Annotated in this window: 59 protein-coding genes and 1 riboswitch; of the genes, 15 read left to right on the forward strand and 44 right to left on the reverse strand. The window is 74.9% G+C overall.

Features of this window, described 5'->3' with window-relative positions; genetic code table 11:
- The first annotated feature begins 126 nt into the window (after positions 1–126).
- Positions 127–555, forward strand: coding sequence for a hypothetical protein (locus ACI79G_RS08860; RefSeq protein ID WP_091217402.1), 429 nt, complete (start codon positions 127–129; stop codon positions 553–555).
- Here ACI79G_RS08860 and ACI79G_RS08865 read toward each other — a convergent pair.
- From ACI79G_RS08865 to ACI79G_RS08875, 3 genes are read right to left on the reverse strand one after another with little or no spacing between them, the layout of a single operon-like run.
- The gene (locus tag ACI79G_RS08865) at positions 552–1106 is read right to left on the reverse strand and encodes a DUF4334 domain-containing protein (RefSeq protein ID WP_456880768.1); all 555 of its coding nucleotides are present in this window, start codon (positions 1104–1106) and stop codon (positions 552–554) included. The two genes, ACI79G_RS08860 and ACI79G_RS08865, sit on opposite strands and share 4 nt — an antisense overlap.
- Positions 1103–1978, reverse strand: a complete 876-nt coding sequence (locus ACI79G_RS08870) for a pentapeptide repeat-containing protein (RefSeq protein WP_456880769.1) — start codon at positions 1976–1978, stop codon at positions 1103–1105. The genes ACI79G_RS08865 and ACI79G_RS08870 overlap by 4 nt, the downstream gene beginning before the upstream one ends.
- 14 nt (positions 1979–1992) lie before the next feature.
- A complete protein-coding gene (locus ACI79G_RS08875; RefSeq protein ID WP_091150821.1) occupies positions 1993–2202 on the reverse strand; it encodes a DUF4177 domain-containing protein in 210 nt (69 codons plus the stop codon).
- A gap of 143 nt (positions 2203–2345) precedes the next feature.
- Between ACI79G_RS08875 and ACI79G_RS08880 the strand changes: the two genes are divergently transcribed.
- Both ACI79G_RS08880 and ACI79G_RS08885 read left to right on the forward strand, forming a co-directional pair.
- A complete protein-coding gene (locus tag ACI79G_RS08880) occupies positions 2346–3527 on the forward strand; it encodes a PP2C family protein-serine/threonine phosphatase (RefSeq protein WP_456880770.1) in 1182 nt (393 codons plus the stop codon).
- A gap of 34 nt (positions 3528–3561) precedes the next feature.
- Positions 3562–3945 (forward strand): VOC family protein, encoded by a 384-nt coding sequence (locus ACI79G_RS08885; RefSeq protein WP_456880771.1) that lies wholly within the window; start codon positions 3562–3564, stop codon positions 3943–3945.
- Between the two features lies 1 nt (position 3946).
- Here the strand turns inward: ACI79G_RS08885 and ACI79G_RS08890 are convergent, their stop codons facing one another.
- Entirely contained in the window at positions 3947–4333 is a 387-nt protein-coding gene (locus tag ACI79G_RS08890) for a hypothetical protein (RefSeq protein ID WP_091217387.1), read from the reverse strand.
- A 58-nt stretch (positions 4334–4391) separates the two neighbouring features.
- Here ACI79G_RS08890 and ACI79G_RS08895 point away from each other — a divergent pair, with 58 nt between their 5' ends.
- Entirely contained in the window at positions 4392–5090 is a 699-nt protein-coding gene (locus tag ACI79G_RS08895) for a DUF2784 domain-containing protein (protein WP_456880772.1), read from the forward strand.
- Between the two features lie 160 nt (positions 5091–5250).
- Here the strand turns inward: ACI79G_RS08895 and ACI79G_RS08900 are convergent, their stop codons facing one another.
- A complete protein-coding gene (locus tag ACI79G_RS08900) occupies positions 5251–5745 on the reverse strand; it encodes a cupin domain-containing protein (protein ID WP_456880773.1) in 495 nt (164 codons plus the stop codon).
- 114 nt (positions 5746–5859) lie between these two features.
- Here ACI79G_RS08900 and ACI79G_RS08905 point away from each other — a divergent pair, with 114 nt between their 5' ends.
- A complete protein-coding gene (locus ACI79G_RS08905; RefSeq protein WP_456880774.1) occupies positions 5860–6372 on the forward strand; it encodes a MarR family winged helix-turn-helix transcriptional regulator in 513 nt (170 codons plus the stop codon).
- A 98-nt stretch (positions 6373–6470) separates the two neighbouring features.
- On the opposite strand, the gene ACI79G_RS08910 is transcribed toward ACI79G_RS08905, so the two are convergent.
- The 3 genes from ACI79G_RS08910 to ACI79G_RS08920 form a co-directional block, all read right to left on the reverse strand.
- Positions 6471–7193, reverse strand: coding sequence for a DUF72 domain-containing protein (locus tag ACI79G_RS08910; protein ID WP_456880775.1), 723 nt, complete (start codon positions 7191–7193; stop codon positions 6471–6473).
- Positions 7194–7201: 8 nt separating this feature from the next.
- A complete protein-coding gene (locus ACI79G_RS08915) occupies positions 7202–7846 on the reverse strand; it encodes a class I SAM-dependent methyltransferase (protein ID WP_456880776.1) in 645 nt (214 codons plus the stop codon).
- Between the two features lie 158 nt (positions 7847–8004).
- Positions 8005–8844, reverse strand: a complete 840-nt coding sequence (locus ACI79G_RS08920; protein WP_456880777.1) for an aggregation-promoting factor C-terminal-like domain-containing protein — start codon at positions 8842–8844, stop codon at positions 8005–8007.
- A gap of 216 nt (positions 8845–9060) precedes the next feature.
- A riboswitch (cyclic di-AMP (ydaO/yuaA leader) is annotated at positions 9061–9221 on the reverse strand.
- Between the two features lie 215 nt (positions 9222–9436).
- Here ACI79G_RS08920 and ACI79G_RS08925 point away from each other — a divergent pair.
- Together ACI79G_RS08925 and ACI79G_RS08930 are read left to right on the forward strand one after the other, a co-directional pair.
- Positions 9437–10534 (forward strand): LLM class flavin-dependent oxidoreductase, encoded by a 1098-nt coding sequence (locus tag ACI79G_RS08925; RefSeq protein WP_456880778.1) that lies wholly within the window; start codon positions 9437–9439, stop codon positions 10532–10534.
- Positions 10531–11151 carry an FMN reductase gene (locus tag ACI79G_RS08930; RefSeq protein ID WP_456880779.1) on the forward strand — a complete coding sequence of 207 codons (621 nt, stop codon included), beginning with the start codon at positions 10531–10533 and terminating at the stop codon, positions 11149–11151. The genes ACI79G_RS08925 and ACI79G_RS08930 overlap by 4 nt, the downstream gene beginning before the upstream one ends.
- A 103-nt stretch (positions 11152–11254) precedes the next feature.
- On the opposite strand, the gene ACI79G_RS08935 is transcribed toward ACI79G_RS08930, so the two are convergent.
- The 4 genes from ACI79G_RS08935 to ACI79G_RS08950 all read right to left on the reverse strand — a co-directional run bounded on the left by ACI79G_RS08935 (position 11255) and on the right by ACI79G_RS08950 (position 13459).
- Complete coding sequence (locus ACI79G_RS08935) at positions 11255–11536, reverse strand: type II toxin-antitoxin system RelE family toxin (protein WP_456880780.1); 282 nt, start codon at positions 11534–11536, stop codon at positions 11255–11257.
- The gene (locus tag ACI79G_RS08940) at positions 11533–11799 is read right to left on the reverse strand and encodes a type II toxin-antitoxin system Phd/YefM family antitoxin (RefSeq protein ID WP_456880781.1); all 267 of its coding nucleotides are present in this window, start codon (positions 11797–11799) and stop codon (positions 11533–11535) included. The genes ACI79G_RS08935 and ACI79G_RS08940 overlap by 4 nt, the downstream gene beginning before the upstream one ends.
- A 246-nt stretch (positions 11800–12045) precedes the next feature.
- Positions 12046–12771 carry an AmiS/UreI family transporter gene (locus ACI79G_RS08945; RefSeq protein ID WP_456880782.1) on the reverse strand — a complete coding sequence of 242 codons (726 nt, stop codon included), beginning with the start codon at positions 12769–12771 and terminating at the stop codon, positions 12046–12048.
- Positions 12772–13147: 376 nt separating this feature from the next.
- Positions 13148–13459: a hypothetical protein gene (locus ACI79G_RS08950; protein ID WP_456880783.1), complete on the reverse strand. Its 312-nt coding sequence runs from the start codon at positions 13457–13459 to the stop codon at positions 13148–13150.
- A gap of 134 nt (positions 13460–13593) precedes the next feature.
- Here ACI79G_RS08950 and ACI79G_RS08955 point away from each other — a divergent pair, with 134 nt between their 5' ends.
- Positions 13594–13761: a hypothetical protein gene (locus ACI79G_RS08955; protein ID WP_456880784.1), complete on the forward strand. Its 168-nt coding sequence runs from the start codon at positions 13594–13596 to the stop codon at positions 13759–13761.
- Positions 13762–13817: 56 nt separating this feature from the next.
- On the opposite strand, the gene fmdA is transcribed toward ACI79G_RS08955, so the two are convergent.
- From fmdA to ACI79G_RS08990, 7 genes are all read right to left on the reverse strand, one after another.
- Positions 13818–15071: a formamidase gene (gene fmdA, locus ACI79G_RS08960; RefSeq protein WP_456880785.1), complete on the reverse strand. Its 1254-nt coding sequence runs from the start codon at positions 15069–15071 to the stop codon at positions 13818–13820.
- A gap of 183 nt (positions 15072–15254) precedes the next feature.
- Positions 15255–15533, reverse strand: a complete 279-nt coding sequence (locus tag ACI79G_RS08965; protein ID WP_456880786.1) for an FmdB family zinc ribbon protein — start codon at positions 15531–15533, stop codon at positions 15255–15257.
- Between the two features lie 154 nt (positions 15534–15687).
- On the reverse strand, positions 15688–17262 hold the full coding sequence (locus ACI79G_RS08970) for a glutamate synthase-related protein (RefSeq protein WP_456880787.1): 1575 nt from the start codon (positions 17260–17262) through the stop codon (positions 15688–15690).
- 295 nt (positions 17263–17557) lie between these two features.
- Positions 17558–19021 (reverse strand): GntP family permease, encoded by a 1464-nt coding sequence (locus ACI79G_RS08975; RefSeq protein ID WP_456880788.1) that lies wholly within the window; start codon positions 19019–19021, stop codon positions 17558–17560.
- Between the two features lie 30 nt (positions 19022–19051).
- Positions 19052–20599 carry a gluconokinase gene (locus ACI79G_RS08980; RefSeq protein ID WP_456880789.1) on the reverse strand — a complete coding sequence of 516 codons (1548 nt, stop codon included), beginning with the start codon at positions 20597–20599 and terminating at the stop codon, positions 19052–19054.
- Positions 20600–20645: 46 nt separating this feature from the next.
- Complete coding sequence (locus tag ACI79G_RS08985) at positions 20646–21182, reverse strand: hypothetical protein (RefSeq protein WP_456880790.1); 537 nt, start codon at positions 21180–21182, stop codon at positions 20646–20648.
- A gap of 327 nt (positions 21183–21509) precedes the next feature.
- Complete coding sequence (locus ACI79G_RS08990; protein WP_456880791.1) at positions 21510–22841, reverse strand: MFS transporter; 1332 nt, start codon at positions 22839–22841, stop codon at positions 21510–21512.
- A gap of 153 nt (positions 22842–22994) precedes the next feature.
- Between ACI79G_RS08990 and ACI79G_RS08995 the strand changes: the two genes are divergently transcribed.
- Together ACI79G_RS08995 and ACI79G_RS09000 are read left to right on the forward strand one after the other, a co-directional pair.
- Positions 22995–23627 carry a TetR/AcrR family transcriptional regulator gene (locus tag ACI79G_RS08995; protein WP_456880792.1) on the forward strand — a complete coding sequence of 211 codons (633 nt, stop codon included), beginning with the start codon at positions 22995–22997 and terminating at the stop codon, positions 23625–23627.
- Positions 23628–23893: 266 nt separating this feature from the next.
- Positions 23894–24295, forward strand: a complete 402-nt coding sequence (locus ACI79G_RS09000; protein ID WP_456880793.1) for a cupin domain-containing protein — start codon at positions 23894–23896, stop codon at positions 24293–24295.
- 297 nt (positions 24296–24592) lie between these two features.
- Here the strand turns inward: ACI79G_RS09000 and ACI79G_RS09005 are convergent, their stop codons facing one another.
- Complete coding sequence (locus tag ACI79G_RS09005; protein ID WP_456880794.1) at positions 24593–25861, reverse strand: GAF domain-containing protein; 1269 nt, start codon at positions 25859–25861, stop codon at positions 24593–24595.
- Between the two features lie 130 nt (positions 25862–25991).
- Between ACI79G_RS09005 and ACI79G_RS09010 the strand changes: the two genes are divergently transcribed.
- Positions 25992–27815, forward strand: a complete 1824-nt coding sequence (locus tag ACI79G_RS09010; RefSeq protein ID WP_456880795.1) for a flavin-containing monooxygenase — start codon at positions 25992–25994, stop codon at positions 27813–27815.
- A gap of 113 nt (positions 27816–27928) precedes the next feature.
- Here the strand turns inward: ACI79G_RS09010 and ACI79G_RS09015 are convergent, their stop codons facing one another.
- The 14 genes from ACI79G_RS09015 to ACI79G_RS09080 form a co-directional block, all read right to left on the reverse strand.
- Entirely contained in the window at positions 27929–30757 is a 2829-nt protein-coding gene (locus tag ACI79G_RS09015; RefSeq protein ID WP_456880796.1) for a CHAT domain-containing protein, read from the reverse strand.
- Positions 30754–31170, reverse strand: a complete 417-nt coding sequence (locus ACI79G_RS09020) for a CU044_2847 family protein (protein ID WP_456880797.1) — start codon at positions 31168–31170, stop codon at positions 30754–30756. The genes ACI79G_RS09015 and ACI79G_RS09020 overlap by 4 nt, the downstream gene beginning before the upstream one ends.
- 309 nt (positions 31171–31479) lie before the next feature.
- Positions 31480–32103 carry a GDSL-type esterase/lipase family protein gene (locus ACI79G_RS09025; RefSeq protein ID WP_456880798.1) on the reverse strand — a complete coding sequence of 208 codons (624 nt, stop codon included), beginning with the start codon at positions 32101–32103 and terminating at the stop codon, positions 31480–31482.
- Positions 32104–32274: 171 nt separating this feature from the next.
- Positions 32275–33045 (reverse strand): 3-oxoacyl-ACP reductase FabG, encoded by a 771-nt coding sequence (gene fabG, locus ACI79G_RS09030; RefSeq protein WP_456880799.1) that lies wholly within the window; start codon positions 33043–33045, stop codon positions 32275–32277.
- 127 nt (positions 33046–33172) lie between these two features.
- Positions 33173–33592, reverse strand: coding sequence for a DUF350 domain-containing protein (locus tag ACI79G_RS09035; protein WP_456880800.1), 420 nt, complete (start codon positions 33590–33592; stop codon positions 33173–33175).
- A gap of 99 nt (positions 33593–33691) precedes the next feature.
- Complete coding sequence (locus ACI79G_RS09040; protein WP_456880801.1) at positions 33692–34096, reverse strand: AAA family ATPase; 405 nt, start codon at positions 34094–34096, stop codon at positions 33692–33694.
- Between the two features lie 68 nt (positions 34097–34164).
- Entirely contained in the window at positions 34165–34428 is a 264-nt protein-coding gene (locus tag ACI79G_RS09045; protein WP_091217317.1) for a hypothetical protein, read from the reverse strand.
- Between the two features lie 88 nt (positions 34429–34516).
- Complete coding sequence (locus ACI79G_RS09050) at positions 34517–35836, reverse strand: AI-2E family transporter (protein WP_456880802.1); 1320 nt, start codon at positions 35834–35836, stop codon at positions 34517–34519.
- 144 nt (positions 35837–35980) lie between these two features.
- Positions 35981–36391, reverse strand: coding sequence for an ankyrin repeat domain-containing protein (locus tag ACI79G_RS09055; RefSeq protein WP_456880803.1), 411 nt, complete (start codon positions 36389–36391; stop codon positions 35981–35983).
- Positions 36392–36554: 163 nt separating this feature from the next.
- Positions 36555–37304, reverse strand: a complete 750-nt coding sequence (locus ACI79G_RS09060) for a dienelactone hydrolase family protein (RefSeq protein ID WP_456880804.1) — start codon at positions 37302–37304, stop codon at positions 36555–36557.
- Positions 37305–37352: 48 nt separating this feature from the next.
- The gene (locus ACI79G_RS09065) at positions 37353–37898 is read right to left on the reverse strand and encodes a hypothetical protein (RefSeq protein ID WP_456880805.1); all 546 of its coding nucleotides are present in this window, start codon (positions 37896–37898) and stop codon (positions 37353–37355) included.
- A 56-nt stretch (positions 37899–37954) separates the two neighbouring features.
- Positions 37955–38128: a hypothetical protein gene (locus ACI79G_RS09070; RefSeq protein ID WP_456880806.1), complete on the reverse strand. Its 174-nt coding sequence runs from the start codon at positions 38126–38128 to the stop codon at positions 37955–37957.
- Positions 38125–38712: a hypothetical protein gene (locus tag ACI79G_RS09075; RefSeq protein ID WP_456880807.1), complete on the reverse strand. Its 588-nt coding sequence runs from the start codon at positions 38710–38712 to the stop codon at positions 38125–38127. Before ACI79G_RS09075 ends, ACI79G_RS09070 begins: the two co-directional genes overlap by 4 nt.
- Positions 38713–38749: 37 nt before the next feature.
- Positions 38750–39217, reverse strand: a complete 468-nt coding sequence (locus ACI79G_RS09080; protein WP_456880808.1) for a PPOX class F420-dependent oxidoreductase — start codon at positions 39215–39217, stop codon at positions 38750–38752.
- Positions 39218–39292: 75 nt separating this feature from the next.
- Here ACI79G_RS09080 and ACI79G_RS09085 point away from each other — a divergent pair, with 75 nt between their 5' ends.
- Both ACI79G_RS09085 and ACI79G_RS09090 read left to right on the forward strand, forming a co-directional pair.
- Complete coding sequence (locus ACI79G_RS09085; RefSeq protein WP_456880809.1) at positions 39293–40630, forward strand: AI-2E family transporter; 1338 nt, start codon at positions 39293–39295, stop codon at positions 40628–40630.
- Between the two features lie 81 nt (positions 40631–40711).
- The gene (locus ACI79G_RS09090; protein ID WP_456880810.1) at positions 40712–41662 is read left to right on the forward strand and encodes a proteasome assembly chaperone family protein; all 951 of its coding nucleotides are present in this window, start codon (positions 40712–40714) and stop codon (positions 41660–41662) included.
- A 64-nt stretch (positions 41663–41726) separates the two neighbouring features.
- On the opposite strand, the gene ACI79G_RS09095 is transcribed toward ACI79G_RS09090, so the two are convergent.
- The 8 genes from ACI79G_RS09095 to ACI79G_RS09130 all read right to left on the reverse strand — a co-directional run bounded on the left by ACI79G_RS09095 (position 41727) and on the right by ACI79G_RS09130 (position 50565).
- Entirely contained in the window at positions 41727–43046 is a 1320-nt protein-coding gene (locus ACI79G_RS09095) for an MFS transporter (RefSeq protein ID WP_456880811.1), read from the reverse strand.
- A gap of 192 nt (positions 43047–43238) precedes the next feature.
- Positions 43239–44903, reverse strand: coding sequence for a catalase (locus tag ACI79G_RS09100; RefSeq protein WP_456880812.1), 1665 nt, complete (start codon positions 44901–44903; stop codon positions 43239–43241).
- A complete protein-coding gene (locus ACI79G_RS09105; RefSeq protein WP_456880813.1) occupies positions 44900–45373 on the reverse strand; it encodes a Fur family transcriptional regulator in 474 nt (157 codons plus the stop codon). Before ACI79G_RS09105 ends, ACI79G_RS09100 begins: the two co-directional genes overlap by 4 nt.
- Positions 45374–45498: 125 nt before the next feature.
- Positions 45499–46392 (reverse strand): formyltetrahydrofolate deformylase, encoded by an 894-nt coding sequence (gene purU / locus ACI79G_RS09110; RefSeq protein ID WP_091217285.1) that lies wholly within the window; start codon positions 46390–46392, stop codon positions 45499–45501.
- Between the two features lie 181 nt (positions 46393–46573).
- Positions 46574–47494: a non-homologous end-joining DNA ligase gene (gene ligD / locus ACI79G_RS09115; protein ID WP_456880814.1), complete on the reverse strand. Its 921-nt coding sequence runs from the start codon at positions 47492–47494 to the stop codon at positions 46574–46576.
- Positions 47495–47519: 25 nt separating this feature from the next.
- Positions 47520–48773, reverse strand: a complete 1254-nt coding sequence (gene ligD, locus ACI79G_RS09120) for a non-homologous end-joining DNA ligase (protein WP_456880815.1) — start codon at positions 48771–48773, stop codon at positions 47520–47522.
- 55 nt (positions 48774–48828) lie between these two features.
- On the reverse strand, positions 48829–49860 hold the full coding sequence (ku, locus tag ACI79G_RS09125; protein WP_456880816.1) for a non-homologous end joining protein Ku: 1032 nt from the start codon (positions 49858–49860) through the stop codon (positions 48829–48831).
- Between the two features lie 129 nt (positions 49861–49989).
- Positions 49990–50565 (reverse strand): DUF1360 domain-containing protein, encoded by a 576-nt coding sequence (locus ACI79G_RS09130; RefSeq protein WP_456880817.1) that lies wholly within the window; start codon positions 50563–50565, stop codon positions 49990–49992.
- Positions 50566–50753: 188 nt separating this feature from the next.
- On the opposite strand from ACI79G_RS09130, the gene ACI79G_RS09135 reads away from it, so the two are divergent.
- Together ACI79G_RS09135 and ACI79G_RS09140 are read left to right on the forward strand one after the other, a co-directional pair.
- Positions 50754–51287 carry a hypothetical protein gene (locus ACI79G_RS09135; protein ID WP_456880818.1) on the forward strand — a complete coding sequence of 178 codons (534 nt, stop codon included), beginning with the start codon at positions 50754–50756 and terminating at the stop codon, positions 51285–51287.
- Between the two features lie 340 nt (positions 51288–51627).
- Positions 51628–52026, forward strand: a complete 399-nt coding sequence (locus ACI79G_RS09140; RefSeq protein ID WP_091217271.1) for an STAS domain-containing protein — start codon at positions 51628–51630, stop codon at positions 52024–52026.
- Between the two features lie 141 nt (positions 52027–52167).
- Here ACI79G_RS09140 and ACI79G_RS09145 read toward each other — a convergent pair whose 3' ends face one another.
- Positions 52168–53190: a DNA topoisomerase IB gene (locus ACI79G_RS09145; RefSeq protein WP_456880819.1), complete on the reverse strand. Its 1023-nt coding sequence runs from the start codon at positions 53188–53190 to the stop codon at positions 52168–52170.
- A gap of 58 nt (positions 53191–53248) precedes the next feature.
- Positions 53249–55105, reverse strand: a complete 1857-nt coding sequence (locus ACI79G_RS09150) for a SpoIIE family protein phosphatase (RefSeq protein ID WP_456880820.1) — start codon at positions 55103–55105, stop codon at positions 53249–53251.
- Positions 55106–55260 lie beyond the last annotated feature (155 nt).

Raw genomic sequence — 55260 nt, forward strand, 5'->3', positions numbered from 1 at the left:
GCCCCGCGGCCCCCCCCCCGCCCCCGGCCCCCGGGGCGCGCGGGCCCCCCCGCGCGCGCCCCGGGGGGGAGGGCGGGGGGGGCCCCGGCGGTTGCGGGGGCGGCCCGGGTCCCCGACGGTGGGCACGTGGACCCCTTCCGCGGCCTGGGCCTCCCCCGCATCCCGGGACTGTCCGAGCTGGTCGACGTCCTGCAGAAGCAGACCGAGGCGCTCGCGCAGCTGCCGCGGACGATCGCGGACCTCAACACCGCCGTCCGTGAGCTGATCACCGCCACGCGCGTGGCGACCGAGACCATCGCGTCCGCGCAGCGGACCGCCGAACGGCTCGAGGGCCTGGTCGAGGAGCTCGAGGAGCCGGTGCGGGCGCTGCGCCCCGGGCTCGAGCGCGTCGGCCGGGTGCTCGACGACCCGGCCATCGAGACCGTGCCGGACACGCTGCGCACCGTCGCCGACGACCTGCTGCCGCTGGTGCACGGGCTGCGGCAGGCCACCGACCGGGTCGGCTCGGTCGCCGGCTTCCTCCGCCGGCGCGGCCGCCCGGAGGACGACCTCTAGGCGGTCTCGCGGGCCCGTTCGAGCAGGAAGGCGAACGGGCCGGACAGGCCGCGCATGTCCATGAGCCCGAGCAGCAGGTCCGGGGTCACCCGGCGGAAGACGTCGACGACCGGCAGCCGGTCGTAGACCAGCGCCGCGGTGGGCACCCCGCGGTGCACCACCGTGCGCAGCCGGGCGGTGGGACGGCGGGTGGTCAGCAGCGGCCGGACGGCGCTGAACGCCAGCCGGGCCGGGGCGCTGCGGGCGAGGCCCGGTGCGCGGCGCAGCAGTCCCAGCGGCGCGGGCGCGGGATCGATCGGCCGTGGCCGGCCCGCCCGGTCGGGGAAGAGCAGCGGGTGCACGGTCTCGGCGTCGCGCACCTCCTTGCCCCACCAACGGTGCGCGAGGAGCAGACCGTCGAGCGGTGAGCCGGTGGGCAGCTCGGCGCCCCGCCAGCGGCCGGTCATCTCCTCGACCGCAACACCGGGCAGCCGGTCGGCGAGGGCCAGGACGTCGGCCGGCGCCGCCCCGCCGCGGTGCCGCTCGACCCAGCGCAGGGCGTCGGTGCTCACGGGTCCTCCCAGTGCGCCGGGTGCTCGAGCCCGGCCGGCAGCCGGGTCGCGGCGTCGCCGCGGGCGCCGGCCACCTGACGCCGGGTGAGGAACAGCGCGCCGGAGAGGTCGGCGCCGCGCACGTCCGCACCACGCAGGTCGGCGCCGAGCAGGTCGGTCAGGTACAGGTCGGCACCGCGCAGGTCCGCCCCGATCAGCAGGGCCCCGCGCAGGCTCACACCGCGCAGGTCCCCGCGCCGCAGGTCGGCCCCGACGAGGTCGGCGTTGCGCCGGTGGAGGACCCTCCGTCCCCCACCGCTCGCAGGCTCGCGGCGGGCCCCTGTGGAGGGCCGCTTGCGGGCGCCGGCCCGCGCCAGCTCGCTGACCGACAGCAGCAGCGCGCCGACCTCCGCCTGCAGAGCGCCGGCGTCGACGGCCGCGAGTTGGTCCGGGCCGGCCGCGGTGAGGCCGGCGGTGCGCTCGTGCGCGGCGGCCAGCTCCCGGTGCAGCGGCGCGGCGGCGTCGAGAGCGAGCGCCTCGGTGAGGTACCAGAGCAGCTCGTGCAGCAGCCGCTGGACGCCGAAGGCCGCGAACACCGCCGCCGCCTGCTCCGGGGAGTCCCGCCAGTGCGGGGCACCGCCGAAGGTCACCTGCACCGTCTGCTGCCCGGCGCCGAAGCAGTCGAAGACCGTGCAGCCGGGGAACCCGCGCTCGCGCAGCTGCGCGTGGATGCCGCAGCGGTCGTCGTCCCGCAGGTTCGGGCAGGCGTGCCCGGCCGGCTTGTCGATGGCGAAGTCGGCCGAGGCGGCGAACGCCGGGGCGACGCAGCACAGCCCGGCGCAGCGGCTGCAGTCCGCGCGCAACCGGGCGCGGGCCACGTCGGCGTCGGGCACGGGCGCTCCTCGGGTCAGGTCGTCGGGCGCTCCAGCGTCACCAGCACGCCCTCGACGCCGCCCGGGCCGATCCGGCCCTTGACCTCGACCGAGGTGATCGCCTTGAGCTGCCAGCCCTCGCGGGCGTGCTGGTTGAGCACCTTCTCCAGCTTGTCACCCGACATCTTCCCGCCGATGAGCCCCTCGCGGAGCTCGACCACCCGGTACTCGAAGCGCTGCGCCACGTCCCGTCCCCTCTCGTCGGCCGCCGTCCCCCGTCCCTGCCCCGGCGCGGCCCGGAGGATGCCTCCCGGGCCCGACCGGCCGTGCCCGTGCTCAGCGCATACCCTGCCTGCGACCCGACCCGCCGACGGACAGGACGAGCTCGGTGACCGAACCCCTGAGCTCGCTGCTGCGGGCCGCGCACCTGATGTCGCCGTCGAGGCTGGCGAGCACCGTCGCCGCCCACGCCCGGGCGCTGGGGGTGACCGAGACCGTCCTGTACCTGGCCGACTACGAGTCGGCCACCCTGCTGCCGCTGCCCGGCGACGGGGTCCCCGAGCGTCCGGAGGTGCCGGTCGAGGGCACGATGGCCGGCCGGTCGTTCCGCCGCGTCGAGGTGCTCACCAGCAGCACCGGACCGGCCGTCCGGATGTGGCTGCCGCTGCTCGACGGGGTGGAGCGCCTCGGCGTGGCGGAGCTGACGCTGCCGTCGGGCCCGGACGAGGAGTCCGGGGAGCGGCTCAAGGCCTTCGTGAGCCTGGTCGCCGAGCTGATCGTGACGAAGGACCAGTACAGCGACGTGTTCTCCCGGCTGCGGCGGCGCAGGACGATGAGCCTGGCGGCGGAGATGCAGTGGGAACTCCTCCCGCCGGTGACGTTCGGCACCGAGCGGGTGGTCATCACCGGGGGCCTGGAGCCGGCCTACGACGTCGGCGGTGACAGCTTCGACTACGCCGTCAACGGGGACACCGCCGACCTGCTGGTCATCGACTCGGTCGGGCACGGCCTGCCCGCCGCGGTGCTCGCCAGCGTGGCGATCAGCGCCTACCGGCACGCCCGCCGCAACGGGCTCGACCTGCCGGGGATCGCCGCCGAGATCGACGCCGCGATCGCCGGGCAGTTCCCCGGCAGCCAGTTCGCCACCGCGGTGCTCGCCCGCCTGGACATCGACACCGGCCGGCTGCGGTGGATCAACGCCGGGCACCCCGACCCGCTGATCCTGCGCGGCTCGTCGCTGGTGCAGCTGCCGCGGTGCGCGCCGACCCGGCCCCTGGGGCTGCAGGGGCACGAGCCGGTCTGCTGCGAGACCCGCCTGGAGCCCGGCGACCGGCTGCTGCTCTACACCGACGGGATCACCGAGGCCCGCTCGCCGGAGGGGGAGTTCTTCGGCGAGCAGCGGCTGGCCGACTTCGTCCTCTCGGCGTCCGCGGCTGGCTATCGGGCACCGGAGACGGTGCGGCGGCTGATGCGCAGCGTGCTGGCCCACCAGGCCGACCAGCTGCAGGACGACGCCAGCCTCGTCGTCCTGGAGTGGCTCACCGGGGAGGAGCAGGAGCTGGTGCCGTAGCGGGGCCGGTCCTCGGGCGGGGCAGGATGCCCGGGTGGACGTGCTGAGCAGCCGGGTGCTCCTCCGGCCGGTCGACCCCGCGCGGTCGCAGGCCTTCTACCGCGACGTGCTGGGGCTGGCGGTGTACCGCGAGTTCGGCCCGACCGAGCACCCCGGGGTGGTGTTCTTCCTGGGCAACGGTCTGCTCGAGGTCTCCGGGCCCGGCGACGAGCCGGCCCGGGGCCTGGCGCTGTGGGTGCAGGTGCGCGACGTCGCCGCCGAGGTGGGGCGACTGCGCGCCGCGGGGACGACGGTGCTGCGCGACCCGCGGACCGAGCCGTGGGGCCTGGTCGAGGCGTGGGTCGCCGACCCCGAGGGCGTGCGGATCGTGCTGGTCGAGGTACCGGCCGACCACCCGCTGCGGCGCGACCAGCGGTAGCTCAGGCGCGCGGCGTCGTCCCGTCGTCGGGGTCGCCGGGACGGCGGACCAGGTCGGCCACCGACTCCTCCAGCCGCGCCCAGGTCGCGCTCCACTCCACCAGCGGGTCGAGGATCCGCTCGAAGACGGCCAGCTGCTCGTCGAAGGCCTGCAGCTGGGCGGTCATCGCCGCGATCTGCTGCCGCTGGCTGCGCACCGCCCGGTCGATGGCGCGCAGCTGGGCCGCCGACAGCGCGCCGGGTGGCGAGGGCAGCCGCGGCAGCGAGAACGGCACCGCGCCGCGTGCTCGGTCGGTGAAGCTGCGCAGCTGGCCGACGAACTCCTCGACCGACCGGCTCACCCGGCTGCCCGACCCGCTCTCGCGGCCGCCCGCGTCGCTCTCGCTCATGCCCCCATCCTCCCGCCGGGAGGTCCCCGGCGCGCTCCCGGCGTGCCAGGCTGGGTGCGTGCTGTGGGCGCACCTGGTCGCGGTGGTGCACGCGCTGGCCGTCGTCCTCATGGTGACCGGCGCGCTGGTCGCCCTGCGCCACCCCCGGCTGCTGTGGGTGCACGCGCCGGTGGCCGCGGCGATCTTCGCGGTCAACCTGGCGGGGGCGCCGTGCCCGCTCACCGACCTGGAGCTGGCGCTGCGCGAGCGGGCCGGTGGCGAGCCGTACACCGGCGGGTTCCTCGGCCACTACGTCCTGGCACCGGTCGGGCTCGACGTCGCCAGCCCGGCCGTCCAGGCCGGCATCCACACCGTCGCGCTGGTGCCCAACGTGCTCGGCTACGGGCTGCTGGCCGCGCGCGCCACCCGCGGCCGGGTGCGGACGACGAGCGAGGGATGGACCCGGCGGACCCAGGTGCACACCCGAGGTGCCCGTGCGCGGCCCACCAGGGGACGCCCCTGCTGCGTTGGCGGATCGCTCCCCCACGTCCAGCGGACGCAGGTGGTCGGCCACCCAGCTCCCGGGGTGCAGCGGTCGGTGGCCGACCGGGCGGGCCATCGGCGCGAGCGCCCGGACCACCCGGTCGAGCGCGGGGCTCCACCACCCCGAACCCGTCGAGCACCGCCGCGGTGGGGAGCAGGTCGGTCGGCCCCTGCGGTCGACGTGGCCGACCCCGGTGTCGGCGAGGGACCACCCACCGGTCCCGTTCCCTGCTGAGCCGCCCCGCGAGGTCGCGGACGGTCCTGCCCGGGCGCGCGTGCCTCCGCCGCGTACGCCAGCACGCCGGAGAGATCGACCAGCGCGTTGCCGTACGCCAGGGCCTGCAGCACGGGCCGCATCCGGGCGCTGGCACCGTCCGCGGCGGGGAGCCGAACCCTCATCCGAGCCATCGGACGCCATGCCGGGTGGAGGCCTCGGTGTAGGCGGCGGCGTCGAGCTCTCCTGCACCGGCGGCCCGGGCCAGGAAGCGGAAGAGCCCCTCGAGGCCGGCTGGGGTGGTCATGTTCAGCAGGCGCCCGGCTCGGGGCACCACGCGCCGATGGGCGTGGGGGATGCCGCGGGGCAGGAACACGAGATCGCCGGGGCCGAGCCGGAACGTCCGGTCCCCGCAGTCGAACTCGTGCTCTCCGTCGAGGACGTAGTACACCTCGTCCTCGTGCTGGTGGACGTGCCGGGCGACGTCGGTCAGGGGCGGGACCTCCTCGAACACCGTGAAGGCACCCGCCGTGCTCTCGGCGGAGGCCCGCACCACGAGGGTGGCGTCCCCGAAGGCGAGACGCTCCCCCTCGTCGCTGCGGACGGCGAACGGGGCGGGGCGAGAGGCGGGTCGCGACCCCGGGCTCACCGGACGCGTGGCGATCGGCTCTGGCATCGGGTCCTCCTGCATCCAGGGGCGGCGGTGGTGACGTCGCCGGCAACGAAGCCATCAGGCAGCCTGATATACAGACTGCCTTAATAAGTGTCGGGACCTCCTGGAGGGATGTCAATGCCACGTCGCCTGCGCGAGCCGGAGACCAACACCACCTACCTCGTGGAGCGAGCCGCCGCCCGCTTGGAGGCCCGCATCACGGCGGGCGTCGCCGCAGCCGGCCACCCCATCCGCGTGGCGCACTCGGCGGTGTTCGTGAACATCGACCGCGACGGCACCCGGCTCACCCAGCTGGCCGAACGGGCGCTGATGACGCCGCAGGCGATGGGCGAGCTGGTCGACCACCTGGCGGCCCACGGCTACCTGGAGCGCGTCCCGGACCCGAGCGACCGGCGCGCCAAGCTCATCGTCCTCACCGACCTCGGCCAGGACGCCCTGCAGGCCGCGTTCGACACGATCACCGGGATCGAGGCCGAGCTCGAGGAACTCCTCGGCCGCGACGGGCTCCTGCACCTCCGCGGCGCGCTGCGCGAGATCGCCGACCTGCCACCGCCCGCGCCGCCTCGACCCGCGCCCGGCCGCGCCACCCCCGGGACGCCGCCCCCTCCCACGGGCACATCGCCGGCCTGACCCGCGGAGCACTCCCCGGGGACCGCCGTCAGCAACGCGACCCCGACCGTCCGGGTCGGCGACCCGAGCGGCGCGCCGGACGGGCACCTCGGCAGGACTCAGGTCTGGACGAGGGCCCGCAGCGCCTCCGCGTTGCGGACCGCGTGCCCGTGCCCGTCGTTGTTGAAGTAGGCGTAGACGTCGCGGCCGCCGCGCGCCCACTCGCCGATCCGGTCGGCCCACCAGCGCAGGTCGGCGTCGGGGTAGGAGCCGGCGTAGAGGTGGGCGTCGTCCGGGCCGTGCAGGCGCACGTAGACGAACGGCGCGGTCGCCCGCAGCACGCACGGCAGGCCGGCGCCGCTCATCACGCAGTACGCCGCGCCGTGCCGCTCGAGCAGGGCGTACACCGCCTCGTCGTGCCAGCTGGGGTGGCGGAACTCCACCGCGACCCGCACCCACTCCGGCAGCAGGGCGAGGAAGAAGTCGAGCCGGGCGTCGTCCCGGGCCTGGGTGGGCGGCAGCTGCACCAGCAGGACGGCGCGCTTGTCCCCCAGCTCGTGCCAGCACGCGGTGAGCCGGCCGACCCACGTCTCGGGGGCGTACAGCCGCTTGGCGTGGGTCAGCCCGCGCGGGGCCTTGACCGAGAGCTGGAAGCCCGGGGGCAGCCGCCGGCGCCAGGAGGCGAAGGTCGCCGTGCGCGGCCAGCGGTAGAAGCTGGCGTTCAGCTCGACGGTGCCGAAGCGCCGGACGTAGTGCGCCAGCCGGTCCCGCGGCGGGGTGCCCGGCGGGTAGAGGACGCCGTCCCAGTGGTCGTAGCTCCAGCCCGACGTCCCGACGTGCACGGTCCCGCTCAGGGCAGCCGCCAGACCGTCGTGCGGCGCAGCCCGGGCCCCTCGGTCTCCGCGATCTCGTAGACCGCCACACCTTCGAGCCGGTCGTGCGGCAGGTAGGGCCGGCCGGGGTCGCCGACGTAGACCTCGCAGCCGCCAGCGCGGGCCCGGTCGAGGAAGGGCAGCACCCGCTCGGTCATCTCCCGGTCGTAGCAGACGTCGCCGGCCAGGACGACGTCGATGCCGACCGGGTCGCGGCCGAGGACGTCGCCGGTGACGCTGATCCCACCGACGCCGTTGAGGCCGGCGTTGACGCCGACCGCCGTGCGGCTGAACGGGTCGACGTCGCTGGCCAGCACCGACCGGGCGCCGGCGAGGCGCGCGGCGAGCGCCACCAGCCCGCTGCCGGAGCCGAGGTCGAGGACGGCCCGCCCGGCCACCACCGACGGGGTGTCGAGCACGTACCGGGCCAGGGCCTGCCCGCCGGGCCAGGCGGCGGCCCAGAACGGCGGGGTCTCCCCCGCCCCGCCGTCCGCCGCCTCCATCGCCTCCCACAGCGCGACGACGTCGTCGGCGACGTGCAGCCGGACCTCCGGCACCGAGGAGGGCCGCCGCACCTGGGTGTGGGCGCGGACGAAGGCGGACGGGACGGAGCGGACGGTCACACCTCGCAGTCCACCACGGCCCGGGAACGGCCGAGGGCCGCCCCCGCAGTGCGGGGACGGCCCTCGGTGCTGCTGACCTCCGGCCCGGGGGGCAGGAGGCGGCCCCGTCTCGGGTCCCGCCCCGAGCCTGCGAGGGGTGGGGAGGACGGGGTCCTCGCTCAGTACCAGCCGGTGGACTGCGAGTGCGCCCAGGCGCCGCAGGGGCTGCCGTAGCGGCTCTCGATGTAGATCAGGCCCGCGTCGATCTGGCGGTAGCCGTCCGACGTCTTGGCGATGCCGGTGCTGGCCCAGGTCGAGTTGAGGAACTGCGGGATGCCGTAGGCGGTGCTGGTGGGGTTCTGCGCGTTGGGGTTCCAGCCGCTCTCCTTGCCCCACAGCTTCTCCAGGCAGCTGAACTGCTCGGCGCTGCCGACCTTGCTCATCGCGTAGTCCTTGAAGGAGCCACGCGCCGCGGACGACGAGCTGCTGGCGGCGGGCGCCGGAGCCGCAGCCTTCTTCGCGGCGGCGTCGCGCTCCGCGGCCTCACGGGCGGCGGCCTCGGCGGCGGCCTTCTCGGCGGCCGCGCGCTCCGCGGCCTCGCGAGCGGCCTGCTCGGCGGCGGCCTTCTCGGCGGCCTGGCGGTCCAGCTCGGCCTGCTCGGCGGCGGCCTGGACCTGCGCGGCCTGCGCCTCCGCGACCTGACGCTCGCTGCGGGAGGCGGCGAGGTCCTGCAGCGGGGCCAGCTCGGTGGCGGCCGGGGCGGCGAGCGGCTGCTGCGCCGACTCCTCGGTGATGCCGAGCTGCTCGGCGACGCTCATCGAGGCCGTCACCGTCTCGGCCTCGGCCTCGGCGGCCGGCTGCGCGCCGATGACGGTGTTGACGACGATCGCACCGGCGGCAGCGGTGGCCAGCAGGATCGCCGGGCGGCGGCCGCGGGTGGGCAGCCGCAGGCGACGGCGGGCGCCCCGGTTGACGGGGGCGTCGGGGGCCGGGACGGCCGGGAACTGCTTGGTGTCCATCAGGTGGGGGTGCTCCGTGGCGAGAGGGCGCGCGGGAGGGTCCTCAGGGCAGAGGACAGCCCGGTGCGGCGCGGTCTACGGGGACGCCGGCGGACGAGGGGTGCCGGCGGGCGCGGTCAGGTACCGGGTCAGCAGGCCGGGGAAGAGGCGCGGAGTGCGCGTGGCCGGGTGGGCCGGCGTGCCGCGAGGGCCCGTGGGCGGGGCATGCGGGTGCTCCGTTCTTCCGTGAGCCGCCTACCGAGTTAGCTGACGGGTTCGGGCGGGAAGCAGCCCTACCGGCCCGCGCGGCGTGCACGCGGGCGGGATTCACCCCAGTACTGCGGTGGGTCCCCGGCTCGCGCCCGCTGGTGGCGGACACGACTCGGCGGCGTCCGGTCAGGCTCCCCGAGCGGGGACGAGACGACCGACCGGACGTCAGCCACCGTAGGCGGCGTTACCGTCCCGTGACAATGTCGGGAACCACATCGGAAACGTGAGTGACGTCGCACTCCGGCGTCCGCCCTCCCTCCGAGGGGGCAGGACGAGGGGAATACCGCAGGCCGCGGTACGTTGCACGGGCCGGTAGTTGCACTCTCAACCAACGGAGACCGACATGCAGTTCGGCGTCTTCTCGGTCAGCGACATCACGACCGATCCCACCAACGGCCGCACGCCCAGCGAGGCTGAGCGGATCCAGGCGATCGTCACCATCGCGAAGAAGGCCGAGGAGGTCGGGCTCGACGTCTTCGCCCTGGGCGAGCACCACAACCCGCCGTTCTTCTCCTCCTCGCCGACGACGACGCTGGCCTACATCGCCGCGCAGACCACCACGCTGCAGCTGTCGACGGCGACCACGCTGATCACCACCAACGACCCGGTGAAGATCGCCGAGGACTACGCGATGCTGCAGCACCTGGCCGGCGGCCGGGTCGACCTGATGATGGGCCGCGGCAACACCGGCCCGGTCTACCCCTGGTTCGGGCAGGACATCCGCAACGGCCTGCCGCTGGCGGTGGAGAACTACGCGCTGCTGCGCCGGTTGTGGGACGAGGAGGTCGTCGACTGGCAGGGGCAGTTCCGCACGCCGCTGCAGGGCTTCACCTCGACCCCGCGGCCGCTGGACGGCGTCCCGCCGTTCGTGTGGCACGGCTCGATCCGCTCACCGCAGATCGCCGAGCAGGCCGCCTACTACGGCGACGGCTTCTTCCACAACCACATCTTCTGGCCGAAGGAGCACACCGCCCGGATGGTCGAGTTCTACCGCCGCCGCTTCGAGCACCACGGCCACGGCAGCGCCGACCAGGCGATCGTCGGGCTGGGCGGGCAGGTGTTCATGCGGAGGAACAGCCAGGACGCGCTCGCTGAGTTCCGGCCGTACTTCGACGACGCGCCGGTCTACGGCCACGGCCCCTCGCTGGAGGACTTCTCCCGCGAGACGCCGCTGACCGTCGGCTCGCCGCAGCAGGTCATCGAGCGGACCCTCGGCTTCCGCGAGTACGTCGGTGACTACCAGCGGCAGCTGTTCCTCATCGACCACGCCGGCCTGCCGCTGAAGACGGTGCTGGAGCAGCTGGACATGCTGGGCGAGGAGGTCGTCCCGGTGCTGCGCCGCGAGTTCGCCGCGCTCAAGCCGGCGCACGTGCCGGACGCGCCGACCCACGCCTCCCGCGTGGCGGCCCGGCAGGCGTCCCTCGAGGAGGTCTCCGCATGACCACCCGCACCCTGGCCGTCGTGAGCGCCGGGCTGTCGACGCCGTCGTCGACCCGGCTGCTGGCCGACCGGCTGACCGCCGCGACCGTCGCCGCCCTGCGCCAGCGGGGGGACGACGCGACGGTGGAGGTCGTCGAGCTCCGTACCCACGCGCGCGACCTGGCCGACGACCTGGTCACCGGGTTCGCCAACGAGTCGCTGCGCGCGGCGATCGACACGGTCACCGGCGCCGACGGGCTGATCGCGGTGACGCCGGTGTTCTCGGCCTCCTACAGCGGGCTGTTCAAGACGTTCTTCGACGTCCTGGACAAGGACTCCCTCACCGGGACGCCGGTGCTGCTGGGCGCCACCGCCGGCACCGCCCGGCACTCGCTGGTGATCGAGCACGCGATGCGGCCGCTGTTCGCCTACCTGCGCGCGATCCCCGCACCGACCGGCGTCTTCGCCGCGCCGGAGGACTGGGCCGGCGCCGGTGGGGTGGACGCCGAGCTGGCCCGGCGGATCGACCGGGCGGCCGACGAGCTGGGCGACCTGGTCGCCGGCCGGCCGGCCGCCGAGCGGCCGGTCGACCCGTTCGCCGACGTCCCCTCCTTCGAGGAGCTGCTCCGCGGGCACTGAGCCCCGCACTCCCCCGCGCCCACGGCGCCGGGGCCACCTGCCGGGCGTGGTGGGTGGCCCCGGCGCCGTGTTCCGTCGAGGGACGTCGCTTCGGACCCGTCAGTCAGCCGGAGCGGTGGACGTCGCGACGGTGGTCGATCCTGAGGACGACCACCTCGCGCGGCTCGTCGAGGACCCGGTAGAGCACGCGGTAGGTCCCACGTCGCGCCGACCACACCCCGGCCAGATCACCGCGCAGCGGCTTGCCGACCCTGCACGGCCCCCCGACCAACGCGGTGGTCAGGAAGTCGATCACCGCGACGGCCACCGGTCCCGGCAGCTGCTCGGCCAACGCCCGCCGCGCCGGAGGCGTCAGGCCCAGCTCGTACGACTGTCCCCCGGTCACTGCCGCAGCCGGCGGACTGCCTCCACACCGCGCGTCACGTCGCCTCGGGCATAGGCGGCATCCGCCTCCCGGATGTCCGCCAGGGCCTCCGGGTCATGGAGGACCGACAGCGTCTCCTCGAGCGCCTCCAAGTCCGCGGGACTGATGAGCACGGCCGCGGCACGCCCGTTCCGGGTGATCACCACGCGCTCGTGCTGGTGCTCGACCCGGTCGATGACCTCGGACAGGTGATCGCGCACCGCGCGGAGCGACTCCGTCGTCATGGCCACGATCGTGGCGCTCTCCGCTCCGCGCCGTCCACCGCCGGGACGAGCCGAGTCCCTCGTGCGTGACCCGCAACAGGACCGAGGTGACGGGAGCCGGCCGGCCGCCGAGCGGCCGGCCGACCCGCTCGCCGACGTCTCCTCCTTCGAGGAGCTGCTCCGCGGGCAGCGGCTCCTGACCCCTGTCGGCCCCCTGCAGGGTCCCGCCGCGAGCGTGCCAGTGGCGGGGGCCAGGGGGGGCCTCCTTCAGCCGCTGGTCTGCCTCCCCGAGCCGGCTCCGTGGCCGGCGTCGGTGGTCCGCCGGGCCGCCGGCACGCCCTGGGACGCGGCCGACGTGCCCTCCGGGACCGGCCCCGACGGCGGCCCGGCCGGCTCCAGGTGCCCGCGCAGTGGCGGGTACAGGAGGACCAGGCTGGCGGCGCAGACGACGGCGAGCACGATCGCCGAGATCCCGATGTAGTCGTCCCACACCCCGGTGAGCAGCATGAAGGCCGGGACCGCCGCGGTCAGGATGCCCGCGACGAGCGCGATGGCCCCGGTGTACCGGGCCAGGTCGTCGCGCTTGAGCCCCAGGACCAGGTAGAACAGCGCCCACAGCACGGCCCAGTACAGCCAGATCACGCCGAACGCCGAGTCCGTGGGTTGGACGTACCAGAAGTTGAGGCCGGAGAAGACGAGGGCACACACCGCGACGAACGCGGAGAACCAGCCGAGCCCCGTGCCGTCGAGGCCGGCCAGCAGGTTGATCCCGACGTACAGGTACGTGAACCCGAACAGGTAGAGACCCGAGGCGTTCAGGGTGATCGCCGCGTCACCCCCCGCGGTGAAGATGAGGTAGGTCGGCGTCACGACCTGCAGCGCGCCGACGAAGAGGTTGAGCGGAGCGGCGCCGCGGGCCTCCACCAACCCCAGCAGCATGAGCCCGTTCACGGCGAGCACGGCTCCGACGTAGAGCAGTCCGACGCTTCCCATGTGCGTTCATCTCCTCGCGTCCGCACCTGTGGGTGGAAGTCCCCCGTGGGAGTCGGCGGAAGGGCCGGTCGGGTCGGCGTCGGCTGGTTCCCGACGGGCCCCGCCGGACTACGCGCGCGGCCGGGACCGGCGAGGGAGGCAGGTGTGCGGGCGCGACGTCGGGCTGCGGTGCCGCGGGGCGGCCGCGGGGGCACCGGTGGTCATCGTCGACCTCCCAGCCGGTCGAGCGCCGGGCCGGGAGGCACGACGTCGCCGGCGTGCGTGTGCGGGACGACGATCATGCCGGACCGGCGCACCCGTCAACGACCCGTCGGACGGCGCACGTCCGCACCGCGCGCCGTCACCGACGGGGTCAGCGCCACCGCGCACCGCTGCCTCAGCTGCGGTGGTGCGGCTCCCGCCCCGCGGCGTCCGCGCCGCCCTCGTCCAGGGCGGTGTCGATCAGGGCGGTGTCGATCAGGGCGGTGTCGATCAGGGCGGTGTCGACCAGGGCGGTGTCGATCAGGGCGGCCAGCCCGGCGAGGCTGCGGTGCCGTCCTCCCGACCGGCGCAGCACGACGGGCTCCTCGTCGCCGCCGTCGTTCGCGGCCAGTTCGGCGGTGAGCTCGTGCGCCGTCCGCAGTGCGGTCGTGCCGAAGCGGTTGACGGCCTCGTGCTGCGGGATGCGAGGTGGCGCGTCGTCGTCCACGCGCCCAGTGTCGGCCCACCCGGGTGCGGCCGGCCATCCGGCGACGGCGTGGGACGACCGCGCCCTGGGTACCTCGCGCCCCGGCGGCCCCCGACCGGACGGGGGCCGCACGAGTGCACCGAGGAGAGCGGTCCGTGGAGAGCCGGATCGAGGTCAGCTGGACCTGCCGCCCCTGCGAGGTGGGCGGGCAGGACGCCGAGGAGGACACGACCGAGGGGCCGGCGTGCTGGAACTGCGGCGGCCCCGTCGTGGTGACCGCCCGACCCACCGTCCGGACCACGAGCGGCCCGGACACTCGCTAGGGCGCCCGGGCCGTTCTCCCGTCAGGCCGTGTCGCGGGCGGCGACCAGGAGCACGGTCACGAGGTGACCGCGCACTGCCCCCTGTCCGCCCGGACCGGACCCGCCGCCGACGGCCGGATGTCGAAGTCGAAGATCGCCGTCGGCAGGTACAGCGAGCAGCAGGCGTTCGGGATGTCGACCACCCCGCTCACCCGGCCCTCGATCGGTGCCGACCCCAGCAGCAGGTAGGCCTGCTCGCCCGAGTACCCGAACTTCTCCAGGTACCGGACGGCGTTCAGGCAGGCCCGCTTGTAGGCCAGCGTGGCGTCGAGGTACTGGTTCGTGTCCGTGTCGTGGTCGACCGAGATCCCGATGAACGTGAGGAACTCCGAGTACCGCGGCTCGACGTTGCCGGGCATGAACACCGGGTTGGTGGTCACGCCGTAGGTCTCCATGCCGCCCTTGATCAGGTCGATGTGGAAGTCGATGAAGCCGCCCATCTCGATGGCGCCGCAGAAGGTGATCTCGCCGTCCCCCTGGCTGAAGTGCAGGTCGCCGCCGGAGAGCTTGGCGTCCCGCACGTGCACCGGGTAGAAGACCCGCGAGCCGCGGGAGAAGTTCTTGATGTCGTGGTTGCCGCCGTTCTCGCGGGCCGGGACGGTGCGCGCGCCGTCCCGGGCGATGCCGTCGAGGACGTCGCCGGTGGCCGTCCCGCCCAGGGTCTGGTCCTCGAGCGGGAGCAGGGCGAGGGCCGGGACCCGGTCGGGATCGGTGTCGGCCAGCGCCTTCTCCCGGCGGTTCCACCGGGCGAGCAGGTCGGCCGACGGCGCCGTCCCGAACAGCCCGGGGTGGGTGAGGCCGGTGTACCGCACGCCCGGGATGTGCCGGGAGGTGCACTGCTGGCCCTGGAAGTCCCAGATCGCCTTGTAGGCGTCCGGGAAGTAGTCGGTGAGGAAACCGCCGCCGTTGGCCTTGGCGAAGATGCCGGTGTACCCCCAGCCCTGGCCGGGGGCGTCGCCGTACTCCTGCGGTGCCTGCACCGGCCCGAGGTCGAGGATGTCGACGACGAGCAGGTCGCCGGGCTCGGCGCCCTCCACCCCGATGGGCCCGCTGAGCATGTGCGCCCGGTTCAGGTCGACGTCCCGGACGTCGTTGGCCGAGTCGTTGTTGCCGATCTGGCCGTCGGTCCACTCCCGGCACTCCACCCGGATGTTCTGCCCCGGGCGGACCATCGTGGCGACCGGGACGTCCGGGTGCCACCGGTTGTGTCCGGGTACGGCCTGGTCGCGCATCGACTTGGCCTGGTCCACCGTGAAGACCACATCTGGCATGTCGCCACTCTCCGATCTGTGTCGTGCTGGGTTCAGCCCGCGGTCGACGGGCCGTGCGGTGCCGGTCGCGCTCGGCAGGAGCCGCCGTCGTCCGGGCGGCGGGCCGGTGCACGACCGGTCCGCCGGTCGTCCCGGTCGCCACCACGCCCTCCCCGGCCGGGGCGGACAGCCGGTCCGGACCGGTCAGGGACGGGGCAGGGCGCTCCACCGCGGGTCGCGGGCGACGGGCCGGACGGTCGCGGGCGGCACGGCGGTGGTCACCGCGGGGGCGTCCGCGCTGGCCTCCTCGCGCAGGCGGGCGGACGCCACCGCGGTGGGGGTCCGGCTCAGCAGCGGCGGGGTGTACTGGCGGCGGCCGGCGGCTCCGCAGGACGGGCAGGTGCTCGTCGGCTCGGCGGTGCCGATCGGCCGGTGCACCTCCCAGGTGCCGCACGCCCCGCACCGGTACAGGTAGCTGGCCATCAGCGGCTCCAGACCTCGGACGGCTGGGCTCAGGCAGGGACCGTAGTCACCCCGCCGATCGGGTCGACGGCCCTCCGACACCGGGGACGAGGTCGATCCCGTCGTCCCGCGCGTCCCTACTCCCGGCCCCTCCGGCGTGACCGTCGGTCGGAGGTCAGCCGACGGCGTCGGCGGAGGCCGGGGCCGCGCCGCCCTGCGGGGCCTCGGCCGTCATGATCCGGGCGATCTCGGCGCGGTCGGCGGCCGAGGGCAGCCCCCACCCGGGCTCGTAGCCGTAGACCTCCCCCAGCGGCGTGGAGGCCGTGCGTCCGGTGAGCACCTCGACGGAGGAGGCGTCGATGAGCCCGGGGTGCTCGACACCGCAGGCCTCGGCGACCTTGACCAGGTCGCGGCGCAGCGTCCCGATGTAGTTCGCCGCCCGCACGGACTTCAGCCGCGGGTCCAGGCCGTGCGCCAGCCAGGGGTTCTGCGTGGCGACCCCGGTCGGGCAGGTGTCGGTGTGGCACTTCTGCGCCTGGATGCACCCGATCGCGAGCATCGCCTCACGGCCGACGTTGACCATGTCGCAGCCGAGCGCGAACGCCACGATCGCGTTGTCGGGCAGGCCGAGCTTGCCGGCGCCGATGAAGGTGACCTGCTCGTGCAGCCCCGCGCGGGCGAACACCGAGTGGACCCGGGCGAAGCCGAGCTGGAACGGCAGGGACACCGAGTCGGTGAAGATGAGCGGCGCGGCTCCGGTGCCGCCCTCGCCGCCGTCCACCGTCACGAAGTCCACCCCGCGGCCGGTGGTCGCCATCAGGTCGGTGAGCTCGTGCCAGAAGGTCATGTCGCCGACGGCGGACTTGATGCCGACCGGCAGCCCGGTCTCGGCGGCGAGCAGCTCCACCCAGTCGAGCAGGCTGTCGGGATCGGAGAACTCCGCGTGCCGTGACGGGCTGATGCAGTCCACCCCCTCCGGCACGCCGCGCGCGGCTGCGATCTCCGCCGACACCTTCGCAGCCGGCAGGACGCCGCCCAGGCTCGGTTTGGCGCCCTGGCTGAGCTTGACCTCCAGGGCGCACACCGGCGCGGAGGCGACGAGGTCCTTGAGCCGTTGCAGGTCGAAGCGGCCCTGCTCGTCCCGGCAGCCGAAGTACGCGGTGCCGATCTGGAACACCAGCTCACCGCCGTGCCGGTGGTGCACCGAGAGCCCGCCCTCGCCGGTGTTCTGCAGGCAGCCGGCCAGCGCCGCCCCGCGGTTGAGCGCCTCGATCGCCGCGCCGGACAGCGAGCCGAAGCTCATGGCCGAGATGTTCACGACCGAGGCCGGCCGGAACGCCCGCGCCCGCCCGCGTGCGCCGCCGAGCACCTTGGCGCTGGGCAGCGTGACGTCGTGGCCCGCGTGCACGGAGGTGGGCGGCACGGCCCGGCCGAACGTGCGGTGGTTGATGACCGGGTAGCCGGCGGTGAACTCCAGGTCGTTGTCGGTCCCGAAGCCGAAGTAGTTGTTCTCGTGCTTCGCCGACGCGTAGACCCAGCGCCGCTGGTCGCGGGTGAACGGGCGCTCCTCGTTGTTGCCCGCCACGAGGTACTGGCGCAGCTCCGGGCCGACCGACTCCAGCAGGTAGCGCGCGTGGCCGATCACCGGGAAGTTGCGCAGCAGGGTGTGCTCGCGCTGCAGCAGGTCGCGGGCGGCGACCGCGGCGAGACCGGCCAGGCCGGCTCCGGCGAGACGGAGGGTGCGTCCCATCGCGCCACGATGCCACCGCGGGCCCGGTCGCGGCGGGTCTGCCGACGCCGCGGGGTCCTCCTCGACGTTCTCCCCGCACGTCCACGCTCCTCCGCGGGTCTCCGGGACCGCCACGTCCCCCGGGGAGGGGGCGGTCACCCCGCGGGGGTCGGGTCGGGCCCGTGGACGGGGCCGCCCGCGGTGCACCCAGGGCGGCGCCTGGGGCCCGGCACTGCCTCCACCCCTGCCCACAGTGCGGGGCAGGGGTGGAGGACGCCGGGACCCGTCCTGGCTCTCTCGCGACGGGAGGGCCGGCTCACAGGAACAGGCTCAGCACCAGCGCGATGAGGAAACCGATGGTGCCCAGCAGGGTCTCCATGACCGTCCAGGTCTTCAGCGTCGTCTTCTCGTCCATCCGGAAGAAACGGCTGACCAGCCAGAAGCCGGAGTCGTTGACGTGCGACAGCACCGTCGCCCCACCGGCGATCGCGATGACGATGAGCGCCAGGTCGACCTGCGAGAGCCCCTCGGTCGCCTCGACCACCGGCGCCATCAGCCCGGCCGCGGTGGTCAGCGCGACCGTCGCCGACCCCTGCGCCACCCGCAGCAGCACCGAGATGACGAACGCCGCCACGATGACCGGCAGCCCGATGTCGCCGAGGACGTCGGCCAGCGCCTGGCCGATGCCGCTGGCCCGCAGCACGCCGCCGAACATGCCGCCGGCGCCGGTGATCAGGATGATCGCGCACACCGGTCCCAGGGCGCTGTTGACGATCGACTCGACCTGGTCGCCGCTCTCCCCGCGACGCACGCCGAGCACCACCATCGCCACGAGCACGGTGATGAGCAGGGCCACCGGGGTGGCGCCGAGCAGCTGACCGGCGCGCACGGTGAACGAGTCCTCGGCCACCGCCCCCGCGCTGGCCAGCGTGCTCAGCCCGGTGTTGAGGAAGATGAGCACCAGCGGCAGCAGCAGGATGCCGACGACCGTGCCGAAGCGCGGCGGCGCCGGCCGAGTCGCGGTCTCCGTGGCCCGCCCGCCGGTCGACGCGATGCCCGGCGAGGTGCCCTCCACCGAGGGGTCGGGGTCGTCGTCGGCCGTCCGCACGGCGGCGTCGTCGAGGATGTGCGGCACCGCGACGTCGTAGCGGCGGCCGGCCCACAGACCGAACAGGTAGCCGCCGAGGTACCAGGTGGGCAGACCGACGACCAGGCCGAACACCAGCACCAGGCCGATGTCGGCGCCGACCAGCTCGGCGGCCGCGACCGGCCCCGGGTGCGGCGGCACGAAGGCGTGCATCACCGCGAAGGCACCGGCGGTGGGCAGCCCGTAGGTCAGCAGCGACCCGCCCAGCCGGCGGGCGACCGTGAAGACGATCGGCAGGAAGACGACCAGCCCGGCGTCGAAGAAGATGGGGAAGCCGAACAGCAGCGCGGCCACACCGAGGGCCAGCGGCGCCCGCTTCTCCCCGAACCGGCCGATCAGGCTGTCGGCGAGCACCTGCGCGCCACCGCTGTGCTCGAGCAGCCGGCCGAGCATCGCGCCCAGCCCGACCAGCAGCGCGACGCTGGCCAGCGTCGTGCCGAAGCCGCCGGTCAGCGTGGTGACGACGTCCTCGAGCGGGATCCGGGTGGCCAGCGCGGTGAGCAGGCTGACCAGCACCAGCGCGAGGAACGCGTGCAGCTTGAGCTTCATGATCAGGAACAGCAGGACGCCGACCGCGGCGGCCGCGATGAGCAGCAGCGGGCCGGCGCCCAGCGCCGGTTCGACCTCGGGCACGGGGTCCTCCTCGTGGGGATCGGGCGGCGGTCAGACGGGCCGGGGCGGGGTGGCGAGTGCGTCCAGCGCGGTCAGGACGTCGGTCAGCGCGTCGGTGGAGCGCTCCACCAGCGGCCGCAGCTCGCGGTAGACCGCGACCTCGGCCGGGTCCGGCTCGACCGGGTCGTGCACGGTCACCAGCGCGGTCGCGGCGTCGAGGTCGGGCAGCGCGCCGAGCGCGTGCAGCCCGAGCAGGCAGGCGCCCAGGGCGGTGCCCTCCGGCGAGTCGGCGACCCGCACCGGCAGGTCGAGGGCGGCGGCGAGCGTGCGCACCCACAGCGACGAGGCCACCGCTCCCCCCGTGGCACGCACCTCGCGCACCGGGGCGTCGGTCGCGGAGAACGCGTCGCGCACCAGCGCCAGCTGCTGGCAGACGCCCTCCACCGCGGCCCGGACCAGGTGCGGCCGGCGGTGCTCCCGGCGCAGCCCCAGGTAGGCCCCCCGCAGGCCCGAGCGCCACCACGGCGCCCGCTCGCCGAGCAGGTAGGGCAGGCACAGCAGCCCGGCGCTCCCGGCGGGGACCCCCGCCGCCTCCTCGAGCAGGCGGGCGTCGAGCTCGTCGGCCTCCTCGCCCTGCGGCTCGGGCTCACCGGGCTCGACGGCCAGCGCGTGGGATGCCCAGCGCACCACCGACCCGCCGTTGTTCACCGCTCCCCCGAGCACCCAGTGCTCGTCGGTGAGGGCGTAGCAGAACAGCCGGCGGCCGGGGTCCACCCGGGGCGTGGGGACGACGACCCGCATCGCGCCGCTGGTGCCCAGCGAGACCGCGGCGACGTCCGGGCGCACCGCGCCCACGCCGAGGTTGGCCAGCACCCCGTCCGAGGCCCCGACGACGACCGGGGTGTCGGCGGGCAGACCGGCCGCGGCGGCCACGTCGGCGCGCAGGGCGGGCAGCACCGCCGTCGTGGGCAGCACCTCGCCGAGCTGGTCGGCCCGCACGCCGGCGATGCTCAAGGCCTCGTCGTCCCACCGGCCGGCGCGGATGTCGTACATCCCGGTCGCCGAGGCGCACGAGCGGTCGACCACCTGCGGGCCGCCGCACAGCGCCGCGAGGACGAGTTCCTTGACCCCGCCCCAGCGCGGTGTCGCGCCCACCCGGTCGCCGTCCTGCGCCCGCTCCCAGGACAGCTTCACCAGCGGCGACATCGCGTGCACCGGCGTGCCGGTCCGGGCGTGCAGGGCGGGGGCGCGCCCGTCGGCGTGCAGCGCCCGCGCCCACTCGGCGGCCCGGGCGTCGGCCCAGGTGACCAGCGGCCCCAGCGGGGCGCCGTCGGCGTCCATCGGCACCACCCCGTGCATGGCGGCCGACAGCGCGATCCCGGCGACCCTGTCGCCGCGCTCGCGGGCGTGCCCGGCGATGGCCGTGAGCGCCTCGATCGCGGCCTGCTGCAGCCGGCCGGCGTCGAGCTCGGCGCGGCCGGGGCCCGGCACCAGCAGCGGGTAGCCGACGCTCACCAGGTCGCGGACGCGGGCGTCGGCACCCGCGGTCACCGCCTTCGTCGCCGTCGTCCCCGAGTCGAGCCCGACGACGACGTCCACGCGCACCTCCCGCTGGGGTCTGGCGGTCGGGCCCGACGCTAGCGGCTCACCCGGCCAGCGGCGCGCGGGCGGGTTGCTCCTCCCCTGCCAGGGCCTGCAGCACCTCGTCCAGCCGCGCGGTCAGCCGGCGGACCTCGGCGTGCGCCTGCGCCAGCTCCTCCTCCGCGGCCGCCCGGGCCTCCTCGGCCTCCGCCCGCATGCGCTCGCAGTCGGCGACGGCGCCGTCGCGGACCTCGCGGGCCCGCCGCAGCAGCGCGTCGGCCTCGGCCCGCGCGACCCCGCGGATCCGGTCGGCGTCCGCGGCGCCGGCCTCGGTCAGCCGGGCGGCCTCGTCGGCGGCCAGCCGCAGGATCTCCCCGACCCGCTCGGAGGTGCGCACCTGCTCGCGACCGGCCGGGGAGCAGGCCAGCAGCCGGCGGGAGATCTCCAGCTCCGCGGAGCAGGCGCCGTAGCGCGTCAGCAGGTCGTCGTTGGCCCGCCGGACGGCGAGCAGCTCGGTCTCGGCCCAGGCGACGTAGTTGTCGACCTGCAGCCGGTCGTAGCCGCGCAGCGCGGCCCGGAAGGCCGGCCGCGGTTCGAGCAAGGCGTCGAGCTGCCTCGAGGATGTGGGGTCCGTCCCGGGGGACGGCGGTCCAGCAGACCCGGACCCGCCGCCGGCCGGGACCCCGTTGCGTCGGAACACCGCGCCTCCCTGCGTCCCCGTTGCTGCCGAGGGCCGGACGCTGCCAGACCGCGGGGACCGGGTGAGCGGCCGCGCGCCTGGCGAGGAGGCGCGACGGTGGTGTCCGCCATCTGCGTGCCGGACCGGCCACGGGGTGTGGTGGAGGACCCCGTCCTCCTCACCGCTCGCAGGCTCGCGGCGAGCCTCTGGACGGGGCCGACGGGGTCGTGCGGGGCCCGGTGGCCTCGTTCAGCGGTAGGCCGAGCGCCCCCGCAGCCGGGCGCCGACGGCGGCGACCAGCGGCGCCAGGACGACGCCGTCGCGGGCCAGCCGCGCGCGCAGCTGCCGCCGGTGCCGGACGACGCCGACGAGGCCGATCGCCCAGAACACGTACTGGACGGCGAACGCGGCGCGGAAGGCGTCCAGCGAGTAGTCGGTCGAGCCGCCGGGGGTGAGCAGGTCGAGCACCGCGCCCACGGCCAGGACGGTGAGCAGCGAGGCGACGAAGCCGCCGACGTTGACCACGCCGCTGGCACTGCCCTGCCGCTCGGCGGGGTTCCAGGTGCGGGCGAAGTCGAAGCCGATCATCGAGCCGGGGCCGTTGGTGCCCAGGACGACCACCAGCAGCACCAGGAGCGGCAGCGGCGCGCGACCGGGCCACAGCAGCACGACGGTCCACATCGCGGCGGTCGCGGCCAGGATGCCGAACACCAACGACGAGCGGCGCAGCGGCCAGCGGCCGCACAGCCGGCCGAACAGGGGCCCGACGATGATGCCCACGACCACGAGCAGGGTGAGCAGCCCGGCGGCGGTCGCCGGGCTCAGGCCCTGGCCGAGCACCAGGAACGGGTAGCCCCACAGCAACGCGAAGACGGTGCCGGAGAACTGGGTGACCAGGTGCGTGTAGAGGCCGATGCGGGTTCCCGGCTCCCGCCAGGTCAGCGCCAGGCTGCGCCGCACCTCGGCGAGCCCGGCCGGAGCGGCCACGGCGGTGCCGGGCGGCGCGTCGCGCAGCGCCACGACCACGAGGACGGCGACGAGCACGCTCACCGCCGCCGCGCCGAGGAAGGTGCTCTCCCAGGACGTCGAGTGCAGCAGCGCGACCAGCGGGTAGGCCGCGACGATCTGCCCGAACTGGCCGAGGATGCCGGTGAGCTGGGTGATCAGCGGGATGGTCCGGCCGGGGAACCAGAACCCGACCACCCGCAGCACGCTGACGAAGGTCATGGCGTCGCCGGCGCCGACGAGCACCCGCGCCGCGATCGCCGTCGGCACGTCGCCGGCCACCGCCAGGGTCGCCTGACCGGCGGCCATGGTGAGCGCGCCGGCCAGGATCAGCCGGCGCGAGCCGAAGCGGTCCAGGGCCACCCCCACCGGCACCTGCATCGCGGCGTAGACGACCAGCTGCAGCACGAGGAACAGCGAGACGGCCGAGGCGCCGGCGGAGAACCGCTCCTGGGCCTCCACCCCGGCCACGCCGAGGGATGCCCGGTGGAAGACCGCGACGGTGTACGCGGCCAGCGCGACGAGCCACACGCCGTAGGCACGGGCGGTCGGTCGGGAGGCGGTCGGCGTCGTCACCCCAGGGACGACGCCTCGAGCATCGCCGTCTCTTCCCGGTCCGCCCGGTGAGGTCTGTCACCGTGCCGGTGTGCCCGGTCGGGACACGCCGCACGCCGGACACCGGACGTCGGCGCGGGGCCCGCACCGGCCAGGGCCGATACAGTCCCGCGCGTGGGGGGTCTCGTCGAGCTCGGCGACGACCCGACCGTGGACGACGCCCAGCGCCGCGGCCGGATCCTCGGTGCCCTGGCCACCTGCATGGCCGAGAAGGGCTACCGCGCCACGACCGTCGCCGACATCGCGCGGGTGGCCCGGGTGTCGAAGACCGTGCTGTACGCGCACTTCCGCGACAAGGAGGACTGCCTCCTCGAGCTGGTCTCCCGAGCCACGGACAAGGTCCTCGACGAGCTGCGCCGGACCCAGCGGGAGGGCGCCGCGGCGGGGCTGCCGTGGCGCGACCGGCTGCACGCCACCGTCTCGGCGCTGCTCTCCGCCCTCGCCTCCGGCCCGGAGGCCGCCTGGGCGGTGCTCGTGGAGGTGCAGGCCGCCGGCCGCAGCGGGCTGGCGCTGCGCCGCGACGTCCTCGACCGCTACGTGACCCTGCTGTGCGAGACCGCCGACGACCTGGTCGCCCGCTTCCCCGACGAGGTCCGCCCGGTCGGACCGGACCTGGTGCTCGCCGCGGTCGGCGGCATCCACGAGCTCATGCTCGCCCGGGTCGAGCGCGGCCAGGCCGCCCGGCTCACCGAGGACGCCGACGTCGCCGCGGCCGTCCTGGTCGGCCTGTTCGAACGCCGCGGCTGAGGGAGGACCCGGCCTCCCTGCAGGGTCCCGCCGCGAGCCTGCGGGCGGCGGGGGGTCCTCCTCCCACGCCTCGTGAGAGGACCCCGGCCTCCCCGTCCTCCGCGAGCTCGGGGTGGGACCGGGCCGGCCGGCGGACAGGTGGAGGGCGGCCGGTCGGGGAGGCAGGCATGACCGGCGCGGACGGAGGGCAGGAGGGACGTCGTCCGCCGGGCCCGTCCGGGCCGCGGCTGCACCGACCCGTGCCCGACCGACGAGAGGAGCCCTCGATGGCGTCCGTCATCCACTACACCATCGCGACCGAGGCGGAGAAGTACGACGACTTCCGCCGCGTGCTGTGGACCGGCAAGAACACCCAGCTGGTCATCATGACCATCCCGCCGGGCGGTGAGATCGGCGAGGAGGTGCACGAGGACATCGACCAGATCCTCACCTTCGTCAGCGGTACCGGCGAGGCGCGGATCTCGGGCAGCAAGAAGCAGGTGGCGCAGGGCGACCTCGTCGTCGTCCCCGCCGGCACGAAGCACAACTTCGTCAACACCGGCCCGAACCCGCTGGTCCTCTACACCGTCTACGGCCCGCCGGAGCACGCCGACGGCGCGGTGCACCGCACCAAGGAGGAGGCCGACGCGGCCGAGGAGTCCGGCGAGGACGAGCCGCCGACCGAGTGAGCGCCGGGGTGGGGGGTGCGCCGGCCCCCACCCCGTCCGGCCCCACCGCCTGGACGGGGGTCGTACGCCCCCCGTCCAGGCTCCGCGGCGCTGTGGGCCCGCGCCCACCTGCCCGAGGCGCCCGACGCGCCGGCCCGGCCCCCTGCAGGATCCCGCCGCGAGCCCCGAGGGCCTCGCAGGGACGAGGACCCCGTCCCCCTCACCGCTCGCAGGCTCGCGGCGAGCCTATGGACGGGGCCTGGCACGAGCCTGCGAGTGGCGGGCACGGGGGTCCTCGGAGGGGGTAGGGGTCCTCCTTCAGCCGCGCCGCAGCCGCTCCACCAGCGGCGCGGTCGACGCCGGGAGCAGCCGGGCGGCCGGCGTGGGCAGCCGGACCTCGACGGCGACGTCCTCGTCGACCCGGTAGGGCTGGGTCAGCAGCACCGAGCCCAGCGTGCGGCGCAGCCGGGAGACCTCGGCGCGCACGGTGACCGTCCGGGTCGAGTCGCCGAAGAGGTCCGCGGCGAGCGCGGCGGCCGAACGTCCCGCCGGGTGCCGGGCGAGGGCGAGCAGGATCTCCGCGTGCCGCAGGCTCAGCCCGGCCGTCCAGCTGCCGCTGGCCCCGGTCACCTGCACCTGCGGGCGGGGGCCGGCGAGGTCGAGCACCAGCCCCGCCGGCCGGTCGTCGTCCGCCGGGCCGGACGGGCGCAGCAGCCAGCCGCCGGGCAGCGGCTCGACGGTGCACCGGCCCAGCGCCGGCACCCACACCGGCCCGGCGTGCACCTCCTCGGGCAGCGCCACCCGGTCGGGGGCGGCCAGGCCGGTCGCGGCGGCGGTGCAGCCGTCGACGCCCACCACCAGCGCCGGGCCGGTCAGGCGGGCGAGGATCGGCGCGGCCAGCGTCCGCAGTCGCTCGACGTGCCGGGTGTGGGCCTGCCGGAGCTCCTGCCCGGCCAGCGCGGCGACGGCGTCGACGAGGGCGATCGTGCTCGGGTGCACCGTCGAGGCGGGGCCGGAGAGGTCGACCACCCCGAGCACCCGGCCGGTGACCGGGTCGCGCAGCGGGGCGGCGGCGCAGGTCCAGGGCTGGTGGCCCTCGGCGTAGTGCTCGGCGGCGTGCACCTGCAGCGGGGCGCGGACCACCACGCTGGTGCCGATGGCGTTGGTGCCGACGACGTCCTCGTCCCAGCAGGAGCCCTCGACGAACCCCAGGCGGTCGGCCCGCCGGCGCACCTCGGCGCCGCCCTCCCGCCAGAGCACCCGGCACCCGGCGTCCACGACGACCAGCACCTGCCCGGCGTCGCGGGCGACCGGCAGCAGGCGCTCGCGCAGCAGCGGCAGCAGGGGGGCCAGCCCGCTCTCCGCGCGGCGGCGCTCCAGCGCGGCGCCGTCCAGCGGGACGACGTCCGGGGTGCGCGAGGGGTCCAGCCCGCTGCCGCGCAGCCGGCGCCACGACGCGCCGATCACCGGACGGGGCGCGGCGGGCGGGGTGCCCCCGGACAGGGCCGCGGCGCGCACGCGCGCGAGCAGCCGGGTGTGCACCCGCGGGTCGGCCCCGGGCGGCAGGGCGCTCTGGACGGCGGTCATCGGCAGCTCCTCCACTGTGACCTGCACCACGACCATATGTCGTGCAACCCCCTGCAACGGCTGCCGCCCGTCCCGATGGGCGGGTGTCCTGGGTCACCACCGGCCCGTGACCACGCAGGAGGCGCCCTCCATGACCCAGACCGCCGAACGACCCGGCACCACCGGCTCCCCGGCCGAGCGCACCGACGCCTGGCTGGCCGCGTTCGAGGAGGCGCTCACCGCCCGCGACGTCGACCGCGCGGCGGGCATGTTCGCCGCGACGAGCTTCTGGCGCGACCTCATCGCCTTCACCTGGAACATCACCACGGTCGAGGGCACCGACGGCGTCCGCGACCTGCTGGCCGCGACCCTGGACCGCACCGACCCCCGCGGGTTCCGCACCACCGAGGAGCCGACCGAGGCCGACGGGACCACCACGGCCTGGATCGAGTTCGAGACCGCGGTCGGCCGCGGCCGCGGGCTGCTCCGGCTGCAGGAGGGGGGCACCAAGGCGTTCACCCTGCTGACCACGCTCCACGAGCTGAAGGGGCACGAGGAGCCGCTGCGCGAGCGCCGGCCGATGGGCGCCGAGCACGGCGCGAACCGCGAGCGCACGACCTGGCGGGAGCGCCGGGAGCAGGAGGAGGCCGAGCTCGGGTACACCACCCAGCCGTACGTGCTCGTCGTCGGCGGCGGCCAGGGCGGCATCGCCCTCGGCGCCCGGCTGCGGCAGCTCGGCGTCCCGGCCCTGGTGATCGACAAGCACGCCCGCCCCGGTGACCAGTGGCGCAGCCGGTACAAGTCGCTGTGCCTGCACGACCCGGTCTGGTACGACCACCTGCCCTACCTGAAGTTCCCGGACAACTGGCCGGTGTTCTCGCCCAAGGACAAGATCGGCGACTGGCTCGAGTCCTACGTGACGGTCATGGAGGTGCCCTACTGGGGCGGTACCGTCGCGCGCTCGGCGAGCTACGACGAGTCGACCGGTGAGTGGACCGTGGAGGTCGAGCGCGACGGTCAGCCGCTCACCCTGCGCCCGAAGCAGCTGGTGCTGGCCACCGGCATGTCCGGCAAGCCGAACGTCCCCCGGCTGTCCGGCCAGGACGTCTTCCGCGGCGAGCAGCACCACTCCTCGGCCCACCCCGGGCCCGACGAGTACAAGGGCAAGAGGGTCGTCGTCGTCGGCAGCAACAACTCGGCGTTCGACATCTGCGGCGCGCTCTGGGAGATCGGCGCCGACGTGACGATGGTGCAGCGCACCTCGACGCACATCGTGAAGAGCGACAGCCTCATGGAGATCGGCCTCGGCGACCTCTACTCCGAGCGGGCGCTGGCGGCGGGGGTGACCACCGAGAAGGCCGACCTGATCTTCGCCTCCATCCCGTACCGGATCATGCACGAGTTCCAGATCCCGCTGTACGAGCAGATGAAGGAGCGCGACGCCGACTTCTACCGGCGCATGGCGGACGCCGGCTTCTGGCTGGACTGGGGCGACGACGGCTCCGGCCTGTTCATGAAGTACCTGCGCCGCGGCTCGGGCTACTACATCGACGTGGGCGCCGCCGACCTCGTGGCCGACGGTGAGGTGAAGCTGGCGCACGGGCAGGTCGACCACCTCACCGAGGACTCCGTCGTCCTCGAGGACGGCACCGAGCTGCCCGCCGACCTCGTCGTCTACGCCACCGGCTACGGGTCGATGAACGGGTGGGCGGCCGACCTCATCTCCCAGGAGGTCGCCGACAAGGTGGGCAAGGTGTGGGGCCTGGGCTCGGACACCACCAAGGACCCGGGTCCGTGGGAGGGCGAGCAGCGCAACATGTGGAAGCCCACCCAGCAGGAGGCGCTGTGGTTCCACGGCGGCAACCTGCACCAGTCACGGCACTACTCGCTGTACCTGGCGCTGCAGCTCAAGGCCCGGTACGAGGACGTCCCCACCCCGGTCTACCGCCTGCAGGAGGTCCACCACACCTCCTGAGACCCCGTGACGACGGCGGCGCCGTGACCACCCGTTGGACCGGTGGTCACGGCGCCGTGCTCGCGGCCCCGTCCCGGGTCCCCGCTCCCGAGCCGGCGAGGGAGTGAGGACCTTCAGCCGTCGAGGTCGAGCACCCGGACGGTGCCGTCGTTCAGGTTGGTCACGTAGCCGCGCGACCCGTCGGGCAGCACCGCGACCGAGGTCGGGGCGTCGCCGATGGGGATCCTCGCCGTGACCCTCCAGTCGTCGGCCGCGATCACCGAGAGCGTGTCGGCGTCGACGCTGGTGACGTAGGCGAACTGGCCGTCGGGCGCCCAGGTGACGTCCTGAGGCCCCGCCTCGACCGGGATGCTGGTCACGACCGTGTCCGAGTTCGTGTCGATCACCGTGACGGTGTCGGCGTCGTAGTTGACGTTGGCCACCAGCGGCCGTGCCGGGTGCACCGCCATGCGGTGCGGGCCCGCGTCGACCGGCACCTCCCGGAGCACGGTGTCGGTCGTGGTGTCGATGACCGTGACGACGTTGGAGGTGTGGTCGGCGACGTAACCGCGCGTGCCGTCGAGGGTGAACTCGATGGAGTGCGGCAGGGGCGGCACCGGGATCTCGGTCCGGACCTCGTACGTCCCGGCGTCGATGACCACGACGGTGTTCGGACCCTCGACGGGCACGTAGACCCGGTCCCCGTCGCGGGTGACCGCGGGTGCCCACGGCTTTCCGTCCAGGGGGATGGTCTCGATCATCTTCCACGTCCTGGTGTCGAGGACGCCGAAGGCCCCGGCCTCGGTGTCCTCGTCGTACAGGCTGAGGTAGGACGTCCGGCCGTCCGGGGAGAACGCCACGAACTGCGGTGGGCCCACCGGCACGGGGATCTGCCCGGTCACGCGGTCCAGCTCGGTGTCGACGACCGTGATGGTGCGGGCCCCGCGGTTGGCGACGTAGAGCTGCGTCCCGCTCGGCGTGGCCACCGCGTAGCCGGGTGTCTCGCCCACCGGGATGGTGGCGCCGGCCGCGGGGATCGGCATGCTCGCGGCCGGGGGTGGCGGCCCGGCGCTGGTGGTCTCGGCGGGACCCGGGGGTGCCGTGGCGGACGCGGCCGGCTCGGCGCGGTCGTCCGGTCCACCGGGCACGCCCTGCTGCGGCACCAGCAGGACCACCCCGCCGACCAGCCCGACCAGGAGCACGACCGCGGCGAGGACCAGCAGGTGCCTCCGCGACGGCCGGTGAGCCGGCGTCGGCGCGGGCTCCTCCGTCGGCGGTGGGGGCGGCGGAGGCGGGGGCGATGCGGACGGGGGCCCCTGGCCCGGGGCGGCCGGGCCGGTCCCGGCCGGGGGGACGCCGGGCGGAGCGGCCCGGGTCGTCCCGGCCGGCTTGCTCCGCGTGGACCTCCGGGGTGCGGCCGGTGCGGTCCCGGGAGCGCCCCCTCCTCCGGCCGGCCTGCCCTGCGCGCGGGCACGCGGTGCCGCGGTCTTGCGGGGGCGTCCGCGATGCGGGGCCGTGGCCGGCCCAGGACCACGGGGGATCGCGCCGTCCCCGTCGTCGGGCCGGCGCCGCTCCCCCGGTCGCCGCGCGGGTGCGGGCGCCTCCTCGTCGCCGCGGTCCTGCTGCTGCGTGCTGCTCGGCGGGCCCCCGCCTCCGCGAGCAGGCGTGTCGGTGGCAGCGGGGCCGTCGGGCTCCGCTCCCCCTGTGGCGGTGGGAGCCCGCGGGTCGGGCGGCCGCCCGGCGTCCCGCCCCGGGTCCGAGGGGTCGCCGCGGACGGATCCCTGGACGACCTCGGGGGCGACGGCGGCGACCGCGTCCGCGGCCGGCGCGCCCTCGGCGGGATCCGGCGGTCCGGCGACGTCGAAGACGCGCCCGTCGGGCGCGCGCAGGTACAGCACCGGGGTCCCCCACTCGACCTCGTTCGGCTGGAGCCGGATGGCCTTGCGGGCCTCGCCGATCGCCGCATCGAGCGGGTAGCCGTCCGCGACGGCCTCGTAGAACCCGCGGGTGAAGACGATGGCAGCCCGGTCGGAGATCTCGAACTGCATGGCGACCACGGCGGGGATGCCCTGGTGGACCAGGCTCTGCGCGGTCCCCGAGTAGGGGTCGCGCCGGCCGCCACGCGCACCCTCGCACGAGTTGAGCAGGGCCAGCCGCAGGGTGCGGTGGTCATGCAGGAGGGCGCCGAGGTCGGAGCCGCTGATGGGCTGGGCCCGGCCGGTCGGGCCCTCCATGGCCAGCTGCCCGTCCCCGAGCTCGGCGTCGTACCGCCCGTGGCCGATGTAGTGGAAGACGTGGTGCTGACCCCGCCGCAGCTGGCGCTGAAGGTCGGCCATGGTCCCGTTCGGGGCCCGTTCGAGGCGGACCCGTCCGGCGTGCTCCAGGCCCGCGAGGGCCTCCCGCAGCCGCGTCCACTCGGCGTCCACGTCCAGGGGCGGGAAGTCGGTGGGGCTGGCGACCAGCACCAGCACACGCAGCGGCGGCCGGACGGACAGCGGACGGATGCGACCGGGCAGGTCGAGGTAGCGCACCAGCGGCGTCCACGCCGACAGCGCCAGGTACCGACGGGCGTCCCTGTCGTAGAGGTACTCCCAGGGCAGGTCGGCCAGCTCGGGCGAGTCGGTCAGCCGCAGCCGAACGCGCAGCCCGGCGTCCTGGCCCTCCGCCTGGTCGAGGCTCGCCATCAGGGCGCTGTGCACCTGGTCGTGGAAGACGGCGTCGAAGAGCCGGGCACCGAACTCGCGGACCGCGGTGGCCTCCGGCGCCTCCTCGCTGCGGACCGGGTACCGGCGCGGCCGGCCGATGCGCAGCAGGAAGTTCTCCAGTTCGAGGTCGGAGAACGGGATCGTGACGGGCACCGGGCGGGTCTCGCCCACCGGGGAGTTCAGCACCCGCGCGCGGTAGCTGCTCGGCGAGACGGGTTCGAGCAGCACGTCGAAGTCCAGGTAGGTGCGCTCGGTCATCCGGCTGTGCCCTTCGCCGGGTCGTCCCGGCCGGACTCCGCCGGGTCGGGAGCAGACCTGGCAGTCCGACCGGGACGCCAGGTCATCGACACGGTGAAGTTGCCCGTGGAGCTGGCACCGGCCACGAAGGCCCCCACCTCCGCGCTCAGCTCGAGACCGAAGTCGATCGTGATCTCCTCCGGGCGCTCCGCGACCGACCGCAGTCGGCGCACGAGCGCCTGCACGGCCGGCTGGACGTGGCCGACGGCCTCCTCGAAGCTCTGCTGCGCCTGCAGGACCACCCGCTCGTCCCGGTCCCCCCACCCCCGGGTGACCTCACCGTCGCCGTACCCGCCGGCCGCGGTGCCGTCCTCGGCCTGCACCAGCACGGTGCCGCCGTCCTCGAGCGTGAACCGCACGAGCCGCTTCGCCATGACCTACCACCCATCCGCGAGCCGGGACACCGTCGTCCTCGACACGGATGAGCTCCGGAGGAGCGATCGTGATACGCCACTGCGGGACCGGGCCGTGACTCGACGTACACGCGGTTCACACCACGGACGCCGACCTCGGGCACGACCACGAGCGACACGCCTCCCCCTCCGGACCGCATCCGTCCGAAATGACGCGTCAGCGACGCTAGGGAGTGTTCCGGTGACCGTCCAGAGGGATGCGTGCGTGTGGACGGCCGCAGGAGCGGACCCGGTGTCGCAGGCTCCTCCCGGGTCGGGTGCTGCACGCGCTCAGGCTGCGGCGCCGTCCCGGCGGGCGTGCGCGGCGGCGACGACGTGCGGCACCAGCGCCTCGGCGATGTGCGCGTAACCGGCCGACGACGGGTGGAAGCGGTCGGCGGAGAACAGGGCCGGATCGGTGCCGAAGGCCGCGGACACGGCGTCGGAGACAGCGGCGACCATCGCGCCGTTCCCGCGGGCGACGGCGGCCTGCTCGCGCTGCAGCTGCCGCGAGGCGCTCTGCACCAGCAGCCGCAGTGCCGGCGGGACCCACGGCACGGTCGACATGTCCGGCGCCGGGACGACGACCACGTCGGTGTCCGCGGCGCGGAGCCCGGCCAGCGCGCTCGCCAGGGCCGCGGCGGCCTGTGCCGGGGGCACCAGCCGCGCCAGGTCGTTGGCGCCGACCACCACCACGGCGAGGTCGACGTCCAGCGCTGCGGCCCGGCGGACCTGCGCGGCCAGGTCGCGCGACACCGCCCCGGGGACGGCGAGCACGGACAGGTCGATGTCGTAGCCGGCGTCGGTCAGGGCGGCGGCCAGGCGCGGGCCGAGGGCGTCGCCGGGCCCGGCGGCACCGGAACCGTACGCGAGGGAGTCACCGAGGAGAGCGAGTCGGAGGAGCGGGCGGGTCACGGTTCGTACAACACCGGCGCACGCACCGCCATGCCCGCGCCCCGGACGCCGCAGGGCCCGGCCGGGGTGCCCGGCCGGGCCCTGTCGAGGATCTCGTGACGTGCTGGAACGGCCACCCTCCAGGAGCCCTCCGCCTGAGCCTGCGAGGCGTGGGGGAAGGGTGGTCCTCCCTCAGGCCTTCGGGCCGCCGGCGGCGTAGACGACCTGGCCGGAGACGAAGCCCGCGCCCTCGCTGATGAAGAAGGCCGCCAGGTTCGCGATGTCCTCGGGCTGGCCGACGCGCTGCACCGGGATCTCCTTGGCGGCGTAGGCGATGAAGTCCTCGAACGCGACGCCCATCCGGTCCGCGGTGGCCTTGGTCATCTCGGTCTGGATGAAGCCGGGGGCGATGGCGTTGGCGGTGACGCCGAACTTGCCCAGCTCGATCGCCAGGGTCTTGGTGAAGCCCTGCAGACCGGCCTTGGCGGTGGCGTAGTTGGCCTGGCCGCGGTTGCCCAGCGCCGAGGTGCTGGACAGGTTGACGATCCGGCCCCACCTGGCGTCGATCATGTGCTTCTGCACGGCGCGGGTCATCAGGAAGGCACCGCGCAGGTGCACGTTCATGACCGTGTCCCAGTCGGCCTCGGTCATCTTGAACAGCATGTTGTCGCGGATGACGCCGGCGTTGTTGACGAGCACCGTCGGGGCGCCCAGCTCGGCGGCGACGCGGCTGACCGCGGCCTCCACCTGCTCGGCGTCGCTGACGTCGGCGCCGAGCGCCAGCGCACGACCGCCGGCCGCCTCGATGGCCTCCACCGTCTCCTTGCCCGCGGCCTCGTCCAGGTCGAGCACGCCCACGGCGAACCCGTCCTGCGCCAGCCGCTTGGCGACGGCCGCACCGATGCCACGCGCGGCCCCGGTGACGATCGCCACGCGGGCGCCGGTGCTGTTCGACTCGCTCATCTGTTGTCCTCTCCGATCCTGCGCCGTCCGGTGCGCTGGAGCACACGGTACGGATCCGCATGGCCGAGCTACCGGCGGGTAGCCCCGCGTGTCCCGCGGACGGCGGGGACGGCGGCAACCGGCCTGGTCAGGGCCAGATGCTGGCGACGACGATGCCGGCCACGGCGAGCTGGACGGCGGCGAGCACCAGGCTCGCGGGGTGGAAGGCCACCTCGGTCACGTGCTGACCGAGCTTGCCCGGGGTCAGCAGGTCGAGCACCAGGAAGGCGATCCCCTGCAGCACCACGCCGAGCACCCCGAACACGACGGTGTAGAGCAGCGCCGATCCGAACCCGCTCGTCGCGTTGGTCCAGATGGCGCTGAAGATGACCAGTCCCTGGGCGAGGAACCCGGCGGCGAGCACGATGCCGGCGTTGACCGACCGCTCCTCGTGGATGTGCCGGCCGAGGCGACCCGGGGTGAGCAGGTCGAGCACGAGGAAGCCGAGGGTCAGCAGCACGATGCCGACCCCGGTGTAGGCGACGGCGTAACCGATGCTGGCCAGCACGAGGGACCTCCGGGGGACGCGGGACGGGCGGACGCCGGACGTGTCTACCGCACCGGCCTGCCCGGACCCGCCTCGGCGTGTCCCGGCGCGCCCGCGGCCTCAGCGGGTACGGACGACGTCCACCCGGTCGAAGCCCTCCTCCGTGCTGGGCGGGACGAACCGCGCCGCCGTCCCGTACAGGCCGGCCGGCGGCACCCGGGCCCGCCCCTCCCGGGCGTCGTTGCGCGCGGCGCAGAGCGGCACCGGGGTGTCCAGCCAGACCGCGCGGACCCCCACGCCGGCCGCCCGGGCCGCCGCGACCAGCGGCGCGCGGTCCTCGGGCGCGGGGTTGGTGTTGTCGACGACCACGCTGCGGCCCTCGGCGAGCAGCTCGGCGACCACCCGCCGCTGCCGGGCCTCGCGGCGGCGGGCGTTGGGCCAGTGGTCCTTGCTCACGACGGCGTGGGTGGCGGCCAGGTGCTCGCGCACCCAGGTCGACTTCCCGCTGCCCTGGAGCCCCACCACGACCACGAGCTCCTGCCCGGTCCCCGGCACCTGAGAGCTCGCGAGGGGGTGCCGGGACGGGTCCTCCCTCAGGCGGTCTGGCGCAACGGCCGCACGTCGGCGTCGTCGTCCAGCGCCGGCCCCGGCGCCGGGTGCTCGACGAGCGCCAGGACCCGGCCGGCCATGAACCGGGCGGTGCGGACCGGGGTGCCACCCCGGGTGCTCTCGGTGACCTCCACCAGCCCGCGGCCGTGGGTCACGTCCACCCGCCGACCGGCGCGGGTGGCCTCGATCTCGTAGGTGCGGGTGCTCCCGCCGGCGTCGATCACGACCTCGACACGGTCGCCCTTCATCGCGTCCTCCAGACGTCGTGCCGGGCGGGGTGCCCGACATGGTGACAACGTCCTCCAGGGGTCCGACATTCCGAGCTGACCTGGGCTTTCAGTCCTCCGTCGGGCGACGGTGCGGGCGCGGGACGTGCAGCGCGCGGACCGAGGCGAGGGCCGCGCGGCGGGCGTTCGCCCGCTGGCGGGCACGGCTGGTGCGGGGCGCTCGGGGTTCCTCGCGCAGCAGCGCGTCGAGCCAGTGCCCACGGGGGTCGACGTCCACCAGCAGCGCCTTGAGCAGCAGGGTGAGCGGGATGGCCAGCAGCGCGCCCAGCGCGCCGAGCACCCAGCCCCAGAACAGCAGCGCCACGAAGGTGACCGTCATCGACAACCCCACCGAGTCGCCGACGAACCGCGGCTGGATGAGCGTCTGGACGACGAAGTTGAGCAGCGCGTAGACCGCGACGACCGTCCAGAAGCCGGTCCAGCCGCCGTCGAGCAGCGCCAGGATCGCCGGGGGCACCAGACCCAGCACGAACCCGATGTTGGGCACGTAGTTGGTGACGAAGGACAGCAGCCCCCACACCACCGGCAGCGGGATGCCGATGATCGCCAGCGCGATGCCGTCGCCGATGGCCACGATGCCGCCGAACACCGTGCTGACCCACAGGTAGCTGCGGGTGCCGCGCGCGAACAGGCCCAGGGCGATCGGCAGGTGCGGGCGGTCGGCGGCGACGAGCGCCAGCCGCCGGCCGAACCCGCCCGACTCGATGGACAGGAACACCAGCGCCGCCAGCAGCAGGACCAGCGTGGAGGCGGCGTCGGTGGCCCGGGACAGCACACCGGTGGCCACGCCCACCAGCTGGCTGTAGTCGAACCGCGCGACGAGGTCCGACAGCTGGCCGGAGACGATGCCGCGGTCGTTGAGGTCGGCGACCACCGAGGCGATGAGCGCCTCCGCCTCGCCGGCGTAGTTGGGCAGCAACGCCGCGAACTGGGCGATCGAGACCACCAGGAGGGCGACGAAGCCCAGCAGGACGGTCCAGACGAGCAGGAGCAGCACCGTGGCGCTGGCCCACCGCGGCCAGCCGTGCCGCTGCAGGAAGCGCTGCACGGGCGTGAGGGCGATGACCACGACCAGGGCCAGCAGCACCGGGCCGACCAGCCAGGCGATCGAGCGCACTCCGGCGATCGCGATGGTGGCGGTGGCGGCACCGATCAGCAGCACCATCCAGCGCGGCATGCCACCGGTCGGCGGCCCGGGCGCGTCCTCGGGCAGGGGAGCGGCCTCGGTCCCGGTCACCGCGGCGGCGTCTGCCGCGGCCCGGGCCTGGACGGCGGCGCGCTGCACCTCCGCGGCCGCGGCCGGCGGCACGCCGGTGGCCCCGTTGGCCTGTGGGACCTCGGCGCCCGGGACCCCCCGCTGCGTGGTCACCGTCGGTCGCCTCAGCCCGCCGCGCCGGTGGGCGCGCCCGAGGTTCCGGCGCCCGACGGCCCGGGGTGGATCCCCACCATGTGCCCTCCTCCGCGGATCGCCGCGCTGCCCGGGCCGTCACCCTGGCACGCGCGGCCGGCCGGCTCAGGGACGCGCACCGTCGAGCAGCGCCGTCATCGCCGGCAGGTCGAAGAACGCCGCCGTCTCCCGGGCGGTCGGGCCGCCGGCGTCCGGGTCGGCACCGGCCGCGAGCAGGGTGCGCACGGTCTCCTCGGACTGCTTGAAGACCGCCGCGGCCAGCGCCGTCTGACCCCGGTCGTTCACCCGGCCGGCGTCGGCACCGCGCTCGAGCAGCGCGGCGACCGTGTCCGGGTGGCCGTGGTAGGCGGCCAGGATGAGCAGCGTGTCGCCCTTGTCGTTGGTCAGGTTCACCGGCACCCCGGCGTCGACGTAGGCGGTCAGCTCCTCGGTGGCCCCGCCGCGCGCCAGGTCGAAGACCCGCGCCGCCAGCTCGATGACCCCGGGGTCGATCCCGCCGCTGGGCTGCTCACTCATCGGTCCTCCTCGCCGGCGCCCGTCCGCCCGATGCGTGGCACTGCTGGACTCCTGCCCGACCTCGCACGCCCGGTCGCGCTGTCGAGGGTAGGAGGTCGACCCGTCGTCGGGGACGCCGCGGCGTCCAGCACCCGTCGGCACCGGCCGGCCCCCGGTCGGTTCCTCAGCCGGCGGCCACCCGGTCGGTGAGCGCCAGCACCCGGCGCCAGACGTCGTCACAGGCCTCCGCCCAGTCGCCGTACGCGCGGTCGAAGAAGGAGTGCGGCGCCCCGTCGTAGACGGCGGTCTCCACCTCCGCGCCACCGGCCCGCAGCCGCTCGGCCAGGGCCAGCTGGTCCTCGACCGGGGTGGCGGCGTCGGCGCCGGCGATGACCATCAGCGTCGGGCGGACGGCAGGCGCGTCGCCGGTCAGCTCCGGCTTGCCGTAGAAGCCGGCGCAGCCGGCCAGGTCCACGTCGGCGTTCCCGGCCAGCCGCCAGGAGTGGCTGCCGCCGAAGCAGAAGCCGACGGTGACGACCGGGAGATCCGCGCGGGTGCGCCCGCGCAGGTAGGCGATCGCCGCGGTGACGTCGGCGTCCACGCCGGCCGCGGTGACCTGCGGGAGGTGCGTCTGCCAGTCGAAGTCCTGCCCACGGGTGCCGGTCCCGGGCAGCCCCGCCGTCCGCCCGAACCAGTCGACGGCCAGCGCCGGCAGACCGGCTTCCGCGAAGCGCTCGGCCAGCGCCACGTAGTACGGGTGCAGCCCGCGGATGTCGGGCAGCAGGACGACGCCGACCCGAGCCGCCCCGGCCGGCGCGGCGTACGCGGCGGCGACCTCGGTGCCGTCGGTCGAGGTGAGGGTCAGCGTGCCGCGCTCGGCGACGTCACCGCTCCTCGGTGGAGCGGGCGGCCGGCTGTCGGTGTCGTGGCACATGTCCCGGTTCTACCCGGGCGGAGAGCGGGCTGCCCGGTGGTCGACCGCTCAGGTGTCGGCCGCGGCGTCGGCCGGGCCTGGGTGCCCGCCGAAGACGCCGGCGGCCACCTCGCGGCGGACGTCGGCCAGCCAGTGGTGCTGCTTGTCGGCCTGCGCGATGAGCCGCTCGAACAGGGCCTCGTCGATGCGCGGTTCGGCCTCCGCGGCGGCGCGCAGGGTCTCGAAGCCGGCCCGCTTGGCCAGCACCGCGGTGGCGATGAACTCGAACTCCACGAGGTCCGACAGCGGCGAGCGGGTCAGCAGGTGACCGTTGAACTTGACCCGCGAGACCTTCTCACCGAGCCAGACGGCGGCCTGCTTGTACTGCCGCACCGGCAGGCCGAGGGCGCGCATCTGGCCCTCCAGCGACGACCGCTCCTCGCGCAGCTCGTCGAGCAGCTCCTCGAGCCGCGACTCGTAGGGGGTGCCGCGCCAGCGGCCGAGCATGCGGCTGACCAGCTCGATGCCGCCGGTGGCCGAGGCCAGGTGGTCGTTGGTGTAGACGCCGAGCAGGTCGGCGTTGCGGATCCCGCCTGGCGTGGTCGACTCGGTCACGGGTGCTCCCGGGGATCGGACGGCAGAGTGCCGGACCATTCTCGCCGTCCCGGTGATCACCGCGCGCGGCGGAGGCCGGTGAGCTGCGCAGCAGCACCGCGACGCCGCGCCCACAGCACGCCGGCCAGGGTGCCGGTGGTGAACCGCTGGGCGGCGGCCGGCGCCTCGAGCTCGGCGGAGCGGCCCGACCTCGCCGCCCGCGAGGACGACCGCGGGCCCTGGGCGCTCACCCGGCCGCCCGGGTGAGCAGCCGCGCGGCGGTGGGCCGCAGCTCGCGCTCGAGCTCCCACAGGCCGGCGGCCAGGCGCTGGCCCACCGCCTGGCGGGAGATGCCCAGCGACGCGGCGGCGCCGGCCTGGGTGCGCCCTGCGCCGACCAGGTCGATGGCCTCCCAGGCCTGGGTGCTGCGCCGCTGGACGACGACCGCCAGCGCGCTCAGCACGGCCTGCGCGTCACCGGCGTCGGCCGGGACGGCGCCGCGCACGGCCAGCCGGACGCTGCGCTGCTCGGCCGCGTCGACCGCCCGGCGGGCGCACAGGTACGCGGGCCCGGCGCCGGCGCGGGTGCTGTCGGGCAGCGGGGTCTGCACCGGGCCGGCCCCCACGCCGATGCTCCAGCCACCCTCGCGGACCAGCCGGAGGACGACGTCGACGACGACCGCGGGGTCGGTCAGCACCCCCTGGAACTCGTCGCCCGCCGTCCGCTCGAAGGGCAGCACCGTCGGGACGCCGTCCGCCAGCCGCCGCAGGACGCCGGTGACCCGGTCGGGACCCCCGCGGCTGGCCTGCTGGTCCACGGTCAGCACGTACGGCACCCCGCAAGTCTGGCGCTCTCCCGACTCGGAGCAAGCCTCAGAGCTTGTCGACGACCTCCGGCGGGAAGCCGCCCGTGGCGATCGGCCCCCAGCGCTCGATGGTCACGCGCAGCAGCGACTTGCCCTGCCGGGTCATCGCCGCCCGGTACTCGTCCCAGTCCGGGTGCTCGCCGCTGATCGCGCGGTAGTAGTCGACCAGCGGCTCGAGCGCCTCGGGCAGGTCGAGCACCTCGGCGCGGCCGTCGACCTGCACCCAGGGGCCGTCGAAGTCGTCGGAGAGCACGCAGAGCGAGACGGCGGGGTCGCGCCGGGCGTTGACCGTCTTGGCCCGCTGCGGGTAGGTCGAGACCACGACCCGCCCCTCCTGGTCGAGGCCGCAGGACACCGGGGACAGCTGCACGCCCCCTCCGCTGCGCCGGGTGACCAGCACCGCCTTGTGGCGGGGCCGGAGGAACTCCTCGAGGGCGGCACGGTCGACGCGGTCGGCGGTCGCGGTTCTCGGCATGGCCCGGACGTTACGACGGCCACGTCATGATCGTCCCGCCGCTCCCCGGGGTAGTGGGCTGCTGTGATCGACCGCATGAGGTCCCGACTGTCCGGCCGCCCGGACGCGGCGTCCGCCCCCGGCGCCGGCGACGACGCCACGGCCACCGCGCGGACGCCCAGCTTCGCCTCGGTGCACTCCGCCGCGGTCACCGCGAGCCCCGCCCCGAGCAGCGAGCGGGGACCCCGGCTGCAGAAGGGCGTCCGGGCCCTCGCCATCGCCTCGGCGCAGCTGCTGCTCATCGCCGCCGCGCTGGTGGTGGTCGGCTGGGTGCTGGGGAAGCTCTGGCCGATCCTGCTGCCGGTCATCCTCGGACTGCTGTTCGCCACCGTGCTCTGGCCGCCGACCCGGGTGCTGCGCCGGCTGCGCTTCCCGCCTGCGCTGGCCGCCCTGGTGGTGCTGCTGGGCTTCTTCGCCGTGGTCGCCGGGTTGTTCTCCTGGATCGTCCCGCAGGTCGCCGACCAGACCGGCGAGCTGGCCGACGCCGCCACCGCCGGGCTGCAGGACGTGCAGCAGTGGGTGACGGGTCCGCCGCTGAACCTCGGCGAGGACCAGATCGGCCAGGCCGTCGACCAGGTCATCGACTCCATCCAGGGCAACGCCCAGAACATCGCCGGCTACGCGTTGACCGGCGTCTCCGCGGTCGGCAACGGCCTGCTCAACCTCGTCCTGGCCCTGGTCCTGGCGTTCTTCTTCATCAAGGACGGCCCGCGCTGGCTGCCGTGGCTCGCCGCGCAGACCGGCCCCAAGGTGGCCCCGCACGTGGCGGCGCTGTCGTACAAGACCTGGAGCACCCTGTCGGAGTTCATCCGGCAGCAGGCCCTGGTCGGCTTCGTGGACGCCTTCTTCATCGGCCTGGGCCTGTGGATCCTCGACGTCCCGCTGGTGCTGCCCCTCGCCGTCCTGACCTTCCTCGCGGCGTTCATCCCGATCATCGGTGCCTTCGTCGCCGGCGCCTTCGCCGTGCTCATCGCCCTGGTGAGCAACGGCTGGCAGACCGCCCTCATCGTGCTGGTCATCGTGCTGGTGGTGCAGCAGCTCGAGGGCAACGTGCTGCAGCCGATCCTGCAGGGCCGCGGGCTCAACCTGCACGCGGCCGTGGTGATCCTGGCGGTCACCGCCGGCGGCAGCCTGTACGGCATCCTCGGCACGTTCCTCGGCGTCCCCGTGGCCGCGCTCATCGCCGTCGTCTACCGCTACGTCCGCGACGAGCTCGACGGCCGGACGCCGGAGGTCGCCGACGACGGCACCCGGGTGCAGGTCACCGGCGACGAGACGGGGGCCACGGTCGTCCGGGAGCGCGTCACGACCCCCGGGCAGGGCGCGGCGGATCCCCCCGCCGGCGAGGAGCCCCCGGCCCGGCCGCCGGCCTGACCCCTCCGGGGGACCCCCGGGAATGCGGCCGGCACGGGGAGAGCTGTAGGTCGCAGACCCGTATCGCGAGGAGGCACCGCCGTGGCGCAGCGACCGGAGGAGCTCGTCGAGCTGCTCCCCGAGGCCGAGCCGTTCCTGGCGCGCGAGGCCGCGGTCACCGAGGCCGGCGCGCGCCGCGGGCTGGTGCTCGTGCACGACCTCGCCGGCGAGTTCGACGCGGCCTCGGCCGGCGCGCTGGCCGGTGCGCACCTGCTCGGCGCGCTGCCGCACGAGGTCATCGCCCGGTTCGACGTCGACAGCCTGGTCGACTACCGGGCCCACCGGCCGCGGGTCACCTTCCACGGCGACCGCTACGAGTCCTTCGCCGCGCCGGAGCTGCTCCTCTACGCCCTGGAGGACGACTCCGGCGAGCCGTTCCTGCTGCTGCACGGCGCGGAGCCCGACTTCGCCTGGGAGCGGTTCGTGGCCGCGGTCGGCGTCCTGGTCGAGCGGCTCGGCGTCACCTCGGTGGTGGCCCTGCAGGCGATCCCGATGCCGGTGCCGCACACCCGGCCGGTCACCGTCACCGCGCACGCGACGCGGCGCTCGCTCATCGCCGAGTACCCGGTGTACTGGGGCGAGGTGCGGATCCCCGGCAGCGTCGCCGCGCTGCTGGAGCTGCGGATGGGCGAGGCCGGCGTCGACGCCTACGGGGTGGCCGCGCACGTGCCGCACTACCTGGCGCAGGCGACCTTCCCCGCGGCGTCGCTGACGCTGCTCGAGCACCTGTCCCGGCTGACCGGGCTGCACCTGCCCACCGAGGCGCTGCGAGAGGCCGCCGAGGCGCACCGCACCGAGGTCGACGAGCAGATCGCCCGCTCGCCGGAGAACACCGCCGTCGTCGCCGCGCTGGAGCAGCAGTTCGACCGCTTCACCGCCGCCCGCGAGGGCAGTGACCTGCTCAGCGAGATCGGCGAGGTGCCCAGCGGCGAGGAGATCGGCGCGGAGCTCGAGCGGTTCCTCGCCGAGCAGGAGCGCCGCCGGGGCGACTGACGAAGGACCCCCTGCCCTCCCACGGCTCGCTCGCCCGCCGCGGGCCCCTGCAGGGGGCCGGTGATCAGGCCGCCTGCCTCGTCCGGGCCGTGGCGAGCGCGAGGGCGCCCAGCACGCCGACGACGGCGAACACGTAGAAGCCCCACGGGAACGCGACACCGGCCGTGACCAGGGCGCCGGTGACGACCGGGCCCACGATGGCGCCGATCCGCCCGGCGCCCGCCGACCAGCCCAGCGCGGTGGCGCGCACCTGCGGCGGGTGGTTGGCGCTGACGAAGGCGTAGACCAGCACCTGGGCGCTGAAGACGAAGCACCCGGTGAGGAAGCACATCAGGTACAGCCCGGCGGTGGGCAGCCGCACCGACAGCAGCGCCAGGAAGAGCGCGCCGGAGGCGAACCACGCCACGCCGGCGGTGCGCGCGCCGACGCGGTCGGCGACCGTGCCCGCGACCAGCAGCCCGACGATCGCGCCGACGTTGAGCACCAGCAGGAACGCCAGGGAGTCGCCGAGCTCGTAGCCGGCCTCGCGCATGATCGTCGGCAGCCAGTTGTTCAGGCCGTAGACCAGCAGCAGGCCCATGAACGAGGTCACGCCGATCGCCACGGTGTTGCGCAGCCGGCCGGCCGTGAACAGCGAGCGCACCGTGGCAGCGGCTCCGGCGGCGCTCCCCTCCCCCGCGCGCGGGGCGGCGTCCGCGGGTGGGGGCTCGAGCGCCGGCCCGTACCGGCGGGCCACCTCCTCGGCCTCGGCGCGCCGGCCGTGCGTGAGCAGGTAGGCGGCCGACTCGGGCAGCCGGCGCACCATCAGCGGGACCAGGACGAGCGCCGGCAGCGCGCCGAGGACGAACATCCAGCGCCAGCCGATGGAGTCGACCACGACGATGGCGAGCGCCGCGGTGGCGACCGCGCCCACGTGGTAGCCGGTCATGATCGTGGTGGTGGCCCGGCCGCTGCGCCCGGCGCGGGTGAACTCGTTGACCATCGCGATCGCCGTGGGCAGGCAGCCGCCGAGGCCGATGCCGGCGAGGAAGCGCAGCAGGCCGAAGACCGCGGCGTTGGGCGCGAGGGCGCAGAGCAGCGTGAGCAGCGAGAACGACGCCACGGCGCCGATGAGCGCCTTGCGGCGGCCGATCAGGTCGGTGAGCGTGCCGATGGTCAGGGCGCCGACCATCATGCCGACCAGCCCGATGGTGATGACCGCCGTCGCGCCCCTGCCGGAGAGCGCCCACTCCTCCGGCGTCCGGAGCGTGGGGATGACCGTGCCGACGACGACGAGGTCGAAGCCGTCGAGCAGGACGGCGACCCAGCACAGCGGGGCGACCCAGCCGGCCGCGCGGGCGCTCGAGCTGGTCGTACCCGGCGGGGAGGCGGGTGAGGTGCTCACGCGGGAACCGTAGGGCTGGTCGTGCCGAGTGGGCCCGGAGGGGTCCGCGCAGGCGCGACGCAGCAGCTCCGCCCGACGGCCGGGAGGGGGCACGTGGAGGCCGGGTCGTCCGGAGGACGACGGGGCGCACAGCACGGCGGGCCGCGACCGGGAGGTCCCGGTCACGGCCCGCCGCGGGTGCTGGTGCCGGTGTCAGCCGGCGACGACGACGTGCTCGTTGGGCACGCAGTGCGTCATCTGGTGGCCGGTGACGTCACGCGGACCGTTCTTGCCGAGGTTGGCGGCGCGCTGCTGCTCCTCCTCGGAGAGGGTCTGCGTCTGCAGCGGGGGCAGGCCACGGACGTCGTCCGCGGTGATGCCCAGGCCGTCACCGACGCGCTGGCCCAGCTCGTCCTCGCACATGAAGAAGTGCCAGACCATCCGCTCCTGGATCTCGCGGCGGCACTGCGAGAGGGCGTCGACCAGGTTCGCCACCAGGTCGTCCTTCTCCCACTGCTCCGACAGCAGGTAGCGCTCGCCGGCCTGCGCGTAGTCGTTGGTCCGCGGGATCCGCTTGCGGGTGAGCCGGCCGGTGATGACCGGGCCCTGCTCGTCGTGGGTCGGGTACTGCGCCTCCCGCAGGCCGCCCAGGATCGACGGCTCGTAGTTCACGCTCGGGTTGGTGCCCTCGGCCCGGTCCACGCCGTAGGCCATCTGGCCGTCGCGCTGGTTGGTGGCCACCCGCGCCTTCGGCTGGTTCACCGGCAGCTGCAGGTAGTTCGGGCCGACCCGGTAGCGCTGGGTGTCGGAGTAGGAGAACGTCCGGCCGACCAGCATCTTGTCGTCGGAGAAGTCCAGCCCGTCCACCAGCACACCGGTGCCGAACGCGATCTGCTCGTTCTGCGTGAAGTTGTCCTCGGGCATCCGGTTCAGGGTCATCGTCCCGACCTTGCGGAGCGGGAAGACCTCCTCCGGCCAGACCTTGGTGTCGTCGAGCGGGTCGAAGTCCAGCTCCGGGTGCTCGTCGTCGCTCATGATCTGCACGTGCAGGTCCCACGACGGGAAGTCGCCGGCGGCGATGGCGTCGTGCAGGTCCTTGGTGTGGGTGCCGAGGCTCTTCGCCTGGGCGGCGGCCGCGTCGGCGGCGGTCCAGGACTTCACACCCTGCTTGGGCAGCCAGTGGTACTTGACCAGGACGGTCTCACCCTGGGCGTTGACCCACTTGTAGGTGTTCACGCCGAAGCCCTGCATGAACCGGTAGCTGGCCGGCGTGCCACGGGGGCTGAAGACCAGCGACACCATGTGCATGGCCTCGGGGGTCTGGCTGAAGAAGTCGAACGCGCGCTCGGCGACGCTGGCCTCGAAGGTGACCGGGTCCGGCTTCTGCGAGTGGATGAAGTCGGGGAACTTGATGGCGTCCCGGATGAAGAAGACACCCAGGTTGTTGCCGACGAGGTCCCAGTTGCCGTCCTCGGTGTAGAACTTCACGGCGAACCCGCGCGGGTCGCGCGCGGACTCCGAGGAGTCGCGGCCACCGGCGACGGTCGAGAACCGCAGGGCGACGTCGGTGCGCTTGCCCTTCTCCTGGAACAGCTTGGCGCGGGTGTACGTGCTGATCGGTTCGTCGCCGACCGTGCCGTCGGCCTCGAAGTAGCCAAAGGCCGTCACGCCGCGGGCGTGCACCACGCGCTCCGGGATGCGCTCCCGGTCGAAGTGGCTGATCTTCTCGAGGAACTGGTAGTTCTCCAGGGTCGCCGGGCCACGAGCGCCCACCGTCCGCTGGTTCTGGTTGTCGTAGACCGGGTGACCCTGACGGTTGGTCAGGACCGGACGGTCGGCCTCGCTCGGCGCAGGGCCCTGCGATGCGACGTCGGTCATTCGTGTACTCCTCCTCGATCGTGGTGCTCGGGGACCTTCGTTGTCTCCGACGGGTTCCCTACCCGGCAGTCCCGGCAGAGACCCCAGAAGACGACCTCCGCCTCATCCACGACGAAACCCGCCGTGTCCGAGGGCGTCAGGCACGGAGCCGCCCCCACGGTGCAGTCGACGTCGGCGACCGCACCGCACGAGCGGCAGACCAGGTGGTGGTGGTTGTCACCGACGCGCAGCTCGAACAGCGCGGGCGCGCCGGCCGGCTCGATCCGGCGGGCCAGGCCGCCGGTCACGAGCGCCTGCAGCACCCCGTAGACCGCCTGCGGCGACAACGTCGGGTGCACCTCGCGGGCGGCGGTGACGATGGTGTCGACGTCCGCGTGCGGACGCTCGGCGAGCACCTGCAGCACCGACAGACGGGGCCGCGTGACGCGCAGCCCCACCGCGCGGAGCTGCTCCTGCCAGGTCGTCTCCATCACGACCCACCCAACACGGTTTTCTTTAACGAGTCAAATCAGGGACCGCCGAGGCGCGGGTGACGCCCGGCCCCGTCCCAGGTCCCGCCCCGAGCGCGCGCAGGGTAGGGAGGACGGGGTCCTCCCTAGGCGAAGACGATCGTCTTCTCGCCGTCCACGATGACCCGGTCCTCCACGTGCCAGGTGACCGCCTGGGCCAGCACCTGGCGCTCGACGTACCGGCCGATCCGGCGCATGTCCTCGACCGTCGCGCGGTGGTCCACCCGGGCGACCTCCTGCTCGATGATCGGTCCGGCGTCGAGCTCGGGCGTCACGTAGTGCGCGGTGGCCCCGATCAGCTTCACGCCGCGGTCGTGCGCCGCCCGGTACGGGTTCGCCCCGACGAAGGCCGGCAGGAAGCTGTGGTGGATGTTGATCAGCCGCTCCGGGAACCGGCTGCAGAAGTCCGCCGAGACGATCTGCATGTAGCGGGCGAGCACCACCAGGTCGACGTCCCCGATGAGCTCCAGCGCCCGCGCCTCGGCCTCCGCCTTCGTCTCCGGCGTCACCGGCACGTGGTGGAACGGGACGCCGGCCGCCCGGGCGACCGGCTCGAGGTCGGGGTGGTTGGAGACGACGGCGGCGATCTCGGCGCGCAGGTCGCCGGCGCGCACCCGGTAGAGCAGCTCCTGCAGCACGTGGTCGGTCCGGGAGACGAAGACCGCCAGGCGTGGGCGGTGCGCCGCCTCGGTCAGCCGCCAGGTGAACTGCCACGTCTGCGCGAGCAGCCCCAGGGCTGCCTCGAGCTGCTGGCGCCGGCCGGCCAGGTCGGCCAGGAAGAACTCCAGGCGCAGCGTGAAGGTGCCGCCCACCGGGTCCGACGAGTGCTGCTGCGAGTCGATGATGTTCGCCCCGGCGTCGGCCATCAGCCCGCTCAGGACGGCGACGATCCCCGGCCGGTCGGGGCAGCGGACGAGGAGGCGCCCCACGTCGGCCAGCCGGTCGTCGCGCGGGCCGGGCGAGGGCAGTTCAGCGGACACGGGTAGCGAGGATGCCAGGCCCGCGCCCGGCCCCTGCGGGACCTCACCTCAGGGGGCGCAGGAGACGATCATGGACCTGCGGTGGCGACGCATCCGGGCCGCGCGGCGTGTCCCCACCCCCGCATCATGATCATCGCGGCGGCACCATCACGGCGGCACCATCGCGGCTCCCCACGGCGCTTCATGCCGGCGGCAGGGCGGCGCGCCGGGCCCCGGCGATGTCGAAGAGGTCGCCGTAGTCCTCGACGCGGGCCAGCACGTCCTCGGTGCGGAAGCGCAGCGAGCCGGGGTCGGCGCCGTCCAGCACCGCCTCGACCTCGTCCCAGCCGATCGGCGTGGACACCGGGGCGTCGGGCCGGGCGCGCAGCGAGTACGGGGCGACCGTCGTCTTGGCCGGGTTGTTCTGGCTCCAGTCGACGAGCACCTTGCCCGGCCGCAGCACCTTCTCCATCCGCCACACCACGCGGTCCGGCGTCTCGGCGGAGAGCTCCTGGGCCAGCGCCTTGGCGTACCGGCTGGGGTGCTCGCGGTCGCGCACCCGGATCGGCGCGTACACCTGCACGCCCTTGGAGCCCGACGTCTTGACCACCGGGTCCAGGCCGTCGTCGACCAGCCGCTGGCGCAGCCGGTCGGCGACCTCGCAGCACTCCAGGATCCCGGCGTCCGGGCCCGGGTCGAGGTCGAGGACGAGCAGGTCCGGCAGCGTCGGCTGCCGCCGGCTGCCCACCTGCCACTGCGGCACGTGCAGCTCCAGCGCCGCCAGGTTGGCCGCCCACGCGAGGTCGGCGACGGTCTCCAGGACGACCATGTCGAGGGTCTCCCGGCCGCGGGAGCTGCCGGGGCTGGGGAGGGTCACCTTCCGCACCCAGTCCGGCGCGTGCCGGGCGCTGTTCTTCTCGAAGAACGCCTGCCCCTCCACGCCGTCGGGCCAGCGGGTGAAGGTCACCGGCCGCCCGGACAGGTGCGGCAGCAGGACCGGCGCGATCCGCACGTAGTAGTCGATGACCTGGGCCTTGGTGAAGGACACCTCCGGGAAGAGGACCTTCTCCAGGTTGGACACGTGCAGCTGCCGCCCGTCGACGCGCACCAGCTGCCGGCTCACGGACACCCTAGTACCCGCACCCGGCTCACCACTCCTCGACCACGTCCTCGGGCACCAGGTCGTCGCGCAGCCCGCGCCACGACGGGTGGCGCATCCGGCCGTCGGCGGTCCACGCGGCGAAGGCCACCTCACCGACCAGCTCCGGCGCCACCCAGTGCGCGTCGCGGGTGACCTCGCGCGGCAGCGCGTCGGCGAACGGTGGCGCGTCGGCCGGGGTGAACAGCGGCTGGAGCTCCTCCAGGGCAGCTGCCGTGAAGCCGGTCCCGACGTGCCCGGCGTAGACCAGCCGCCCGGCGTCGTCGTGCACGCCCACCAGCAGCGAGCCCACTCCCCCGGCCCGGCGGCCCTGCCCGGGCCGCCACCCGCCGACGACGACCGCCTGGGTCCGGACGTTCTTCACCTTGCGCCAGTCCGGCCCGCGCAGCCCCGGGCGGTAGGGCGAGTCCAGCCGCTTGGCGACGATCCCCTCGAGGCCGTTGTCCCGGCTGGCGGCCAGCACCGCGGCTCCTCCACCGCGGAACCACGGCGTGGGCACCCACCGCCCACCGGCGACCCCGAGGGTCTCCAGCCGCTCCCGGCGCTGCGCGTACGGCAGCGCGAGCAGGCTCTCGCCGTCCCACTCCAGCAGGTCGAAGACCAGGTAGGTGACCGGCGCGGCGGCGGCCATCCGGCGCACCTCCGGGCCGGTGCGGTGCATCCGCCCCTGCAGCGCGCCGAAGTCCGGCCGCCCGCGGGCGTCGAGGGCCACCACCTCACCGTCGACGATCGCGTCGTGCCCGCTCAGCGCGTCGGGCAGTCGGCTCAGTTCGGGATAACGGATGGTGACGTCGATGCCGCTGCGTGCCCAGAGGCCCAGTGTCCCGGCCTCGACGACGGAGATCGCCCGGACACCGTCCCACTTGAACTCGTAGCCCCACGCGTCGTCCTGCCCCGGCGGTGGCAGCTCACCCGGGGTCGCGAGCATCGGGACCAGCGGCGCGCCCTCCACCGGGGCGTCGAGGGCGCGGACCCACCAGCCGCCGTCGCACTCGCGGAAGACCACGTGCCGGCCGCGCAGCCGCCGTCCGGCGAGGGCGACGACGACGCGGTCCTCGCGCCACTCCTCGACCGCGCAGCGGCCGGAGTCCCACGGACGCAGCCCGGGGACGGTGCCGTCGGTCGTGGGGACGGCGGGCAGGGCGGGCCCGCGCCCGGTGGGCGGTCCCTCCGGCAGCGCCCAGCACCACGGGACGCCGTCCCGCTCAAGCCGCAGCACGAGGCCGGCCGCGCCCTCGGACACGGCGAACGGGTCCCCGGCCGGCGGCGTCCGCCGGGCACTCCCCCGGGCAGGCACCTCAGGCGCTGCGGCGGGCCCGCTTGGCCGGCGCCTTCTCGGCGGTGGCCTCCCCGGCCGGGGTCGCCTTCGTCGCGGCGGCGGTCGTCTTCTTCGCCGCGGTCGCCTTCGTCGCCGCGGTCGCCTTCGTCGCCGTGGTCGTCTTCCGGGCCGCCGTGCGCCGGGCCGGGGCCCCCTCGTCGGCCCGGGGTGCCGCCTTCCTGGCGGCGGTGGCCTTCTTGGCCGGCGCCCTGCGGGCGGGGGCCTCCTCGGCGGGCGCGCCGCCCCGCGCGGCCTCCACGCTGCGGCGCAGTGCGCTCATCAGGTCGACGACGGCGGCGCCGGAGTCGGCGGTCTCGGGCAGCGGCTGCACCTCGCCGCCGCTCTGCTTGGCCTCCAGCAGCTCGGCCATCGCCTCGCGGTAGTCGTCGGTGAACTCGGTCGGGTCGAACTCCCCCGTCATGGACCCGATCAGCGCCTCGGCCATCTGCAGCTCCTGCGGCCGGACGGCGACGTCCTCGTCGAGGAACGCGAAGTCGGGACGGCGGATCTCGTCGGGCCAGCGCATGGTGTGCAGCACCATCACGCCGTCCTTCACGCGCAGCGCCGCGAGCGACTCCCGCGAGCGGATGGCGATCTTGGTGATGGCGACCCGGCCGGCGTTCTCCAGGGCGTCGCGCAGCAGCACGTACGGGCGGGTCGCCGAGGGGTCGGGTTCCAGGTAGTACGTCTTCTCGTACTGGATCGGGTCGATCTCCTCCTGGTCGACGAACTGCAGGACCTCGATCTCCCGCCGGCTGGCCAGCGGCAGCTCCTCGAAGTCCTCGTCGGTCAGCACCACCAGCTGGCCGTCGGGCAGCTCGTAGCCCTTGGCGATCTCGGAGTACTCGACCTCCTCGCCGTCGATCGAGCACACCCGCCGGTACTTGATGCGCCCGCCGTCGACGGCGTGCACCTGGTTGAACCGGATGTCGTGGTCCTCGGTGGCCGTGTACAGCTTCACGCCGATGCTGACCAGGCCGAACGACACCGCCCCGCGCCAGATCGACCGCATGCCGTGCTCCTGTCGAGAGATCGGGTCCGCGACCGCAGGCGGGGAAGGCGGGCGGTCAAGATCAGCAGGATAGGGCCGTGGCCACCCGTCCGGCAGGTCGAGCGGCGCCACCTCCTCCGGACGGAGGAGTCACTGCACGCCGGACTCCTCCTCGCCCTCGGGAGCGAGCGCACCGTTCTGGATCGCGTCGTAGATGAACTGCAGGACGTCCGAACCGGCGACCAGGGTCATGGTCAACGCGGCCAGGCGGGTGGCCTTCGGTGCGGTCACATAGCCGAAGACGAGTCCGGTCGCCACCCACTGCGCCAGGCAGAACGGGCACGTGAGCAGCTCCCCGACGGCGTGCTTGACGCCGCCGTGCTCGCGGACCTCCTCGGCGACCTCCGCATGGCCCGAGGGGCCCTGGAAGGTCGTGAACGGCGCCCGCAGCGGGCTGGTCACCGGGTCCTTCGCGATCCGACGGGCCAGCCGGAAGGTGGCCACCGCCAGCAGCGCCGCGTCGCCCGGCGGGATCCGTTCGGGCAGCTCCCGTCCCGAGGCGCGGACGGCGGCGGCGCCGGCCGACACCAGACCGAGGTAGACGCCCATGGCGCCCAGGTCACCGCCCAGCGGGCGCGGCTCCCCCTGCGTGTACTCGCGCTTCTGGTGGCGGGCCCAGCGGCGGACCGGGGCCCCGATCCGCTGGACCTCGTCTGCGATGGCCATGGGAGGCGCGCTACCCACTCCCGCTGGCGCCATGCGGAACAGGCCCGACCGGTGTCCGCGAGCGGGGTCACGCATGGGGCGGGGTCCGACGGGTAGGGCGAGATCACGACGCCGGTCGCCCGACCGGTTCCCCGTCCACGACGGACGAGCGTGCGCGAGGCGGACGCACGCAGAACGGAGGCACCCCCATGACCGAGGCCGACCCGAACGACCGCGGAGCTGTCCACTCCGCCCTCAACGACAGCGAGTTCCCCGACGACGAGCGGGGCCTCACCGGGACCCGCGACGACGTCCGCGGCGACACCGGGGCCACCGGTCCCGAGGGCCAGACCGCCCGGGACGTCTTCCCCGAGGACAACGGCGTCCCCGACGTCTCGCAGGACGACTTCCCGACCATGCAGCGGTCCGAGGACCCGCAGTTCGCCCCGGAGCCCGGCGATCGGGAGAGCCACCAGACCGTCGACTTCGGCACGACCGCGTTCGAGCAGTCCGAGGGCGCGTCGCTGTCCGCGCGCCTGGAGGAGGAGATCGCCGACGACGTCCCGGACGTGCGCCCCGCCGAGGACCCGGCCCGTGGCGTCGGCCAGCTCGAGCAGGACTACGACACCACCCCGGACAGCGACTCCGGCACCAACCGCACCGCCGACGACGTCGAGGCCAGCCTCGACCCGGTCGTCGGCGGCGAGGGCCCGGAGGAGTCCGCGATGCACGTCGTGGACTGAGGGAGGACCACCCTCCCCCCACGCCTCGCAGGCTCAGGCGCAGGGCCCCTGGAGGGTGGCCCGACTCGCCACCGACTCGTGATGCCGTGCCTCCTCCTTCCGAGGGCACGGCATCACGAGTTGGTGGCGGTCGCCGGGGGGCGGGTTGGCGGGTTCGACCTCGGATGTCTACGTTGATGGTGCGGTTGAGCAGGCAGCCGCGGCCGCGCCGGGCGACCTCCCGGTACGGACACGAACGACGACGTGCGTGTCCGGGGGCCACGACATCCGGGGGGCCGCGCAGCGGTAGATTGACCGGCGGTCGTGCCGCCGGGTACTGCCGTTGAGAGGAGCTCAGCCCGTGACCACATCCGACCTGCCTGCCGAGGGGCAGCCCGACGTGTCGACCGAGGGCACGGACGCACCCTTCGACGACGTGATCACGCTCTCGACCTCCACCGGCGAGGACGGCGCGGTCACGGTGACGGTCGTCGGCGAAGTGGACACGTTCACCGCCCCGGTGCTCCGGTCGTCTCTCGACACCCAGCTCGAGCAGCAGCCCAAGGCCCTGGTCATCGACCTGTCGGGCGTCCAGTTCCTGGGGTCCGCCGGCCTGGCCGTCCTCGTCGAGACGCAGAAGTCGGCCCGCTCCCGCGACGTCGACCTCCGCCTGATCGCCACCACCCGCGCGGTCACCCGCCCGCTCGAGGTCACCGGCCTGATCGACCTGTTCACCATCGTCGACGGCAGCGCCCGCTGACCTGCTGAGCCGGAGCGGGCCCCGCGCCCACACCCGGACCCCACGACGAGAGGCCCCGCTCCGGCGGGGCCTCTCGTCGTTGCGGCGGCTGCCTCCCGGGCACCGCCCCGAGCTGGCGAGGGGTGGGGAGGAGGGATCCTCTCAGGCGCTGAGCAGCCGGCAGACCGCCTGCTCCAGGGTGCGCTGCACCTCGCGGTCCCCCTCGGCCCCCGCCGCCTCCGTCAGCGCGTCGGCGATGGTCTCCCCGTCCTCGTAGCGGTCCACCACCCGCGGGTCGACGTAGCTGGCCTTGCAGACCGCCGGGGTGTTGCCGAGCTGCTCGGAGACCTCCTTGTAGGCGGCGTTGACCGTCCGCTTGCGCGCCGTCTTGCTGGTCGGTGGCGGAGCCGCAGCCAGCGTGGCGGCCATCTGCACCGTGGCGTTCCACGTGCGGAAGTCCTTGGCGGTGATCTCCGCGCCGCTGATCTCCTTGAGGTAGGCGTTCACCTCGGTGCTCGTCACGTCGTGCCAGGTGCGGCCGCCCTCGGCCGGGTCGTCCACCCAGTAGCCGAGCAGCTCCTCCCCCTCGTCCGCCGGACGCCTGAGCAGCTCGCGGACGACGTCGGCCGTGGGCTTGTCGGTGAGCTCCAGCTCCCGCTCGATGCCGCCCTTGGCGGTGTAGGAGAAGAAGACCCGCTCGCCGCGGACCCGCACGTGCTCCCGGCGCAGCGTGGCCAGCCCGTAGGTGCCGTTGTCCTCGGCGTACTGCTCGCTGCCCACGCGGAAGGCGCCGAGGTCCAGCAGCCGGACGGCGGTGGCGAGCACGCGCTCCCGCGTCAGCCCGCTGCCGTGGATCGCGTCGACGACGGCGTCGCGCACGTCGGGCAGCTGGTGGGCGATCTCCAGCACCCGCTCGTGCTTCTCGGCGTCCCGCCGCGCCCGCCACTGGTCGTGGTAGCGGTACTGCCGACGGCCGGCGACGTCCACCCCGGTGGCCTGGATGTGCCCGTTGGGCCAGGGGCAGATCCACACGTCCTTCCAGGCCGGTGGGATGGCCAGCGACCGCAGCCGCTCCAGGCGCTCGTCCTTGATGAGCGCCCCGTCCTCGTCGTAGTAGGCGAAGCCGCGGCCGGCCCGCCGGCGCCGCCATCCCGGGCCGTGCACGTCGCTGCGGCGGAGTCTCACGCCCAGAGGATGGGCACCGCCGGCGTCCCGCAAACGCGGGGGGACGGCGGTTCCCTCCTCAGCGCAGCTCGACCAGCCCGCCGAGCCCGCCGATCTCGAGGATGTGCCGGGTCACTCCGCCCTCGGGTGCGTGCACGACCAGCCGCCAGCCCTCCTCACCCGCGATCCGGGCCATCGCGAGGACGACGCGCACCGCCGCACTGCTGAACAGGGTGACCGCCGTCAGGTCCAGCTCCACCCGGCCGGTTCCTCCGTGGCTGGCCTCCAGCAGCCGGATGCGCAGCTGCTCGGCGCCGACCATGTCGACCGCGCCGGACGCCCGCACCACGGGGCACTCGCCACCGCGGTCGACGACGACCTCCGCCGCGCTGCTGCCGCCGTGCCGGCCCTCGTCCTCCTCCGGACTGCGGCGCAGCCGCATGCTCAGCGTCACCGTCGTCCCGTGCTCGCCCTGCAGCACGACGCCGTCGACGAGCTGCCGCATGATCAGCAACCCGCGGCCGCGGTCGCCGGGGTCGCGGTCCGGCGGGCGCCACCGGCCCTGGTCGCGAACGGTGACGGTGAGCAGCCCGTCGACGTCGACCGCCGCGGTCACCTGCATCCGTCCCGGCTCGACCCCGCGGTAGGCGTGCTCGGCCGCGTTGGCGGTGGCCTCGCCCACCGCGACCATCACGCCGACCCGGTCCTGCTCCCCCATGCCCAGCCTCGCCAGCCAGGCACCCAGGTGCCGGCGGACCGTCGGCAGCGCCGCCGGGACGGCGGGCAGGTCGAGTTCCAGCGGCTCGGTGGTCTCCGCCCGGCGGTGGGCGACCAGGACGGCGATGTCGTCGGGGTGCTCCTCGGCGCCCAGCAGCCCCTCGACGATCGCCGCGGCCAGCTCACCCGGCGCGTCGCCCTCCAGGGCGCCCGGCCCGGTGAGCGCGGCGCGCGACACCTCGGCCAGCCGGTGCAGGCCCTCCGCCGACAGCGCGCCGGAGGCAGCCACCGCGCCGTCGGAGAACAGCACGAGGGTGGAGCCCTGCGGCAGCTGGGCGGTGGCCGCGACGCTGGGCGCGCCCGGCAGGGTGCCCAGCGGCGGCCGGGGGGCCAGCGGGAGGAACTCCGCGCTGCCGTCGGCCCGGACCAGCAGCGGAGCCGGGTGCCCGGCCGCGGCGTACACCAGCCGCCCGGTGGCCGCCTCCAGCACCCCGTAGAAGACCGAGGCGCCCTCGACGTCGTCCATCTGCCCGGCGAAGGCGTCGAGCGCGGCCACGACCGCCGCGGGCGAGGGGTCGCGCAGCGCCACCGAGCGCATGGCCCCGCGCAGCCGGCTCATCGCCCCGGCCGCGGGCACCCCGTGGCCGACGGCGTCGCCGACGACCAGCGCCAGCCGACCACGCCCGAGCGGCACGGCGTCGTACCAGTCGCCGCCGGCGGCGTGCACCGAGCTGGCCCGGTGGTAGCTGCCCGACAGCCGCACGTCCGGGAGCAGCGGGAGCGCGGGAGGCAGCAGCGAGTGCTGCACCTGGTCGACGACGTCCCCCTCGGCGATCCCGGTGGCGGCGTGCTCGCAGTCGGGGCGGTCGGCCTCGACCAGCACGAGGACGCCGGGCTGCCCGTGCACCTGCAGCGGCTGCAGGACGACGGTGGCGGCCCGGCCGTCGGGGTCGGAGGCGCCGTGGACCGTCTCGGCGTGCCCGCTGCGGGCGACCTCACCGGCCAGCTCGGCGACGCGGTGGCCGGTGACCGCGGCGAGGTCGCCGGTGGCCGTGCCCAGGTCACGGGCGCGCGCGTTGGCCCAGACCGGTGCCAGCCCGGGTCCGGCGAGGCACCAGATGGCGGTGGAGGAGCTCTCCAGCGCCGCGACGAGCGCGGCACCGCCGGCGTCGTCGACGGGCGCGGGCCCTGAGGGCGGGCTCTCCTGACTGGTGTTCATCCCAGGCCAGCGAACCGCAGCCCACAGGCCCCTGCAACCGCGCCCACCGGCCGTGTGACCTGGGGTTTGGCGGCTGCCCGCGCCGGGGTAGCCCTCTCCGTCAGGCGCACCGCCCGGCGGCGCCGGGGAGGCCGCCGCGGCCGGTCGGGCAGGAT

The organism is Geodermatophilus sp. SYSU D00779 (assembly GCF_054050595.1).

Excerpts from the sequence above, each read along its gene's own strand:
- ACI79G_RS08890 (WP_091217387.1), bottom strand. The coding sequence starts at position 4,333 with ATGAGCGAGAGCGACGCGGGCGGCCGCGAGAGCGGGTCGGGCAGCCGG.
- ACI79G_RS08900 (WP_456880773.1), bottom strand. The coding sequence starts at position 5,745 with ATGCCAGAGCCGATCGCCACGCGTCCGGTGAGCCCGGGGTCGCGACCC.
- ACI79G_RS08905 (WP_456880774.1), top strand. The coding sequence starts at position 5,860 with ATGCCACGTCGCCTGCGCGAGCCGGAGACCAACACCACCTACCTCGTG.
- ACI79G_RS08920 (WP_456880777.1), bottom strand. The coding sequence starts at position 8,844 with ATGGACACCAAGCAGTTCCCGGCCGTCCCGGCCCCCGACGCCCCCGTC.
- ACI79G_RS08925 (WP_456880778.1), top strand. The coding sequence starts at position 9,437 with ATGCAGTTCGGCGTCTTCTCGGTCAGCGACATCACGACCGATCCCACC.
- ACI79G_RS08930 (WP_456880779.1), top strand. The coding sequence starts at position 10,531 with ATGACCACCCGCACCCTGGCCGTCGTGAGCGCCGGGCTGTCGACGCCG.
- ACI79G_RS08940 (WP_456880781.1), bottom strand. The coding sequence starts at position 11,799 with ATGACGACGGAGTCGCTCCGCGCGGTGCGCGATCACCTGTCCGAGGTC.
- ACI79G_RS08945 (WP_456880782.1), bottom strand. The coding sequence starts at position 12,771 with ATGGGAAGCGTCGGACTGCTCTACGTCGGAGCCGTGCTCGCCGTGAAC.
- fmdA (WP_456880785.1), bottom strand. The coding sequence starts at position 15,071 with ATGCCAGATGTGGTCTTCACGGTGGACCAGGCCAAGTCGATGCGCGAC.
- ACI79G_RS08965 (WP_456880786.1), bottom strand. The coding sequence starts at position 15,533 with ATGGCCAGCTACCTGTACCGGTGCGGGGCGTGCGGCACCTGGGAGGTG.
- ACI79G_RS08970 (WP_456880787.1), bottom strand. The coding sequence starts at position 17,262 with ATGGGACGCACCCTCCGTCTCGCCGGAGCCGGCCTGGCCGGTCTCGCC.
- ACI79G_RS09000 (WP_456880793.1), top strand. The coding sequence starts at position 23,894 with ATGGCGTCCGTCATCCACTACACCATCGCGACCGAGGCGGAGAAGTAC.
- ACI79G_RS09005 (WP_456880794.1), bottom strand. The coding sequence starts at position 25,861 with ATGACCGCCGTCCAGAGCGCCCTGCCGCCCGGGGCCGACCCGCGGGTG.
- ACI79G_RS09010 (WP_456880795.1), top strand. The coding sequence starts at position 25,992 with ATGACCCAGACCGCCGAACGACCCGGCACCACCGGCTCCCCGGCCGAG.
- ACI79G_RS09015 (WP_456880796.1), bottom strand. The coding sequence starts at position 30,757 with ATGACCGAGCGCACCTACCTGGACTTCGACGTGCTGCTCGAACCCGTC.
- ACI79G_RS09020 (WP_456880797.1), bottom strand. The coding sequence starts at position 31,170 with ATGGCGAAGCGGCTCGTGCGGTTCACGCTCGAGGACGGCGGCACCGTG.
- fabG (WP_456880799.1), bottom strand. The coding sequence starts at position 33,045 with ATGAGCGAGTCGAACAGCACCGGCGCCCGCGTGGCGATCGTCACCGGG.
- ACI79G_RS09045 (WP_091217317.1), bottom strand. The coding sequence starts at position 34,428 with ATGAAGGGCGACCGTGTCGAGGTCGTGATCGACGCCGGCGGGAGCACC.
- ACI79G_RS09055 (WP_456880803.1), bottom strand. The coding sequence starts at position 36,391 with ATGAGTGAGCAGCCCAGCGGCGGGATCGACCCCGGGGTCATCGAGCTG.
- ACI79G_RS09060 (WP_456880804.1), bottom strand. The coding sequence starts at position 37,304 with ATGTGCCACGACACCGACAGCCGGCCGCCCGCTCCACCGAGGAGCGGT.
- ACI79G_RS09080 (WP_456880808.1), bottom strand. The coding sequence starts at position 39,217 with ATGCCGAGAACCGCGACCGCCGACCGCGTCGACCGTGCCGCCCTCGAG.
- ACI79G_RS09085 (WP_456880809.1), top strand. The coding sequence starts at position 39,293 with ATGAGGTCCCGACTGTCCGGCCGCCCGGACGCGGCGTCCGCCCCCGGC.
- ACI79G_RS09100 (WP_456880812.1), bottom strand. The coding sequence starts at position 44,903 with ATGACCGACGTCGCATCGCAGGGCCCTGCGCCGAGCGAGGCCGACCGT.
- ACI79G_RS09105 (WP_456880813.1), bottom strand. The coding sequence starts at position 45,373 with ATGGAGACGACCTGGCAGGAGCAGCTCCGCGCGGTGGGGCTGCGCGTC.
- ku (WP_456880816.1), bottom strand. The coding sequence starts at position 49,860 with ATGCGGTCGATCTGGCGCGGGGCGGTGTCGTTCGGCCTGGTCAGCATC.
- ACI79G_RS09130 (WP_456880817.1), bottom strand. The coding sequence starts at position 50,565 with ATGGCCATCGCAGACGAGGTCCAGCGGATCGGGGCCCCGGTCCGCCGC.
- ACI79G_RS09135 (WP_456880818.1), top strand. The coding sequence starts at position 50,754 with ATGACCGAGGCCGACCCGAACGACCGCGGAGCTGTCCACTCCGCCCTC.
- ACI79G_RS09150 (WP_456880820.1), bottom strand. The coding sequence starts at position 55,105 with ATGAACACCAGTCAGGAGAGCCCGCCCTCAGGGCCCGCGCCCGTCGAC.